The 57,671-nt window shown below is 40.7% G+C and carries 54 protein-coding genes and 1 tRNA gene (1 of these 55 running past the window's edge); 10 read left to right on the forward strand and 45 right to left on the reverse strand.

The window, feature by feature from the left end; genetic code table 11:
• Nucleotides 1–165 precede the first annotated feature (165 nt).
• From lysS to pth, 12 genes are all read right to left on the reverse strand, one after another.
• Nucleotides 166–1,695, reverse strand: coding sequence for a lysine--tRNA ligase (lysS, locus tag FC73_RS04565; RefSeq protein ID WP_010022815.1), 1,530 nt, complete (start codon nt 1,693–1,695; stop codon nt 166–168).
• 56 nt (nt 1,696–1,751) lie between these two features.
• Nucleotides 1,752–2,750 (reverse strand): tRNA dihydrouridine synthase DusB, encoded by a 999-nt coding sequence (gene dusB / locus FC73_RS04570; protein WP_010022818.1) that lies wholly within the window; start codon nt 2,748–2,750, stop codon nt 1,752–1,754.
• Between the two features lie 93 nt (nt 2,751–2,843).
• Nucleotides 2,844–3,737, reverse strand: a complete 894-nt coding sequence (gene hslO, locus FC73_RS04575; RefSeq protein WP_010022820.1) for an Hsp33 family molecular chaperone HslO — start codon at nt 3,735–3,737, stop codon at nt 2,844–2,846.
• Nucleotides 3,738–3,795: 58 nt separating this feature from the next.
• Complete coding sequence (gene ftsH, locus FC73_RS04580) at nt 3,796–5,898, reverse strand: ATP-dependent zinc metalloprotease FtsH (RefSeq protein WP_010022823.1); 2,103 nt, start codon at nt 5,896–5,898, stop codon at nt 3,796–3,798.
• A gap of 75 nt (nt 5,899–5,973) precedes the next feature.
• Nucleotides 5,974–6,513, reverse strand: a complete 540-nt coding sequence (gene hpt / locus FC73_RS04585; protein ID WP_010022824.1) for a hypoxanthine phosphoribosyltransferase — start codon at nt 6,511–6,513, stop codon at nt 5,974–5,976.
• Nucleotides 6,506–7,891, reverse strand: coding sequence for a tRNA lysidine(34) synthetase TilS (gene tilS, locus FC73_RS04590; protein ID WP_010022825.1), 1,386 nt, complete (start codon nt 7,889–7,891; stop codon nt 6,506–6,508). The genes hpt and tilS overlap by 8 nt, the downstream gene beginning before the upstream one ends.
• A 50-nt stretch (nt 7,892–7,941) precedes the next feature.
• Nucleotides 7,942–8,424, reverse strand: a complete 483-nt coding sequence (locus FC73_RS04595; RefSeq protein ID WP_010022826.1) for a S1 domain-containing RNA-binding protein — start codon at nt 8,422–8,424, stop codon at nt 7,942–7,944.
• 89 nt (nt 8,425–8,513) lie between these two features.
• Nucleotides 8,514–8,894, reverse strand: coding sequence for an FtsB family cell division protein (locus FC73_RS04600; protein ID WP_010022827.1), 381 nt, complete (start codon nt 8,892–8,894; stop codon nt 8,514–8,516).
• A gap of 75 nt (nt 8,895–8,969) precedes the next feature.
• A complete protein-coding gene (locus FC73_RS04605; RefSeq protein ID WP_039144956.1) occupies nt 8,970–9,257 on the reverse strand; it encodes an RNA-binding S4 domain-containing protein in 288 nt (95 codons plus the stop codon).
• Nucleotides 9,254–10,825, reverse strand: a complete 1,572-nt coding sequence (locus tag FC73_RS04610) for a putative polysaccharide biosynthesis protein (protein ID WP_010022829.1) — start codon at nt 10,823–10,825, stop codon at nt 9,254–9,256. The genes FC73_RS04605 and FC73_RS04610 overlap by 4 nt, the downstream gene beginning before the upstream one ends.
• Complete coding sequence (gene mfd / locus FC73_RS04615) at nt 10,806–14,345, reverse strand: transcription-repair coupling factor (RefSeq protein WP_010022830.1); 3,540 nt, start codon at nt 14,343–14,345, stop codon at nt 10,806–10,808. Before mfd ends, FC73_RS04610 begins: the two co-directional genes overlap by 20 nt.
• Nucleotides 14,346–14,377: 32 nt before the next feature.
• A complete protein-coding gene (pth, locus tag FC73_RS04620) occupies nt 14,378–14,935 on the reverse strand; it encodes an aminoacyl-tRNA hydrolase (protein ID WP_010022832.1) in 558 nt (185 codons plus the stop codon).
• A 200-nt stretch (nt 14,936–15,135) separates the two neighbouring features.
• Between pth and FC73_RS04625 the strand changes: the two genes are divergently transcribed.
• Together FC73_RS04625 and cbpA are read left to right on the forward strand one after the other, a co-directional pair.
• On the forward strand, nt 15,136–16,089 hold the full coding sequence (locus FC73_RS04625) for an L-lactate dehydrogenase (protein WP_010022833.1): 954 nt from the start codon (nt 15,136–15,138) through the stop codon (nt 16,087–16,089).
• A 101-nt stretch (nt 16,090–16,190) separates the two neighbouring features.
• Nucleotides 16,191–16,862, forward strand: a complete 672-nt coding sequence (cbpA, locus tag FC73_RS04630) for a cyclic di-AMP binding protein CbpA (protein WP_010022834.1) — start codon at nt 16,191–16,193, stop codon at nt 16,860–16,862.
• 52 nt (nt 16,863–16,914) lie between these two features.
• Here cbpA and FC73_RS04635 read toward each other — a convergent pair whose 3' ends face one another.
• The 6 genes from FC73_RS04635 to FC73_RS04660 all read right to left on the reverse strand — a co-directional run bounded on the left by FC73_RS04635 (nt 16,915) and on the right by FC73_RS04660 (nt 22,770).
• Nucleotides 16,915–17,286 (reverse strand): type II toxin-antitoxin system PemK/MazF family toxin, encoded by a 372-nt coding sequence (locus FC73_RS04635; RefSeq protein ID WP_010022835.1) that lies wholly within the window; start codon nt 17,284–17,286, stop codon nt 16,915–16,917.
• Between the two features lie 26 nt (nt 17,287–17,312).
• Nucleotides 17,313–17,576, reverse strand: a complete 264-nt coding sequence (locus FC73_RS04640; protein ID WP_010022838.1) for a hypothetical protein — start codon at nt 17,574–17,576, stop codon at nt 17,313–17,315.
• Nucleotides 17,577–17,600: 24 nt separating this feature from the next.
• On the reverse strand, nt 17,601–18,743 hold the full coding sequence (gene alr, locus FC73_RS04645) for an alanine racemase (RefSeq protein ID WP_010022839.1): 1,143 nt from the start codon (nt 18,741–18,743) through the stop codon (nt 17,601–17,603).
• A gap of 112 nt (nt 18,744–18,855) precedes the next feature.
• Nucleotides 18,856–20,346 carry a degradosome RNA helicase CshA gene (gene cshA, locus FC73_RS04650; protein ID WP_010022841.1) on the reverse strand — a complete coding sequence of 497 codons (1,491 nt, stop codon included), beginning with the start codon at nt 20,344–20,346 and terminating at the stop codon, nt 18,856–18,858.
• A gap of 179 nt (nt 20,347–20,525) precedes the next feature.
• Nucleotides 20,526–21,902: a UDP-N-acetylmuramoyl-tripeptide--D-alanyl-D-alanine ligase gene (locus FC73_RS04655; RefSeq protein WP_010022842.1), complete on the reverse strand. Its 1,377-nt coding sequence runs from the start codon at nt 21,900–21,902 to the stop codon at nt 20,526–20,528.
• Nucleotides 21,903–21,981: 79 nt separating this feature from the next.
• Nucleotides 21,982–22,770 (reverse strand): hypothetical protein, encoded by a 789-nt coding sequence (locus FC73_RS04660; protein WP_010022843.1) that lies wholly within the window; start codon nt 22,768–22,770, stop codon nt 21,982–21,984.
• Nucleotides 22,771–22,939: 169 nt separating this feature from the next.
• Between FC73_RS04660 and FC73_RS04665 the strand changes: the two genes are divergently transcribed.
• Nucleotides 22,940–23,449, forward strand: a complete 510-nt coding sequence (locus FC73_RS04665) for a low molecular weight protein-tyrosine-phosphatase (protein ID WP_010022844.1) — start codon at nt 22,940–22,942, stop codon at nt 23,447–23,449.
• Nucleotides 23,436–24,671, forward strand: a complete 1,236-nt coding sequence (locus FC73_RS04670; protein WP_010022845.1) for a multidrug efflux MFS transporter — start codon at nt 23,436–23,438, stop codon at nt 24,669–24,671. Before FC73_RS04665 ends, FC73_RS04670 begins: the two co-directional genes overlap by 14 nt.
• A gap of 52 nt (nt 24,672–24,723) precedes the next feature.
• Here FC73_RS04670 and FC73_RS04675 read toward each other — a convergent pair whose 3' ends face one another.
• The 5 genes from FC73_RS04675 to FC73_RS04695 all read right to left on the reverse strand — a co-directional run bounded on the left by FC73_RS04675 (nt 24,724) and on the right by FC73_RS04695 (nt 29,294).
• On the reverse strand, nt 24,724–24,975 hold the full coding sequence (locus tag FC73_RS04675) for a type B 50S ribosomal protein L31 (RefSeq protein ID WP_010022846.1): 252 nt from the start codon (nt 24,973–24,975) through the stop codon (nt 24,724–24,726).
• Between the two features lie 106 nt (nt 24,976–25,081).
• Entirely contained in the window at nt 25,082–26,356 is a 1,275-nt protein-coding gene (locus tag FC73_RS04680; RefSeq protein ID WP_010022847.1) for a UDP-N-acetylglucosamine 1-carboxyvinyltransferase, read from the reverse strand.
• Between the two features lie 113 nt (nt 26,357–26,469).
• The gene (locus FC73_RS04685; RefSeq protein WP_010022849.1) at nt 26,470–28,089 is read right to left on the reverse strand and encodes a CTP synthase; all 1,620 of its coding nucleotides are present in this window, start codon (nt 28,087–28,089) and stop codon (nt 26,470–26,472) included.
• Nucleotides 28,090–28,235: 146 nt separating this feature from the next.
• Nucleotides 28,236–28,814, reverse strand: a complete 579-nt coding sequence (rpoE, locus tag FC73_RS04690; protein WP_029327199.1) for a DNA-directed RNA polymerase subunit delta — start codon at nt 28,812–28,814, stop codon at nt 28,236–28,238.
• A gap of 45 nt (nt 28,815–28,859) precedes the next feature.
• On the reverse strand, nt 28,860–29,294 hold the full coding sequence (locus FC73_RS04695; protein ID WP_010022851.1) for a YwiB family protein: 435 nt from the start codon (nt 29,292–29,294) through the stop codon (nt 28,860–28,862).
• Nucleotides 29,295–29,421: 127 nt separating this feature from the next.
• Here FC73_RS04695 and FC73_RS04700 point away from each other — a divergent pair, with 127 nt between their 5' ends.
• Nucleotides 29,422–30,774, forward strand: a complete 1,353-nt coding sequence (locus FC73_RS04700) for an HD domain-containing protein (protein WP_010022852.1) — start codon at nt 29,422–29,424, stop codon at nt 30,772–30,774.
• 1 nt (nt 30,775) lies between these two features.
• Entirely contained in the window at nt 30,776–31,585 is an 810-nt protein-coding gene (yidA, locus tag FC73_RS04705; protein WP_010022853.1) for a sugar-phosphatase, read from the forward strand.
• 64 nt (nt 31,586–31,649) lie between these two features.
• Here yidA and FC73_RS04710 read toward each other — a convergent pair whose 3' ends face one another.
• The 16 genes from FC73_RS04710 to trpS form a co-directional block, all read right to left on the reverse strand.
• Nucleotides 31,650–32,642 carry a ribose-phosphate diphosphokinase gene (locus FC73_RS04710; protein ID WP_010022854.1) on the reverse strand — a complete coding sequence of 331 codons (993 nt, stop codon included), beginning with the start codon at nt 32,640–32,642 and terminating at the stop codon, nt 31,650–31,652.
• A gap of 81 nt (nt 32,643–32,723) precedes the next feature.
• Nucleotides 32,724–34,103, reverse strand: a complete 1,380-nt coding sequence (gene glmU, locus FC73_RS04715) for a bifunctional UDP-N-acetylglucosamine diphosphorylase/glucosamine-1-phosphate N-acetyltransferase GlmU (protein WP_056936295.1) — start codon at nt 34,101–34,103, stop codon at nt 32,724–32,726.
• Nucleotides 34,104–34,126: 23 nt separating this feature from the next.
• Nucleotides 34,127–34,954: a pur operon repressor gene (purR, locus tag FC73_RS04720; protein ID WP_010022855.1), complete on the reverse strand. Its 828-nt coding sequence runs from the start codon at nt 34,952–34,954 to the stop codon at nt 34,127–34,129.
• Between the two features lie 109 nt (nt 34,955–35,063).
• Nucleotides 35,064–35,864, reverse strand: a complete 801-nt coding sequence (locus FC73_RS04725; RefSeq protein WP_010022856.1) for a metal ABC transporter permease — start codon at nt 35,862–35,864, stop codon at nt 35,064–35,066.
• Entirely contained in the window at nt 35,857–36,555 is a 699-nt protein-coding gene (locus FC73_RS04730; RefSeq protein WP_010022857.1) for a metal ABC transporter ATP-binding protein, read from the reverse strand. The genes FC73_RS04725 and FC73_RS04730 overlap by 8 nt, the downstream gene beginning before the upstream one ends.
• Nucleotides 36,556–36,648: 93 nt before the next feature.
• Nucleotides 36,649–36,879: a Veg family protein gene (locus FC73_RS04735; RefSeq protein WP_010022858.1), complete on the reverse strand. Its 231-nt coding sequence runs from the start codon at nt 36,877–36,879 to the stop codon at nt 36,649–36,651.
• Between the two features lie 72 nt (nt 36,880–36,951).
• Nucleotides 36,952–37,842 carry a 16S rRNA (adenine(1518)-N(6)/adenine(1519)-N(6))-dimethyltransferase RsmA gene (rsmA, locus tag FC73_RS04740; protein ID WP_010022859.1) on the reverse strand — a complete coding sequence of 297 codons (891 nt, stop codon included), beginning with the start codon at nt 37,840–37,842 and terminating at the stop codon, nt 36,952–36,954.
• Complete coding sequence (gene rnmV, locus FC73_RS04745) at nt 37,835–38,401, reverse strand: ribonuclease M5 (RefSeq protein WP_010022860.1); 567 nt, start codon at nt 38,399–38,401, stop codon at nt 37,835–37,837. Before rnmV ends, rsmA begins: the two co-directional genes overlap by 8 nt.
• Nucleotide 38,402: 1 nt before the next feature.
• A complete protein-coding gene (locus tag FC73_RS04750; protein ID WP_010022861.1) occupies nt 38,403–39,176 on the reverse strand; it encodes a TatD family hydrolase in 774 nt (257 codons plus the stop codon).
• Between the two features lie 60 nt (nt 39,177–39,236).
• The gene (gene metG, locus FC73_RS04755; RefSeq protein ID WP_010022863.1) at nt 39,237–41,282 is read right to left on the reverse strand and encodes a methionine--tRNA ligase; all 2,046 of its coding nucleotides are present in this window, start codon (nt 41,280–41,282) and stop codon (nt 39,237–39,239) included.
• Nucleotides 41,283–41,349: 67 nt separating this feature from the next.
• Entirely contained in the window at nt 41,350–42,198 is an 849-nt protein-coding gene (locus FC73_RS04760) for a DUF72 domain-containing protein (protein WP_056936296.1), read from the reverse strand.
• An 8-nt stretch (nt 42,199–42,206) separates the two neighbouring features.
• A complete protein-coding gene (locus FC73_RS04765; RefSeq protein ID WP_010022865.1) occupies nt 42,207–42,917 on the reverse strand; it encodes an NAD-dependent protein deacylase in 711 nt (236 codons plus the stop codon).
• Between the two features lie 9 nt (nt 42,918–42,926).
• Nucleotides 42,927–43,898: a hypothetical protein gene (locus tag FC73_RS04770; RefSeq protein WP_010022866.1), complete on the reverse strand. Its 972-nt coding sequence runs from the start codon at nt 43,896–43,898 to the stop codon at nt 42,927–42,929.
• Nucleotides 43,885–45,150 carry a hydroxymethylglutaryl-CoA reductase, degradative gene (locus FC73_RS04775; RefSeq protein WP_010022867.1) on the reverse strand — a complete coding sequence of 422 codons (1,266 nt, stop codon included), beginning with the start codon at nt 45,148–45,150 and terminating at the stop codon, nt 43,885–43,887. Before FC73_RS04775 ends, FC73_RS04770 begins: the two co-directional genes overlap by 14 nt.
• An 8-nt stretch (nt 45,151–45,158) precedes the next feature.
• The gene (locus FC73_RS04780) at nt 45,159–46,094 is read right to left on the reverse strand and encodes a Ppx/GppA phosphatase family protein (RefSeq protein ID WP_010022868.1); all 936 of its coding nucleotides are present in this window, start codon (nt 46,092–46,094) and stop codon (nt 45,159–45,161) included.
• A 52-nt stretch (nt 46,095–46,146) separates the two neighbouring features.
• On the reverse strand, nt 46,147–47,166 hold the full coding sequence (gene trpS, locus FC73_RS04785) for a tryptophan--tRNA ligase (RefSeq protein ID WP_010022870.1): 1,020 nt from the start codon (nt 47,164–47,166) through the stop codon (nt 46,147–46,149).
• A gap of 306 nt (nt 47,167–47,472) precedes the next feature.
• On the opposite strand from trpS, the gene helD reads away from it, so the two are divergent.
• A complete protein-coding gene (gene helD, locus FC73_RS04790) occupies nt 47,473–49,785 on the forward strand; it encodes an RNA polymerase recycling motor HelD (RefSeq protein WP_029327200.1) in 2,313 nt (770 codons plus the stop codon).
• A 63-nt stretch (nt 49,786–49,848) separates the two neighbouring features.
• On the opposite strand, the gene FC73_RS04795 is transcribed toward helD, so the two are convergent.
• A tRNA-Thr gene (locus FC73_RS04795) sits at nt 49,849–49,921 on the reverse strand.
• A gap of 71 nt (nt 49,922–49,992) precedes the next feature.
• On the opposite strand from FC73_RS04795, the gene FC73_RS04800 reads away from it, so the two are divergent.
• Nucleotides 49,993–50,886, forward strand: a complete 894-nt coding sequence (locus FC73_RS04800; RefSeq protein ID WP_010022873.1) for a metal ABC transporter solute-binding protein, Zn/Mn family — start codon at nt 49,993–49,995, stop codon at nt 50,884–50,886.
• 36 nt (nt 50,887–50,922) lie between these two features.
• Here FC73_RS04800 and FC73_RS04805 read toward each other — a convergent pair whose 3' ends face one another.
• Both FC73_RS04805 and FC73_RS04810 read right to left on the reverse strand, forming a co-directional pair.
• Nucleotides 50,923–51,693 carry a DUF4811 domain-containing protein gene (locus tag FC73_RS04805; RefSeq protein ID WP_010022875.1) on the reverse strand — a complete coding sequence of 257 codons (771 nt, stop codon included), beginning with the start codon at nt 51,691–51,693 and terminating at the stop codon, nt 50,923–50,925.
• Nucleotides 51,693–53,180: an MDR family MFS transporter gene (locus FC73_RS04810; RefSeq protein ID WP_010022876.1), complete on the reverse strand. Its 1,488-nt coding sequence runs from the start codon at nt 53,178–53,180 to the stop codon at nt 51,693–51,695. Before FC73_RS04810 ends, FC73_RS04805 begins: the two co-directional genes overlap by 1 nt.
• A gap of 183 nt (nt 53,181–53,363) precedes the next feature.
• Here FC73_RS04810 and FC73_RS04815 point away from each other — a divergent pair, with 183 nt between their 5' ends.
• Nucleotides 53,364–53,843, forward strand: coding sequence for a MerR family transcriptional regulator (locus FC73_RS04815; protein ID WP_010022877.1), 480 nt, complete (start codon nt 53,364–53,366; stop codon nt 53,841–53,843).
• A gap of 31 nt (nt 53,844–53,874) precedes the next feature.
• Here the strand turns inward: FC73_RS04815 and FC73_RS04820 are convergent, their stop codons facing one another.
• Together FC73_RS04820 and FC73_RS04825 are read right to left on the reverse strand one after the other, a co-directional pair.
• Nucleotides 53,875–54,573, reverse strand: a complete 699-nt coding sequence (locus FC73_RS04820; RefSeq protein WP_010022879.1) for a 2,3-diphosphoglycerate-dependent phosphoglycerate mutase — start codon at nt 54,571–54,573, stop codon at nt 53,875–53,877.
• 41 nt (nt 54,574–54,614) lie between these two features.
• Complete coding sequence (locus FC73_RS04825; RefSeq protein ID WP_010022881.1) at nt 54,615–55,697, reverse strand: AI-2E family transporter; 1,083 nt, start codon at nt 55,695–55,697, stop codon at nt 54,615–54,617.
• 441 nt (nt 55,698–56,138) lie between these two features.
• On the opposite strand from FC73_RS04825, the gene FC73_RS04830 reads away from it, so the two are divergent.
• On the forward strand, nt 56,139–57,317 hold the full coding sequence (locus tag FC73_RS04830) for an SAM-dependent methyltransferase (protein ID WP_010022883.1): 1,179 nt from the start codon (nt 56,139–56,141) through the stop codon (nt 57,315–57,317).
• A 63-nt stretch (nt 57,318–57,380) separates the two neighbouring features.
• On the opposite strand, the gene FC73_RS04835 is transcribed toward FC73_RS04830, so the two are convergent.
• Nucleotides 57,381–57,671: the 3' portion of an AzlD domain-containing protein gene (locus tag FC73_RS04835; RefSeq protein WP_010022884.1), read on the reverse strand. It continues 42 nt past the right edge of the window; the window shows 291 of its 333 coding nt (coding positions 43–333); the start codon falls outside the window, past its right edge — the gene reads right to left on this strand; it ends in the stop codon at nt 57,381–57,383.

Consider the following 57,671-nt stretch of genomic DNA (forward strand, 5'->3'; position numbering starts at 1 on the left):
CACTTTTGGTCAAAAAAGGTCAAACTTTTTTATTCTTAGCTATTTCACAACTAACTTCCTTCATCAAACCCCTCTAAATAGCCATTATTCAATCAAAGGCCATGAAACAAAAAGAGCAATTGCACTTGAAGTGCAATTGCTCTTTTATTCTACTATATATTATAGTTATTTCTTTTTATCCTCATTTTGCGGATTATCAGTATTATCTTCTGGTCTCATCGTTGGGAATAACAAAACATCCCGAATTGATGGTGCATCAGTTAAGAGCATTACCAAACGATCAATCCCAATTCCTAGTCCACCTGTTGGTGGCATTCCATACTCAAGGGCTTCAATAAAGTCTTCATCAATTCCTTGAGCCTCATCATTACCCTCTTCGCGTTCCTTAGCCTGTGCTTCAAAACGTTGACGCTGATCAATTGGGTCATTTAATTCTGAGAAAGCATTAGCGTACTCATTACCCAAAATATATAATTCAAAACGATCAGTAAATCTTGGGTCATCAGCATTTTTCTTTGCCAATGGAGAAATTTCAATCGGATGACCATAAACGAAGGTTGGTTTCTTTAATTTTGGTTGAACAAACTGTTCGAAGAAAGCATTAATGATATGACCAACTTTCCAATATGATTCATAGTGAACCCCATGCTCGTCAGCCAATTTCTTAGCGTCTTCGTCTGACATCTTAGGCCAGAAATCAACACCAGTATACTTCTTAACGGCATCAACCATATGAATTCGATCAAATTCTTGGTTTAAGTCAACTTCTTCACCTTGATAAGTTACCTTACCATCATCACTAACGGCTTTTGCAGCTGCTCTAAAGATTCCCTCGGTCTCATCCATTACATCATGGAAATCAAAATATGCGGCATAAGTCTCAAGTTCAGTAAATTCAGGGTTGTGTTCCTTATCCATTCCTTCATTTCGAAAGACACGACCAATTTCATAAACACGGCCCATGCCACCAACGATCAAACGTTTTAAATGAAGTTCGAGTGCAATTCGTAAGTATAAATCGATATTCAAGGCATTATGGTGAGTAACAAACGGACGAGCTGAAGCTCCACCGGCTGAAGTGTGCAAAACTGGTGTTTCAACTTCAGTAAAGTCCATCTTGTTATCTAAGAAGTTTCTAACCGCTTTAATAATTTTGCTACGCTTTTGAAAACGTTCAAAACTATCTCGATTAGAAATCAAATCAAGGTAACGTTGACGATATTTTTGTTCTTTATTCTGTAACCCATGGTATTTATCAGGAAGTGGACGTAATGCCTTTGATAAAAAGGTGATCGAGGTTGCTCGAATCGTTAATTGGCCCATGTCTGTCTTAATCACTTCACCAGTGAAACCAAGAAAGTCTCCAATGTCGGCTCGCTTAAAAATATGGTATTGATCTTCACCCACAACATCTTTACGAACGTATACCTGGATCTTACCAGAACGATCCAAAATGTCAGCAAAGCCAACCTTACCTTTCCCACGTTTAGCCACCATACGTCCAGCAATGGTTGCTTTAACGTCTTTTTGCTCCAATTCTTCCTTATCATACTGGTTAAATTCTTTATCTAAATCCCTTGCCAAGTACGTTGGCTTAAAGGCATGACCAAAGGGATCAATTCCTTCATCCCTCAGTTCTTGCATTTTCTCTCTACGAACTTTTAATTGGTCGTTCATTTTCTTCTCTTGTGCCAATTCAAATCCCCCAAACTAGTAACTTACATTCATAATAACATAATTAATCATCGATATTATGCATTTTTCCGCGTATTTCGTTTTGCATCTTTTTCAAGAAAATCATCAAAGATCTGATCCATTTCTTCTTCAGACTCCGCATTATTTAATTTAACTTTCGTTCTTGCAGAATGGGAAATTCCCTTTAAATAATACGCAGCTTGTCCCCTAAATTGTCTCGGACCAACGTAATCACCTTTGATCTTAACCAATCCATGCAAATGCTCTTTAGCAGTATTAATCTTTTCTTCCACACTAGGTTCGGGAATTAATTCACCCGTTTCCAAATAACGCTCAGTTTGCTTCAAAATCCATGGATTACCTTCTACAGCTCTCCCCATCATGACCGCATCACAACCAACTTCATCAATCATTTGTTTTGCCTGTTGTGGGGTCGTAACGTCACCATTTCCAATGAATGGAATGGTCAAAGCATCAGCAACTTCTTTTAGGATTTCCCAATTAGCGTGACCTGTGTACATCTGCTTTCTAGTCCGTCCATGCATGGCAACTGCAGAAGCTCCAGCGGCCTCAGCTGCTAACGCATTTTGAACGGCATAAACATGATCTTCATCCCAGCCAGTCCGCATTTTAACGGTCACTGGTTTTTTAACCGCGTCCGTTACGTACGAAACCATCTCATAGACTTTATCCGGATCAAGTAACCACTTGGCCCCCGCGTCGGTTTTTACAACCTTATTTACCGGGCACCCCATGTTGATATCAATGATATCGGCAGCCGTTTTTTGATCAATAAACTTTGCTGCTTCCACCAGGGTCTCCTTAGTTCCACCAAAAATTTGAATACTCATTGGGTGCTCATTAGGATCAACATTTACCATGCTTAACGTTTTTTTGTTATTGTACATAATTCCACGATCAGAAATCATTTCGCAGACCACTAATCCGGCACCGAACTTTTTACAAATAATTCTAAAAGCTGAGTTAGTAACCCCAGCCATTGGAGCTACAACCAATTGATTTGGGATCGTTACATTACCAATTTTCCACTCCATTTTTTCACCTCATCTAAATTGTTTCCAAACATTTTATATAATACCATATTAAAACAAAAAAGAGCGACCCGCTCTCTAGCTCGCTCCGTAGTGTTATTTATCTTTATTATTTAACATTTCCACAAGCTCATCTTCTGAAAAATCATACTTTTTACCACAGAAATTACATACCACTTGAGCTCCGTGATCCTCATCAATTAACTGTTGCAAATCCTTTTCCCCAATTCCAGCAATGTCCTTGGCAAATCGTTCCTTAGAACAATTGCATACAAATTCAACGGGCAGATGATCAACAATATCCAGCTGATCCTTGCCAAACAACTCATCTAAAATATGATCTGGATTGGGATCTTTTTCCAGCATCGATGAAATGCTAGGAGCCGTTTTTAAGGCCTTTTCTAATTTATCAATGGCCTCATCCGAAGCCCCAGGCATCACTTGAATCAAGTATCCGCCAGCACTTTGAACGTTATTTTTTCCATCAATATCAACGGAAACACCCACAGCAGATGGGATTTGTTCCGACTTGGCGAGATAAAAGGTAAAGTCATCACCAATTTTGCCACTTGCAAGAGGAACATCACTGGTATATGGCTCACTGGTTCCTTGGTTTTTAACAACCTCTAGAAATCCATTCTTACCAACACCCTTGGCAACATCAATCTTGCCATCTTGAGTTAAGGGAAGATTAACGTGTGGGTTTTGAATGTAACCCTTAATATGACCCTTGGCATCCGCATCAATCACCATTCCACCAACTGGACCTTGGCCATTTAGTCGAACGGTCATACTTTCCTTTCCCTTCAAAACAGAAGCCGAGAGCATCAAGGTGGCCGCAATGGTTCGTCCTAATGCCGCGGTTGAAGTGCTCCAGGTGTCATGAATTTTTTGAACGTAACTAACGATTCCCGTGGCATTTAACCCGTAAACCCGAAACATTCCGTCCTTTGTCAGTGCTTTAACTAATACATCATTTTTATCACTCATTTTATTCACTCCTTATATTAAAAAAGAACGTGGGTTATAATCCCAACGTTCTTTTTGTTTATTGATCTTGATTATCAGAATTTGGGTGATCTGAATTGTCATGATTTTCATCGTGTTTCTCTTCAGAATGATCAATTTCCTTTTCAAGTTTCTTTTCGTGTTCGTGTTCCTTTGCATCAATTGCTTTCTTAGCTTGTTCGAAAGTCTCATTTTCGCTTGGATACTCGTCACTATTTTCTGAATGTTCAGGCATCTTACCAGTCTTATACAAACTCAAGATTTCCTTTTCATCCAATGTCTCGTACTTGAGAAGTGCATCCGCAATGGCCTTATGCTGTTCACGATGACCCTCAATGATCTTCTTGGCTTCACTGTGAGCCTCATCGATAAAGTATTTCACTTCATCATCAATCTTGGTTGCAGTTTCCTGTGAATATTTAGGTGCAGCATATGGATCTTGATTAGGACTCTCAAGTTCAACGGTTCCGATCTTATCACTCATCCCGTACTGAGTAACCATGGCACGGGCAAGATTGGTAGCCTGTTCAAAGTCATTGGAAGCTCCAGATGATTCTGAATGGAAGACAACTTCTTCAGCCGTTCTACCACCCATTAATCCAGCAAGTTGTTCTTGAGCATTTTTCTTCGAAATTAATTGCTGATCTTCCTTAGGTAGCATGATGGCATATCCACCTGCACGACCTCTTGGAACAATCGTAACTTTATGAACAACTCGGGCATCATTTAGTACTAATCCAACAATGGTATGACCAGCTTCATGGTTAGCCACAATTTGACGTTCGTGTTCATTGATAACCTTATTCCGCTTAGCAGGACCGGCAATAACTCGATCTTCAGCTTCATCCATATCGGCTGCATTAATCTGATTATCACCATTTCTTGCTGCCAGTAATGCGGCTTCATTTAGTAAGTTAGCTAAGTCAGCTCCCACAAATCCAGGGGTTTGTTTAGCAATTTCATGAAGATCAACATCAGGAGCAAGTGGCTTGCCTTTGGCATGAACCTTTAAAATAGCCTCTCGACCACGAACATCTGGTTGACCAACTAAGATTTTACGGTCAAATCGGCCTGGACGAGTCAAAGCTGGATCAAGAACATCAGAACGGTTAGTTGCGGCAATGACAATGACACCTTCATTCCCTGTAAAACCATCCATTTCAACTAATAGTTGATTAAGGGTTTGTTCACGTTCATCGTGACCGCCGCCCATTCCGGATCCACGTTTTCGTCCAACGGCATCAATTTCATCAATAAAGATGATTGCTGGTGCATTTTTCTTGGCTTGGGCAAATAAATCTCTAACCCGACTAGCACCAACACCCACAAACATTTCAACGAAATCTGATCCAGATAATGAATAGAATGGAACATTTGCTTCACCAGCAACCGCTTTAGCTAGCAGGGTCTTACCGGTACCAGGAGGTCCCTCAAGTAAAACACCTTTGGGAATGACGGCACCAAGTTTAGTAAATTTCTTCGGATCCTTCAAGAATTCAACAACTTCAACCAGTTCTTGTTTCTCTTCATCTTCACCAGCAACATCACTAAACTTAACACTACTCTTGACTGGCTTAGCCTGACTCTTGCCGACTTTCATGACACCACCGGCACCACCGCCAGCTCCACCAGCTTGTTTCATCATAATGTAGAACAAATAGATGAAGATTAATAATGGTAGAACTGAGATGGCTAGGTTCAACCAAAAACTATTCGATTGTGTTTCTTTGGTACTCATTGGTACCTTATTCTTGTTAGCCAATTTGGTAATCTGACTAACAGATGAATCGTTCTTTAAAACACTAGTAGTGAATCCATTTACCTTAGTGTAGTTATTGTTACTAGACTTGGTAAGTTTTCCATTACTAAAGTTAAGCGGAATTCCATTATTCTTCTGCTTAACATTTTGGGGTTTCTTGTACTGACCAGTTATTTTATATACACCGCCAGAAGGTTGAACAGAGAAATTTTTGACTTTATTCGTCTGCAAATCATTAGTAAATTGACTTGAACGAATTCCCTGAGTTTGAGTGCTTTGTGATCCGCCACCACCAGTGACCAACATAATGACACCCATGACAACCACAAAGATGATGATATAAAATAGACTACTCTTAAAAAGCCCATTTTTATTATTTTTCATTTGTGCCTCCCAATCTTATTTCTCGAAAAGATAACAAATAGAATGTTATCACTTTTACTTTAAATGAACGACCGTTTAGGCCGAATAAATTGAAGGTTTTAAAATTCCAATGTATGGCAAATTACGATAAAAGCCCTTGTAATCAAGTCCATAACCCACAATAAATTCATTTGGAACATTAAATCCAACGTAATCTGCCTTAGCAGAAACGACCCGTCCCTCGGGTTTATCAAAAATGGTACAAACTTTAATTGAGTTAGCTCCTCGATCTGAAACTAAATCTTCGAGAAATTGAAGGGTTCTTCCCGTATCAATAATATCTTCAACAAAAATAATGTCACGACCACTAACATCACTGTCAAGATCACGGATGAGCTCTACCTTTCCGGTTGAGGCAGTTCCACCCTTATAACTTGAAATGTCTACAAAATCAATATCTAAGTATATGTCCATCTGACGAATAATATCGCTCATAAATAAAACAGCACCAGTAAGTACGCAAACCACTAGTGGCTTTTTGTCCCGATAATCATTACTTAACTGTTTTCCCAATCTTCTTACCGCAGCGGCAATGTCTTCTTGACTATATAGAACCCTCTCAATATCGTCATTCATTTGTTACATCCTTTCGCGTAACTAAAAGTTCATACCCGTTTGTCGCACTTGGCGACGACTTTCGACTTTCTTTGTAACCAATGATTGCTAAAACCTGTCCCTTACTATCTACCAACACCTTGACATGACGCCGTTTTTCACTTGGAACCTTTTGATTAATTAACAATCTTCTTAAACTTTGATGTCCACCATTTTTAAGTTCAATGGTATCAGTCGGTTGACCACTTCTTATAGATAAAGGAAATTGCGCAGTCGCTAAATCAAAGTAACTAACACGATCGAATTTCCCCTTTGGAACATGATTCTTATCAAAGATTCCAAAGTTAAATCCATTATTATCGTAGTTCCACGTGTTTAATTTTACCACAAACGAACTTTTATCACGGTCTTCATCGTAATTGTTAGGAGATTGCTTAAAAAACATGATACTATTATAACTTTTTTCAAAAAAATAAGCATTTGAAATTTGCAATTTTCCTTGAGGTTTTTCAAAATCTTTAACTAAAGTCATGATTTCTGTAATTTGGTTGTCAGAAAGAGTAACTGAAGTTGTCAGTTTCTTTAGTAACGTTCGCAGTAAAATTGGTAGTTGGTCTGTTTTAACTAAATCGGATCGAGCACTAACTCGGTCATTTTTTACCTTGAGATCTTGATGTTGCAAAAACGTTGAGGCCAATTCTTCCGCCCCAGCAATCTCAGACTGTAAGTTTTTAGCAAAATTAGTAAGATGGGATATTACCTGAGGATTTTCTTTCATTAGGTTTGGTAAAATTTGGTTCCGAATTCGGTTTCGCAAAACCTCATCCCCAAAATTAGTCTCATCTTCGTACCAAACTAACCCATGACTACGAGCATAAGCCCGAATATTATTTTTTGAGAAAGATAACATTGGTCGAATAATCTTACCATTATGAAACGGCCGACTTGGTTGAATTCCCTGGCACTCCATTAAATTTCCGCTTCGAATCAGTTTCATGAGGACAGTCTCAGCCTGGTCATTGGCCTGGTGAGCGGTTAAAAGAATTGTGGACCCCTTTTCATCCATTACCTCAGTAAAAAAATGATACCGAAACTGACGTGCTTTGGCTTCGATTCCACTATGAATGTCATTAGGGTCCCAATTTCCAACCATTAACTCAAGGTGATGGCTCCTACAATATTCAGTTATAAACCGCTCTTCAATGGTACTTTGCTCTCTTAAATGATGATTAACGTGGGCAACGATGATTCGAGGCCTTATCAGCTTAGGTAAATGCTCCAACGAGTTCAATAACACCATGGAATCAACCCCCGTTGACACGCCAACCACAACTGGTTGAGCCTCATTCCACCAGTGTTCCTTATTAATTAATGAATTAATTTGACGTTGTAAATTCAAATTAACCTCCAAAACAAAAAAGCCGAGCAAATTGCTCAGTTATTCGTTCATTAACTACGACGGCCACCACGGCCACCGCGTTTACCTTCTGTGTTTTTCTTGATTACGGACATCCGACTTTCGCTTTCTTTCATGAAATCTGAAAGTAAGTCATCAAAGCTTTCATTCTTACCCTTATGGCCATTCCGATTGTCGTGGCCACCACGATGTCCATGATTCCCATTATTTGCGTGTCCATGGTGTGAATGCTCATCATGATTATGTTCACCATGATGTGAATGTGATCCTTCGCCTGGATGATCGGAAGCCTTGCGGATTGATAAGCCTATCTTACCGTCATCCCCAATGCTCAAAACCTTAACGGTCACTTCATCGCCAACAGACAAAATATCATGAATATCCTTCACGTAACCATCAGAAACTTCACTGATATGAACCAATCCAGTCTTGTGATCGCCTAGATCAATAAAAGCTCCAAAATTAGTAATTCCAGAAACTTTTCCAGTGACTTTCTCTCCAACCTTAATTGCCATAAAAAAGCCATTCCTCCTAATAAATGTTGAGTTAATTATAACATAATACTTCAAAGTAAAATAAAAGAAGATTACACAATCGTAACCCTCTATTCATTACCAATATTACTATTCTGTGGGAAACTGTAAACTGTTTCGCCCGGTTTTGTGTAATAATATTTAGCTCGCATCAATTCCTGAAGATAATTCTTGTTATTTAACAGCTTAATCTGTTCATTAAGCCCTTTTTCCTTTTGTTTTTCCACCCGATAATCCTGTTGCTTTTCAGTAATTTGGGCGTTTACTTCGTGGATTTGATTCATTCCATCACCAATTTGCCATCCAAGTGCAATAATAACCACGGCAAAAACCGCTACGATTGCCATGAGACGTTTAGTTCGTTTATTCACTTTAGGACGATTCTTTTGTTGATTTTTCTTATTTTTCCTTGAAGCAGAATTCAAATACTCTACATTATTATTTCTGTTCATCAGAAATGCCTCCACAAGTTTATATGATCATAATAACACAAGCCAACCCAGAATATAATATTAATTTAACAATAATTATTCTAACTCATCGTTTTCTGCTTTATAATCACGATCGTATGTCTCGCTGATTGTTTTATACATGGTATCAGAATCAGCTTTTTTAGTAGTATCTAACAATTGCAAAACTTCTACCGTTAAATTCTTATTCCCAAATTTAATTAAAATCTGATCACCAACAGAAACTTTACTTGAAGATTTTGCTGGTTCTCCATTTACAAAAACCCGTCCCTGATCAGCAATTTTCTTAGCGATCGGACGCCGTTTTATAATTCGTGCAATTTTCAAAAATTTATCAATTCTCATTTAATCTTATCTCCTACAAATCGATTTAGAATCGGAATCATTTCTAATTCGGAAACACTAAGGACTTTCCCCTTTAAGCACATTCCTAGGAACACAATGGCTCCCACTGGGATGACCACCATCAATTTAACGATATCCATTAGTCTACTTCCATTACCCAAATAATAATTGAGTAACCATCCTAGTAATCCAACCACAATCATCATTACTATACTGATGGCCGCTACTTTTATCAGAAAGTCTACCCTAAAGATATGTTCATGAACTTGCTTGGGACTGGTATACCAGTTAACCAAAAGAACTACTGCTAAAGCAATAATGGTTGATAAAGAAGCTCCCATGATTCCAAAGTGAACAACAAATATTCTAGTTAAAGCGAGCTTACATAATAGTCCACCAAAAATCGCTACTGCCGTACTCTTAAAGTTATTGATACTCTGTAAAACCGAATTAAATGCGGTTACCATCGTTGCAAACAGGATACTGAGGCAATAAATGGCAAGGGTCAGATCCAAATCATAACTCCCGAACAAAAGATGGTTCAGTTGGGGCATGATACTAATTAATCCAAAGGTAACTGCCATCGTCACCACCAGTGTAATCCGCATACTGTGTTTTACCAAGGTCTTAAAGGACTTTTCTTTTCCAGTATGGTAATAGTAGGCCATCTGGGGAAGAACCGTGGACGAAATCGCCGTCCCAATTACCAATCCTAACTGAACAATGGGTTGTGCCCGATCATAGATTCCCTTCTGGGTTTGGGCAACGAGATTACTTAATCCGCTGGCGACTAGCCCGTTTTTCACTGTAAACGAATCCACCAGCTGCATTAAAACCATCAAAGCCGCTAGGATGCTTAAGACGCCACCCTCTAGGACAATTTGCTTGGTTAAAGTCACATAGTTAAATTTTAAATCAGCCAAATGAAAATGCCGAAAAAGATGGTGAGATTGACCAAGCAAAATTACGGCCGCAAAAACTGCGGCAACCGGTGCTGATAGCATGGCTAAAGTTCCCATGTGATATAAGTTCCAATGTTGAGCAGCTGCTAGGTAAGCAACCACGATAATCATGGCAACCCGGACTACCTGCTCCACTACCTGAGAAGTAGCCGTCGGAATCATCTGCATCGAGGACTGATAATATCCCCGAATGTCAGCTAACAGTGGCATTAATAAGAACATCCAGCTAACTGCTTGAATCACAGGCTTTAGTTCAACATCTCCCATTAAAGTAGCAATCTCAGAAGAAAACAATTGGAGACTGGCAAAGATCACCACAGAAATGATCGTCAAAATTACCATGATTTGAAAGAACAAAGTCTGCTTTGCTTCTTCCGTGTCACGTTCCACAATCAGCTTCGAAATGAAAGCCGGCAGACCCGTCAACGCAAATGCCACTCCAATGCCATAGATCGGATAAACCTGCTGATAAATGTAGAAACCAACGTTTCCAACAAAGTTTTCCAGTGGGATGCGGTAAACCGCACTCAGCACCTTTGAAATAATGGCAGCGATGGAAAGAATCAAGGTCCCGCTAATAATTTTCTTATTTGTCTTTTGATTCATGCTCTTCTTGTTCCAATCTGATTTTACTTAAGCCACTAACAAACTTATACAACTGGCTTAACCAATCTTTGTCTTTCATAGTTGGTTGAACCACTAATTTAATCTGATAGCGTCCGTCCACAACCTTAACGGCTGATCGAAAGTCAGTATCAGCAATGGCCTTTAGGATATCCTTACTAGTGAACTTTTGGGTTCCCGTTTTACTAACGGTTACCATCAAATTGCTTTGATCCTTTCGAATCTTTTCAATTAAATCATAATCAGCCAACATTTTGATTCGGTCGATTTCAAGTAAGTTAGCAACTTCAACCGGATACTCACCAAAACGATCAATTAAGTCACTTTGAAGTTCCGTGAACTGATCTTCGCTGTCCATCTGGCGAATCCGCTTATACAATTCAATCTTCTGTTGTTGATCTTCAATGTAGGTTGACGGCAGATAGGCTTCAATTCCAAGTTCAACCTTCGAATCCGATTTTTCAACCACCCGATGCTGTCCTTTTTTCTTAGAAACCGCATCAGATAACATCTTAGTGTACATATCATAACCAACCGAATTGATGAAACCATGCTGCTGTTTGCCAAGCACATTTCCTGCTCCTCGAATGGAAAGGTCCCGCATGGCCACCTTAAATCCAGAACCCAACTCGGTGAAATCCTTAATGGCTTCCAAACGATTCTCCGAAACCTCAGTCAAAACCTTGTTAGGCTGATACATAAAGTAGGCTTGCCCAACTCGATTACTGCGACCAATCCGACCTCGAATCTGATAAAGTTGGGAGAGTCCCATGCGATCAGCGTCTTCAACGAACAAAGTGTTAGCGTTTGGAATATCAACACCCGTTTCGATAATGGTGGTCGTAACCAATACATCATAATCACCGTTTACGAAATCATACAGAATTCCTTCCATCTCATTTTCAGACATCTGACCATTAATGGAAGCAATTCTTGCATCCGGTAGTAACGTCTGCAGTTTATCAACCGTTTGATCAATGTCTTTGACCCGGTTATGCAGATAAAAGACTTGACCGCCCCGTTGCATTTCACGCCTGATTCCGTCCACGATGGAACCTTCATTTTGTTCCATCACGTAAGTTTGAATTGGATAACGATTAGCCGGCGGCGTCTCAATGACCGAAAGATCACGGACTCCCATCATCGACATGTTCAACGTTCGCGGAATCGGGGTTGCCGTCAACGTTAATACATCAACGTTCGACCTCAATTCCTTAATCTTTTCTTTGTGCTTAACCCCAAAGCGTTGCTCTTCATCCACAATGAGAAGTCCTAGATCATTGAACTTCACGTCTTTTGAAAGCAAACGATGGGTTCCAACCACGATGTCAATCTTGCCATCCTTTAAATCTTGAATGGTCTGGCGAGTTTGCTTGGGGGTATCAAATCGAGACAACACCCCAACTTTAACCGGGAACCCGTCAAAACGTTCAATCATCGTCTCATAATGTTGTTGAGCTAAGACCGTTGTTGGTACTAGAAAAGCGACCTGCTTTCCAGCTTCAACCGCCTTAAAGGCAGCTCTTAGGGCAACTTCGGTCTTTCCATAGCCAACGTCTCCGACTAATAAACGATCCATCGGATGTGGACTTTCCATGTCTTTTTTAATTTCATCCGTGCTCCGAATTTGATCTGGGGTCTCAGTGTAAGGAAAGGCCTGTTCAAATTCAGTCTGGTATTGATCATCAACCGGAAAAGCATAACCGGATTCAGCCTCACGTTTGGCATACAAATCCACCAAATCATCGGCGATATCCTCTACTTTTGAAGCAACCGAACGCTTGGTTTTTGCCCATTCGGTACCACCAAGTTTATTAATTTTAGGGTGCTTATCTTCTGATGAAACGTATTTTTGAACCAGATTTAATTGGTCAACTGGCACGTAAATTTTGGCACCCTTTTGGTAAGTTAAGGTCATATAGTCCTGATGCCGACCATCAACTTCCATGGTTTTCATACCATCATAACGACCAATTCCGTGGTTCACGTGCACAACGTAGTCCCCGGGTTTCAAGTCGGTATAACTCTTGATTCGCTCTGCGTTTGAAAAGGTCTGTCGTCTTACTCGTTTCTTCTTTTTTTGTTCGTTAACCCGTTTAAACATGTCTGATTCTGACACAACTGCCAGGTTAGCAGCCGGAAGGTCGAATCCATCCTTGAGGTTAGCGGACACAATCTGGGTTTTCCCCTTAATAATATTATCAGTGGTCGATTCAATGGCATCGACTCCAAAATCGTTTAAAGTGGAAGAAACTTTTTCAACCCGTTTTTCATCACCAACCGCAATTACCACGGTCCGTTTTTCGGTTTGATAACGCTGCATTTCAGCTTTAAACATCGGCATTTGCCCAAAGAAACGCTGCATGGGATGAACTTTAATGTCGATGATGTCGGAAAGCTTCATCCTTCCTAATCCCTTTTGAAACAAAGAAAATAAGAGTGTGGCATGGTGATCATTTCTAGTAATCGTCCTAAAGTCTAATGACAATTTCTGATCGGAAAATAACTCATGATTGTCCGCAATCGACTCACGCCAGTTTTTTTCATCGTTTTCAAGTTGCTTATTAGCATCCCGAACCCGACTGTAGTCATCGTAGACGACCATTCCATTTTCAGGCAGGTAGTCCAAAATTGACGTTTCTTTTTCGAAAATAAACTGACTATACTCGCTCCACTTTTGATCAATCGATTTTCCCTTTAGTCCATCAATTACCTGCTGAATGTTATCAACCAGGATATCACTGCCATTATCCTTAATGGCCTGATCTAATCGTTTTTGAAGTTCCTTAATCCCATGCTTTCGGTCCGCTTCACTTGGCAAGAAATCGGAAGCTGGCAACACGTTAATCTCATTGATATTTTTAACACTCCGTTGTGTTGCAGCATCAAAATATCGCATTGAATCAACTTCAGTGTCGAAGAAGTCAATTCGAACGGGATAATCCGAGTTTAATGGATAAATATCTAAAATGGATCCCCGATTAGCGAATTCACCAGGAGCGGCTACCATGTTTTTTCTTTCGTAACCCATCTGGACTAACTCTTGCTGGATCTTTTCAAGATCCAAATCGTCACCCACCTGAGCATGTAATTGGGCTTGATTAAAACTAACTGGCTCAGGTAAATAACGTTTTAATCCCGCTGTTGAAACAATTACTACGACCGGTTTCCCAGATTCAAGCGCATTTAATGCCCGAATTCGCTGAGCTCGATATTGGGGTGAACTCGTCGCAATCTCCGCTGCCACTAACTCTTCAGCAGGAAACTCAAAGACTTGGTCTGAATCCATGACATCATTAAACGACTCGGTCATTTGATCCGCATGATTCATCGTATCGGTAACGTAAATCGTTGGTTTTTGCTTATCATTAATTAATTGCTTTAAGAGTAGAGTCCGAGCGGAACCACTAGTTCCAGTAATTAGCTGCTTGGTATCTGGATCAAGCTTGGAACTAATCTTCTCATATTGTGGCATTTCCTTAAGTGTTTCATCTAGCTTCAAAAACTCATCCCCTCTCTATTTATTAATACGGATTAATTAAACTGATTTTCTAATTTACTAAAGTTGGTTCCAGAAACCCACTCGTTCAGTGCTTTCACCGCATGATCCTTGGCTTCACCAAACGGAGCACGCTGTTCTAAACTAAATTTACCTAATACATAATTAACAACACTCTCGCGTTTAGGATGGCTGGTTCCCACTTTAATTCGGTTAAACTGGTCGGTTCCCAGGTGAGCAATCATACTCTTAATTCCGTTATGTCCACCAGCAGACCCATGATTTCGTAAACGAATGCGACCAACTGGGAGATCCATGTCATCGTACACAATCACTAAGTCGTCTAAATCCAACTTGTAAAACTGCATCAAGGGATGAACGGCCCTTCCAGAGTCATTCATCATGGTGGTTGGTTTAACGACCATGACTTTTTCGCCATTTACAATTCCGGTTCCGTACATGGCATCTAACTTTTGCTTGTTAATCTCAATGCCGTTTTGATCCGCAAACTGATCAACTACCATAAATCCGGTGTTATGTCTGGTTCCATCGAACTCAGAACCGACATTGCCTAATCCCACAATCATTTTCATCATTAATGTCTCCCATTTACTTCTAATTAACGCAAAATGGCCGAAATGAATATTCACTCGGCTTAATCATGTTTATTGTATCATAATAAATTAACGATTTGATTTGATACGCCACCACTTAACATAAGGTTCTGTATAATTAAATTCGTTCATGATATAATTAGTTTGTGAACAAACTAATTTCAAGAGGGAGAAATATTATGGCTGAAAAACATGAAAAAGTTGTTTTAGTCGGTGATGGTGCCGTTGGTTCATCATATGCATTCGCAATGATGCAACAAGGTATCGCCGAAGAATTTGTAGTTGTTGATATTGACAAGAACCGAACTGAAGGAGACGCATTGGATCTTGAAGATGCCCAACCTTTCACTTCTCCAAAGAAGATTTACTCTGGTGACTACAGCGACTGTAAAGACGCTGACTTAGTGGTTATCACTGCTGGTGCACCACAAAAGCCTGGTGAAACTAGACTTGACCTTGTTAACAAGAACTTAAAAATCTTGACTACCATCGTTAAGCCAGTGGTTGATTCTGGTTTTGATGGAATTTTCTTAGTTGCTGCCAACCCAGTTGACATTTTGACTTACGCAACCCAAAAGATTTCTGGTTTCCCTAGAAACAAGGTCTTTGGTTCAGGTACTTCACTTGATACCTCACGTTTCCAAGTTGCCGTTGGTAAGAAACTAAACGTTAACCCTCAAAGCATCAATGCTTACGTAATGGGTGAACATGGTGACTCTGAATTTGCTGACATCGACGAAGCTTCAATCGGAAATGTTCCGTTGGTTGAATTCGCTAAGAAAAATGGTGTCACCAAAGACGACCTATTGAAGATGGAAGACGAAACCAGAAACAAGGCTTACGAAATCATTAACAAGAAGGGTGCTACTTTCTACGGAGTTGGAACTGCTTTGATGAGGATCTCAAAAGCCATCTTAAGAGATGAAAACACCGTCCTTCCAATTGGTGCTCCAGTTGATGGACAATACGGTTTATCCGACATTTATATCGGTACTCCAGCCATCGTCAATGCTTCCGGAGTTGCTAAGGTTCTTGAAGTTCCTCTAAGTGATGACGAAAAAGATAAGATGAGCGCTTCTGCTAAGACACTTAAAGAAACAATTGATAAGGGTATGAAGACGATCGATCTTTAAAATTTAATTTTAAAAAGCAGACATTTATGTCTGTTTTTTTATGCTCTCAGTTATTTTGTGTTAGTATTAATTAAATATTACTTACGTGAGGAGCCTTAGCCATGATTTTGCAATCTTTAGTTAAACCTAAGAGCGACTTGATCACTGTGGACGAAAACACTGATCTTGACACTGCATTGAAATTAATGGAAAAGAACCATTTTCGTTGTATCCCCGTCTTAGATGCCACTCACAAGGCATTTAAGGGAAATATTTATCGAATGCACATCTACAAACATGAAGCTGACGGCGGCAAGATGTCCGACTCGGTGATGACGCTAATTCGGAACGAAACCAAGTTCGTTAACCTGAATTCCGCCTTTTTTAAGGTCTTCTTTACGATTAAAGATCTCCCGTACATTGCCATTTTAGACGAGTTCAATGATTTCTACGGAATCTTAACCCACACCAAACTGATGGAAAGCTTATCTCAGTCTTGGAACGTAAAGTTTGGAAGCTACGTAATCTCTGTAATTTCACCTGGTGAACGAGGTGATTTAGAAGAGATGGCCCACATTATTACTAGGTACACCGCCATTTCCAGTGTTATCAGTCTGGATTCAGTAGATCGAACCGGCAAAACAATTTATCGGACCATGTTTACCCTTCCTTCTAAAGTTACCAAGGAACGTTTAAACCGGATCATTGCCGCCCTTGAGCGCAAGGGCTTTAAGGTTCCCGAAGTAGAAGATTTAAAACAGGAGTCCAAAGAAACCCCAATCGAAGAAAATTAGATATAAAAAGGAACGTGGAATAATTCCACGTTCCTTTTTATATTATGTATCATCAGACTTCGTGTGTGCTCTGGCTGAGTCCCAGACTTAGGCTGAGACCAGCATCAACTTTTCTCATGATATCTTTACTTAAATGGGTGACATGATCTTTAAGACGCTGCTTATCAATTGTCCTAATTTGTTCTAACAGAATCACCGAACTCTTCTCAATTCCGGCGTTCTGAGGTGTAATGCCCACGTGCGTAGGCATCTTGGGCTTTGTAATTCGAGCTGTAATAGCAGCCACAATCACAGTGGGACTATAGTGATTTCCCACGTTATTTTGCACTACCAACACAGGGCGCATCCCACCTTGTTCAGAACCAACGACTGGAGATAAGTCTGCATAGAAAATATCGCCACGTTTAATCTCAACGTTTTCCATAGACTATTCCTTCCGCATAAATAAACTTACAGTCGTGACTTTTCGTTCTCATAGTCATCGAATAACCGCTTAGATACTTCATCTTCGCACGGAGAATACTCATCGACGATTAGCGAATTTAAGTTGGCCATAACTGAGTAGCCATAAATCAAAGAATTAATTAGAGGGTCTTTATCAAACGAGTCACAACTCATGGCAATCTTGTGGTTGTCAAAAGAAAGTCCTAGTTTGGTAGAATATTCTTCATTTTTCTGGATCCAGATAGGATTAATCACGTATTTGTATATCATGGAGATACTCCCTCTTACAAATATTTACTTCAGATGATCACTTGACCGATAAACACGTGGTAAACGGCTAGAATACCCACATGCAATCTCATAATGAATGGTATGACAATAGTCAGCAACGTCCTGTAAAGTAATGGTATGATCGTGATCGGTTCCAACCAAGGTAACCTTAGTTCCGATCGGCATCTTGTAAGGTAACCTAACCATTAGTTGATCCATACATACTCTACCAACGATGGGACAATACTGACCATCCACAAGAACTGAAAATCCCTGCATCGAGCGGCGAACACCGTCCGCATAGCCAACAGGAACCGTTCCAATCCACTCCCTTGAATCGGATGTATAAGTTGCCCCGTATCCAATTGAACGACCGCTCTGAACCTCCTTCACGTAAATTAATTCGCTCGTAAAGCTCATGGCAGGTTCCAATTTAAATGGCGACGCAATCGCAACCCCAGACGGATTTAAACCATAGCCAGCCACTCCAAAACGGACCATGTTTCCCCCCGCTGCCTTGTGCCACATACTAGTGGCCGAGTTAGCCACATGAACATAGCGCGGTTTCTCAGGAATTGCAGTCATTAATTCATTAAAATTGTCTAACTGATACTGAAAGTAATCATCATCAGTGCTATCTGCAGTGGAAAAATGAGTAAAAACTCCCTCAAAATCAATATACTCGCTAGTTCGCTTCAACTCAACTATTGCATCTTTAACTTCAGAAACGGTTTGCAGTCCGATTCGTCCCATCCCCGTATCTAGAGCTAAATGCACCCTAATCTTGTTTTTAAGTCCCAACTTTTGGGCTAATTCAGCTGCCTGCTTGATCCAATCGACTGAACTAACCGTGACTGAAACGTTGTACTTCGAGATTAATGGGACGTTGCTCAAATCAGAAAGCCCTAAAACGAGAATCGGCTCTGAAACAAAGCCCGCTTCTCTAAGCTGAATGGCCTCATCCAAGATTGCAACACAAAAGCCAGTCGCTCCAGCTGCCTTAGCAATTCCGGCAACCTGAACCGCTCCATGGCCGTAAGCATTGGCTTTAACGACCATAAATAAATCCGACTTCGAGTCTAAACGTTTCCGCTCTTCACTAATATTATGAAAAATAGCATCTTCGTCAATCACTAGTTGTGCATTTCGGTTTTTTCCCACTGCCATAACGTCTACTTCCTTGAATAAAGTACTATCTAATTATTCTTTGATGATTATTATAGCACTTAACAAATTAATTTTCTAAACAAAAAGAGAACCACTCGTGGTTCTCTTTTTTCTACTTATTCTTAATGACGAAACCCTTTGATTTACCGTGATTTCCACCGTTACGTCCTCGTGAATCATGACGTCTAGAGTCATGTCCACCACGACGATTACCAAATCGTTTGTGACTGTTACGATCATTACGTTTCCCGTGATAACCACCACTACGGTGTCCGCCGAATCCACCATGATTCTTGAGTGGTTTTTCAGCAGTAATATGAACCTTAACTTGATCTCTTGTCATGTCATTTAACAATGCCGATACTAAATCAACACTGTCATACTTTTCAAGTAACTTTTTAGCAACTCGTTCAAACTTGGCTGTATCAGTCTTTTGAACCAGTTTCTCAATATCATTTTCTGCAAACTTTAACTGTCCAGCAAGTGCTTCATCCTCTGAAGGTGGCTTCAAAGGTAACATTCTCACCTTGGTCAACTTTTCAATCCCACGAAGGTAACTCATTTCGTTAGGGGTTACAAAAGTAACGGAAGTACCATGATGACCGGCACGACCAGTTCGTCCAATTCGATGGACATAACTTTCAGGATCCTGAGGAATATCAAAGTTATAAACGTAAGTTACTCCTGAAACATCAATTCCTCTAGCAGCAACATCGGTTGCAACTAAGTAATTGATTTTGTCGTTTTTGAACTCATTCATAATTTGAGTACGACGCTTCTGAGTTAAATCACCATGAAGGCCGGCAGCACGATATCCTCGTGCAATTAGTCCCTTAGAAACTTCATCAACCCGACGCTTAGTTCGACAAAAAACGATGGTAACTTTGGGAGTTTGAACGTCAAACAAACGTGTCATCGTATCAAACTTCTCATTGTCCTTTACTTTAACGTAGTACTGATCAACTAAATCAGTGGTTAACTCCTTGGACTTAACGGTAATCTGCTTTGGATCCCTCATGAACTGAACCCCAACTCGCTTAATGGGAGCTGGCATCGTTGCTGAGAAAAGCAAAGTTTGTCGATCACTTGGAATGTTCTTGATGATACTCTCGATATCATCTAAGAAACCCATGTTAAGCATTTCATCCGCTTCATCCAAAACAAGGTACTTAACGTGACCAAGCTTTAAAGTACGACGATTAATGTGATCAAGAATCCGTCCTGGAGTTCCTACCACAATCTGTGGTGTCTTCTTCAAATCTCTAATCTGTTGACGGATGTCAGAACCACCATAAACAACCTGAACTCGAGCTCCTTCAACCCCACCGAGTCGTTGCATCTCTTTTTGGGTCTGAATTGCTAGTTCTCTAGTTGGTGAAATGACAAGGGCCTGAACGTCTGGATTGTTCAGATCGATCTCTTGTAGAATTGGAAGGGCAAACGCAGCCGTTTTCCCGGTTCCAGTTTGAGCCTGTCCAATCACATCCTGACCCTTAAGCAATAATGGAATTGTTTGGGCTTGGATTGGAGTGGGTTCATCAAAGCCTGATTTCTCAATGGCTTTTAGTAGACTATCTGATAGTCCTAAATCTTTAAACTTCAAATGTGTTCCTCCTATTGAAACAACAACTGTGGATTCAATAATTTGCTTGAGAAAAATCCGTTTCCCGTAGTGCGCAAGTCATCTGATCCACACTTATTTCTAAATACTTCAGCGATTACGTGTCTAAAATATATTACACCATTTAACCGAATTTCACAAATCAAAACCGCTAAGCAAAACTATTCTAATGCTTTTAAAACTTGTTCTAAGTGAATCCCATGACTCCCTTTGAGCAAGACCTCATCACCAGTAGATAACTGGGAGTCTAAGTCTTTAGCTAGTTGATCCAGTTGATCGGTTGCGTAATAATGAAGGTTATTTTGATTTGGATATTTTTTTTGTAACATTTTATATAATGACTTCATCAGCGGTCCAACCAAATAAACTTGCTGAATCAATTGGGGATTAATGGCATCTGAAATTTCCTCATGCATTTCTTGAGCATGATCGCCTAATTCGAGCATGTCACCCAAAACGGCAACTCGTTTTCCATCCAAATGAGTATCCTGAAAGGCCTTTAGCACCGCCTTTAAAGCGGATGGGTTCGAATTATAAACGTCGCTTAAGATCATCTCACCGTTTGCACCTTTAACCCATTCCGTTCGATTGTTAGTAAAATTCGTATGATCTAACGCTCCACGCATGTTGGCTGGTAAAATCTCAGCTAACTCACCGACTTCAATCGCAGCTAGGGCATTATTAACATTGTAATCACCAATTAACGGAATGGTGAACTTCATGTTGCCAAGTTTGTTGGTCTTAAACGTGGTCTCGTGATCACCATCAAACACGTCCTTTGGATAAATATCATTAGTATCTTTTCTTCCAAAGGTTAATTTTTCAACATCGAGTGCCTTAGCGCGTTCATTTAATAATGGTTCATCCCCATCATAGACAAACACCCCGTCAGGTCTTAAACCATGGGTGATTTCCATCTTAGCGTCCGCAATCTTATCACGGGTACCAAAGAACTCAATGTGGGCCTCTCCAATCATCGTAATGACGGCGATATCAGGCTTAACCAATTTACTCAAGAAGTCGAGCTGACCCGGTCTATCCATCCCCATTTCAACCACCAAATATTCAGTGTTCGATTCCATGGAAAGAATGGTGATGGGAACCCCAATCTCATTATTAAAGTTCGCATGCGTTTTACATACATTAAACTGGGTGGCAAGAATGGAAGCAATCATATCCTTAGTGGTAGTTTTACCGTTACTTCCCGTAATGGCGACCACCTTCGGATTAATCTTATTTAAATAATGACTACTCAAGTCTTGAAGAACTTTCAAAGTGTCATCAACTAAGATAACTGGGAATCCCTTTGGCGCGTCCTCACTTCTACTCTTATTCCAAAAGGTTGCACTGGCGCCGTTTTCAATGGCACTTGCAATGAAGTCATGACCATCATGTTTCCCCGTAAGTGGCACAAACAGGTCGTTTGGCTTCAGCTTCCGACTATCAAACGAAACGCCCGTCACATCCACATTTTCATATTTTTTTGAATTCAAGTCGCCGTTGACGGCTTTGGCAATCTCTAAAAGGTTCATTTTCATAACAAAACTCCTATTAATTCGATCTAAATGCATTTAAAGTATATCAGAAAAGGTCCAGCAAAAAAGCGATTCGGTTCGCTTAAACCAAATCGTTTAATTCTCCCTCATCATCAACATCCTTGCGCAATTCCCACGTCTGAGTGGAAATATCATACGTGATCTGGCCAACTTTCTCAGTTCCGGCACGTAGCTGGGCCTCAGAGTTCCAGATCACCCGTGGCGACTGCTTTCGATGCCTCATTAAGGGAATTTCCAGTTTCGGCTTTTCTATTTCTACCATATCACAAGGAATGATCACCCCGGTAATACCTAATTTTAATAACTTCGTTAGTGTCTGGAGATCCACGTCCTTAAAGGGGATTGACTTCACAAACACTCGTCTCTTGTTCCATTGTTCTTTTAAGTGACGTTTTAGACAAACGGCTAAAATTTGATTAATTTCATTGAAGCGACGGAGATAAACCTTAGTAAAACCAGTTGAATCACTCAAGAAAACAAATTGATTATTAATCTTAGCTGAAAACGGGCTGATTCCAGTCATGGGCATTCCCATGTGACTCAAATACAACAAATCAGCAATCTCGTCTTCACTTAAAGAATCCAGATCTTCTTTACTTTTAAAATCAACCCACTTTTTCGTACTGGTTCGATTATCAATCATGTATTCTCTAATCTCATTTTCCCCAGCAATTATGTCAAACTTAGTCGACATATTAAAATCATTTGCGTTTTGGTAGTCATCATTCAATAAAATAATGTTTTGTGGTTCATTTTTAATTCCATTTAAAAAATCCGAGGGAAGAATGCCCCAGCTGCAAGCAAAATTCTTAACTGGATTAACTTGGAAATACACTGTATTAGTTAACATATTCTTCTACTCCAATACTTTTATACTCCCTTCATTGTAAACGAGACTTTTAACAACCATTTCCAACTCGTGATCCTTTCCTACGTTATAATTTGCGTTCTTTTTTATACATATAAAATCCGATTACTGTTAATATGGTAGTAATGATTTAATTTTGGGAGAGTGGATTATGAAAAAAACAAATGTTTTATTTGTCTGCCTAGGGAATATTTGTCGATCTCCCATGGCAGAAGCAATGTTTAAAAAAATGCTTACAAATGAAGGGCTTTCCGACAACTATTCGGTGAGCTCAGCTGCCACTGAAAATGATGAGGCAGGCAGCCGTCCTCATCCTGGTGCTCAAAAAACCATGGACGCCCATCATTTAGATTATCGTGGCAAGCGATCACATCCGATCACTGCAACTGACATCCAAAATGCTGACTATATTATTACCATGGATGATTATAATATCAGTGATCTTAAGGAAATGATCCCTCAAGACCAATGGGATAAACTTCATTTATGCATGGACATTGTCCCCGGCAAAAAAGGGGTCAACATCGTTGATCCTTGGTATACGCATCGATTTGAGGATACCTACCAAATGCTGGATCAAGCTTTGCCGCTGTGGCTAAAGTACATGCAAGACCATCATAACAGCAAACGGGAAGGAAGCGCATCATTTGACTCAGAATAAAAATCAAATATCTGATCCGGTCCCACCAGAGATCTGGCACAAAAACTTAGTAGCCCTGTGGTTTGGGATGTTTATGAACGGATTGGGTTTCAGTGAAGTCATGCCCTTTCTGTCCTTATTCATCGCCACTCTAGGTCACTATAGTTCTAGTCAATTAAGTATCTATAGTGGACTGGCCTTTTCGGCCTCTTTCATCGTTACTGCTGTGGTATCCCCAATCTGGGGATCACTTGCTGATCGATACGGAAGAAAAGTCATGCTTTTGCGGGCCTCCCTTGGAATGGCAGTCTGTTTGATCTTAATGGGATTTGTGACAGCCGTTTGGCAATTAATTGCTCTACGTTTCATTCAAGGAATTTTTTCTGGTTACATGAGTAATGCCAATGCCCTTCTGGCTACCCAGGTTCCAAAGCGAGAAAGCGGCAAGGCCCTTGGAATCTTGACGACTGGGAACGTTTCTGGAACACTATTTGGTCCGTTCATTGGTGGAATCTTAGCGTCCGTGTTCTCATATCGACTAACTTTCTTTATTACCGGTGGGCTACTTATTTCCGTGTTCTTTGTCACTTTATTCTTCGTAAAAGAACACTTCACCCCCGTTGCCAAAGAGGATAACCTCTCAACCAAGCAGGTCATTTCTGAACTTTCTAACGTTAAGTTAATCTTCGGAATGTTTCTAACCACCCTTATCATTCAGGCCTCAAACTTTTCCATCTCGCCAATTCTATCCCTCTATGTCAAAGAAATTATGCACAACAGTCCCCAAGTTACCTTTTACAGTGGAATTGTTGCCGCGGTTCCGGGGATAGCCACACTGTTTGCGGCACCTAAACTAGGTGCACTAGGAGACAAGATTGGGACCTCCAAAATCATGTTGGGTGGTTTCATCTTCGCCATGTTAGTTTACATCCCAATGGCGTTCGTCACGAACGTTTGGGAACTAATGGGATTGCGGTTCCTAATCGGAATTTCGAATGCATGTATGCTACCAGCCGTTCAAACCATTCTGGCTAAGAACACTCCATCCAACGTTACTGGTCGGATATTCAGCTGGAATCAATCCATGCAGGCGGCCGGAAACTGTATTGGGCCCATCATCGGTTCAATTGTTTCTTCGTTATTTGATTACTCAAGTGTCTTCATTTCAACGGCACTTCTAGTACTCATCAACTTTCTACTGGTACTCAATGAAACCAGAAATGAACAAAGATCCGTTAATTAAATTTAATCACAAAAAAAGAGCCAACCTAAAGTTGACTCTTTTTTGTTTATTATTATTTGTTGGCAAGACCATATTTCTTGTTGAAACGATCGACCGCACCATCTGCTTGGTTGAACTTTTGTCTACCAGTGTAGAATGGATGTGAATCAGATGAAATTTCAACACGAATTAGTGGGTAAGTGTTGCCATCGTCCATTTTGATGGTTTCATCAGAGGTTGCAGTTGAACCAGTAATGAACTTAAATCCAGTACTTGAATCTTGAAATACAACTTGGTGAAAATCTGGATGAATTCCTTTTTTCATAATATCTCGCTCCTTTTGCCCTAAACAACGTTCAGAGATTGATTATCGAATTATATCAACTATAATAGCTTAACATTATTTTTTGACACACGCAATGGTACCTAAACTAGTCATCTTGATCGATCATTTGAACGTTGGCATGTAGGTTAGTTAATTTATTCGTAATATTGTCATAGCCACGAAGAATATTATCAGCATTCTCAATCGTGGTCTGTCCCTGCGCCATCAGTCCAGCGATGACTAGGGAGGCACCTGCTCGAATTTCTCCGGCTTGAACCGTCGTTCCGTGAAGATTGTCACTCTTACTGATGATAATTGAATTATCAGTGGGGTTAACCCGAATATTAGCACCCATCTTTTGCAGCTGAGCAATGTGATTTTGTCGCTCGGGATAGATGGTGTCATGAATCACACTATCATCATCCGCCTTAAACAACATCGGGGTAATTGGTTGTTGCAGATCCGTTGCAAATCCAGGAAACGGAGCCGTTTTAACTTCAATCCCATTTAATTTTCCAGTCTTCGGAACATAAATGCTGTCTTCTCCGATCTCTAACTGAACCCCAGCCTCAATCAGCTTAGCGGTATAAGCCTGCAAATGTTCGGGAATCACGTTCTTTACGTTGATGCCCTTACCAATGGCTGCCGCTAACGTCAAATAGGTTCCAGCTTCAATCCGATCTGGAATAATCGTATGAGTGGCCTTCGCTTGCAAATGGTTAACTCCCTGGATTCGGATCACATCCGTTCCAGCACCACGAATCTTAGCTCCCATACTATTCAAAAATGATGCAATATCAATAATCTCAGGTTCTTTAGCAGCATTACTAATCGTGGTGACACCATCAGCCTTGACGGCAGCCAAAATAGTATTAATGGTTGCTCCCACGGAAACCATGTCAAAGAAGATTGAAGCTCCATGGAGTCCATGCTCGGTCGCATTAATGTCAACCGAATCATCACTCTCACTAACTTCAGCTCCTAGGGCTTTAAAAGCCCGAATGTGTTGGTCAATTGGTCGTGGCCCAATGTTGTCTCCCCCTGGAAAACTGATCGTAGCACGATGAAACTTTCCAAGGAGTGCCCCCATAAAGTAGTATGAGGCGCGTAAGCTTTTAATTGCTTTACCGGGGAGTTCACCCTCGAGTATGTTAGTTGGATCAATATTTAAGACACCATCCGAAAAGTCGGATGTTACGTTCATTGATTGGAGAATTAGCATGAGATTATGCACATCCAGGATATCAGGAACCATATCAAGTTCCACTGGACTATCCGCTAAAATGGCAGCCGGAATTAAAGCAACCGTGCTGTTTTTTGCTCCACCAACGGTGACGTCACCATATAGAGGATGTCCTCCTGATATTTTTAATATCGTCATAATTTGGTAATCCTCACTTATATCATATCTTTCAGTAATAATCATAGGAAAATTTGCACCAAAACACAATACAAAATGAGAAATTATTTTCTTAAGATTATTAGAAAGACCAATTATTTTTTGTGGTTATGCTTGTGTTCTTTGTCAGAAGCAGCCACAAACGCCTTGAATAAGCCTTCCGGACGATCCGGACGTGACAGGAATTCTGGGTGATACTGAGCGGCCACGAAGAATTTCTTGTGAGGAACTTCGACCACTTCTACCAAATGATCATCTGGTGAGGTTCCAGAAACAACTAAACCAGCATCTTCAAGGTCTTTGCGAAACTTATTGTTGAACTCATAACGATGACGGTGTCGTTCCGAAATTTCCTTCTTGTTATCGTAAGCACTAGCAGCCTTGGTACCCGGTTTTAACTTGGTTGGGTAAGCACCTAATCGTTGAGTACCACCAGCGTCAGTGACGTCATTTTGATCGGCCATCAGATCAATCACGTTGTGTTTGGTCTGTGGGTCAAATTCAGTCGAGTTCGCATCCTTGTAACCCACTACATCTCTAGCGTATTCGATGGTAGCAATTTGCATACCAAGACAAACACCTAGGTAAGGAACATCCTTTTCTCTGGCGTATCGAACGGCTTGAATCATTCCTTCAACCCCACGATTACCAAAGCCTCCGGGAACCAAGATACCATCCATTCCCTTCAACTTCTTTGCCACATTGTCTTTATCAATCGTACCAGCGTCAATCATGTGAATATTAACCTTATCATCAGCAGCGTATCCAGCATGCTTCAAAGCTTCGTTCACTGAAAGATAAGCATCATTTAGATCAACGTATTTTCCAACAATGGCAATGTTGACCTCACCCTTCAAGTTGCGGATGTGTTTCTCCATCTTCTTCCAGTCTTTCATGTCAGCCTCAGGAGCCTTCACATTAAAGTGTTTTAGGATTTCATCATCCATATCCTGTTTCTGAAAGCTAAGGGGAATCTGGTACAAGTTTGGAGCGTCAATTGATTCAATGATGTCCTTAACCGGAACGTCACAGAACATCGCGATCTTTTTCTTCATCTCATCACTAACTGGTTTTTCTGCCCGAAGAACCAACATATCGGGTTGAATTCCAATGCTTCGTAACTCTTTAACACTGTGTTGGGTTGGTTTTGTCTTCATTTCTTTGGCAGCATGCAGATATGGAACCAGGGTTACGTGAATGTAAAAGGTGTTGTCGTCCCCAACTTCATGTTTCATCTGACGAATGGCCTCAAGGAATGGAAGTGATTCAATATCACCAACCGTTCCCCCAATTTCAGAAATGACAATGTCGGCATCCGTACTCTTAGCGGCACTCATAATTTTCTGTTTGATCATACCGGTGATGTGAGGAATTACCTGCACGGTCCGACCGAGGTAGTCACCATGACGTTCCTTTCTTAGAACTTCTTCATAAATCTTACCAGTTGTAAAATTAGAATACTTGTTTAAATTATTATCAATAAAACGTTCGTAATGACCCAAATCAAGATCGGTTTCAGCACCATCATCGGTAACAAAGACTTCCCCGTGTTGATAAGGATTCATTGTTCCCGGGTCAATATTAATATATGGATCAAATTTTTGAATGGTGACATTAAAGCCACGATTTTTCAGTAATCTTCCGATTGAAGCAGAAACAATTCCCTTTCCTAAGGAAGAAACTACTCCACCGGTTACAAAAATATACTTAGTCATGCTCAAACTCCTCCATAAAATTTTGGTTATAACATAAAAAAAGCTCCCCATTCACTGAATAGGGAGCCATTACTTATTCGAAATACTTCACATGTCTGTAAAGTGCCCAAATAGAATACTAAGGGATTTTACAAAATTAGTCAAGTCTAATTCTTGTCGTCATCATCGTTATCTTTATCATCATGATCGTCTGGATCCACTTCCGAAAGATCGCCTTCAACACCGTCATCATCATCGATGGCGTCATCGTCAGTATCAGGATTTTCTTCATCCAGATCCTTGTGATATTTGTCTTTGTCATCATCAGAACTGTCTTCAAAATCGTCCTGATCTTCTGGATCATCGTTGTCATAATCAATTACATCATCGTCGTCAGCAGCATCAGCCATAAAGGCGTTAACTTTACGATGCTTCTTTGGGGTATTGTTATTATCTTCTTCGCCCTCGTTGATGGTTGCTTCATTAATTGATTCGTATGGGTACCAAGTTCGAAGACCCCAGACGTTATTGCCAAGGGAAATAAAGCTCCCATCGACATTAAGATCTGTATAGAATTGAGGTAAACGATCACGAATTACTTGGTTACTATCCCCCAAGTATTTTTGTACTTCGTTGGTTAAATCAACGAATGACATGGTTTTACCGGCGTCAGCTAAAATTGCATGAGCCACTTCAACCATTGATAATTCGCTTTTGTCTTGCTTGTCTAATTCTTTAAGTTCCAATTCGACCACGCCTTTCTAGATTCCTAACAGACTAATAATACTAGTTTAACATTTAAATTGCAATTTGACTCGGTAGTCACCAACCTTTTGTCCATTGGTATACAATTCATAATTAATCTCGATTATTTCAAGCCCCGTTTGCGCGTCTTTAGATTGTTTAATGCTCGTGGTGTGGGCTCCAATTTTGAGATTTCCATATGGGGTCCGATACAAGTCTTCAATGGTTTCATTGGGTTTAAAATGAAGTTCAAGGTGATTATCCCCAGCACGAGTCAACCGAATCGAATCCTTACCAATTCGGTATGTCACTGGAACGTCGGGCTGACCAGTTACGTGTTCCACGTAACGCAAATAACGGTTGCCATTAATCGTAACTAGCTGACCGTTTTCTTCAAAGTGATGACGTTCGACGTTGCCATCTTGATTGATCTCGGTTGAAATCTCAACTTGCACTTTTTTGGTTTTTTCGTTTTCTGTCAAAATACCACCTCACCAATTCAATGTTACGCCGTTAACGATGTAAATGCACTAACTTTGAGTTTGTCATGACGTTTATTTTTATTTCCGCTATAATGGAGAAAAGCTAGTAATGAGTGGAGGTCTTTTATTGAGGTATTACAGTCAGCCATTAAAATATGACAAGGTTTTTCGTGATCCAGTTCTGGGTCACATCTACGTTGAGAATCAGGTCATCTTAGATCTAATCAATACACCTGAGTTTCAACGTTTAAGACGAATCAAACAATTAGGAACAACTTCATTGACCTTTCATGGGGCAGAGCACACCCGCTTTAGTCACTCTTTAGGAGTCTATGAAATTACCCGCCGAATTTGCGATAATTTTCAAAGAAATTATCCGACTAAAGAAGCTGGCGACGGACTGTGGGATGATTCAGAACGAATCGTGGCCTTATGTGCCGCCTTGCTGCACGATGTAGGTCACGGAGCTTACTCACACACGTTTGAACACATCTTTCACACTAATCATGAACAAATCACCCAGCAGATCATCACGTCTAAAGAAACAGAAATTAACCACGTTCTAAGTCAGGTTGGTCCCGATTTTCCGGAACGGGTTGCTAGTGTCATTAATAAAACGTACGACAATCCCCAAGTGGTTCAAATGATTTCAAGCCAGGTTGACGCAGATCGCATGGATTACTTACTGAGTGATTCGTACTACACCGGAGCGCAGTACGGTAAGTTTGATCTGGATCGTATCCTTCAGGTCATGCGACCCTATTCGGGTGGAATCTGCTTTAGAGCGAGCGGCCTGCATGCCATTGAATACTACATTGTTTGTCGTTTTCAAATGTATCAACAGGTCTACTTTCATCCCGTATCCCGTTCGATGGAAGTCATTTTAAGTCATCTATTGATGCGTGCCAAAGAATTAGCTCTAAAGCCTAACAGTAATTTTAAGCCTAGCCTCCTCATGCCAATCTTTGAAAATCATTATTCGCTTGATGATTACCTCCAGATTGACGACGGGGTCTTAAACACTTATTTCATTATGTGGCGCCGTTCAGAAGATCCCATCCTATCCGATCTAGCTAAACGCTTTTTGAATCGTCACCCCTTCAAATCGGCGAAGTATGACGATCAAACGGAGTTCTTAATTCCTAAACTACAGGAAATCATCGAAAAAGCTGGCTTTAATCCTAAGTATTACACAGCAACTGACAACAGTTTTGATCAACCATACGACGTCTACGATCCGAAAAGTAAACATCAGAACGCTCAGATTGAACTGATGGAAAATGACGGCAACCTCGTGGAGCTTTCCCAGGCTAGTGACTTAGTAAAAGCCATTACGGGAAAACTCATTGGGGATAAGCGCTTTTTCTTTCCCAGAGAAATGCTTAAACCAACCAAGAACGTTGAACTTTTTCAACCTCTATACGATGAATTTCAAAAATACATTGATAATGATAACCTTATAATTCCAAAGGAGAACTAACATGGACATTAAATTAATTGCTATCGACATTGATGGCACCCTCTTAAACGAAAAAAATCAGTTAGCCCCAGCTACGATTGAAGCAATTACTGAAGCCCGTCAGAGGGGCATTAAAGTGGCCCTATGTACTGGTCGTCCCATTACAGGTGTGAAACCCTACCTGAACAAACTAGGAATCGATGGGAACGACGAATATGCCATTACCTACAATGGAGCCCTCGTTGAAACGGTTGACGGAAAAGTTTTAAGTAAAGAAACGGTCAAATATGATGATTTCTTGGAAATTGAAATGATGTCCAGAGAAATGGGCGTTCATTTCCAAATCGAAACGGTTGATTCTATCACGACCACAGACCGTGATATCAGTCCCTTCTCCGTTGAAGAAAGTCATTTAGTGTCAATGCCAATTAAGTATCGGACACCGGGTGAAATCACTCGTGACGTTAACATCTACAAGCTAATGTACGTGGATTATCCTGATAAAATTACTAAAGCGAAGGGAAATCTTCCCAAGTCTATCTACGAACGCATGAGTGTTGTACAAAGTTCTCCCGTCTTCCTTGAATTTATGAATTCTAATTCAAGTAAGGGAAACGCACTGAAGGCTCTCTCAGAACAACTCGGTTTAAAGCCTGATAACGTCATGGCAATCGGTGATCAAGGAAACGACCTTTCCATGATCAAGTTTGCTGGCCTCGGCGTCTCAATGGGAAACGGAATTGAGGAAATTAAAAAGAACGCCCAATTTGTTACCAAGCCTAATTCAGAAGACGGAGTAGCGTATGCCATTAACAAGTACGTGAACCAATAGTTAGAGCATAAAAAATAATCTTAGCTTATGAGAAACTTCAAAAGCTAAGATTATTTTTTTATTGCTATTTTTTCTCGTCATCCTTACCATAGTCAAATCGATGACTAAACAATGGACTAACGGGACGATTTTCATTAATTCTGGTAATCGCATCCCCAATCAGTGGTGCCACCGAAATCTGCTTAATCTTATCAATCTTCTTGTAGTCTGGTAACTGAATTGAATCAGTAACAACTAGTTTCTTGATTGGTGAAGCCTCAATTCTTTCGGTCGCAGGTCCTGAGAGGACGGGATGAGTACAACATGCGTACACTTCAGAAGCACCGGCATCCATCAATGCTTGGGCCCCTTTTGTGATGGTTCCAGCAGTATCAATCATATCGTCAATCATGATACAACGTTTACCCTTTACGTCACCAATGATGTTCATAATCTGAGCAACGTTGGCTTTAGGACGACGCTTATCGATAATTGCAATTGGTGCCTTCAAGAACTCAGCCATGGCACGAGCTCGACTCACACCACCGTGATCAGGTGATACCACAACCGCATCCTTTGCAAGACCATTCTTAATGAAGTAGTCCGCAAGTAAAGGAGCACCCATCAAGTGATCAACGGGAACATCGAAGAACCCTTGAATCTGAGCCGCGTGCAAGTCAAGTGCAACAAGGCGGGTAATGCCGTCTTTTTCAAGCATATCAGCCACTAACTTAGCGGTAATTGGCTCACGACTTCGTGCCTTACGGTCTTGTCTAGCATAACCATAGTACGGAATAACAACGTTAATGGTCTTAGCACTTGCTCGTCTTAGAGCATCGATCATAATTAATAATTCCATTAAGTTATCGTTAACGGGATCAGAAGTTGATTGGATAATATAAACGTTATCGCCACGAATGCTTTCCTCAATGTTAATTTGGATTTCACCATCACTAAAACGACTAACGGAAGCTTTCCCTAGTGGAACTCCTACTCGTTTAGCAATCTTTTCCGCAAGCGGACGATTTGAATTTAAAGAGAAAATTTTCAATTTTGGATCAGCATACTTTTCAGCCATTATAACCCCCACATTTTCTTACCTACCTAATCAGTTTCCATTATATTATTTTAATAAAATAATTTCACTATTTAGCTCAAATTAATTGGCACCTTTAAAGGGAAGTTTTTTATAGTAACCCGGCTTGTTAGTCTGGCGTTCTCTAGCAATTCCCATGTCGTATTGGTTCATATCATCAGTAATGGTAGAACCAGCGGCAATAAAAGTATGATCAGCAATGTGGACGGGCGCAATGAGGTTTGAATTGCTGCCAATGAACGAATCGTCACCTACCGTGGAAGTGTGTTTATGAGCACCATCGTAGTTGGCAAAGATTACCCCACATCCAATGTTAATGTGCTTGCCAAGTTTAGCATTGCCAACGTATGTCAGATGGCCCATCTTAGTTCCCTCACCAATGGTGGCACTTTTAACCTCACAGAAATTCCCAATATGGACATTTTTACCAATCTCAGCACCTGGGCGAAGATGACTGTTCGGTCCAATGTCTGAACCCGGCATCATTTCAGCGTCCTCAATTACCGAAGAAAAGACATGAACATTGTCATGAATCTTACTTCCTGAAATCTTGGAATGGGCACCAATGACACAATTACTGCCAATCTCGGTTCCATTCTGCAGCTGAACGCCTGGTTCAATGATGGTATCCTGACCAATCTTGATGCCACTATCAATGTAAGTAGCATCGGGGTTAACAATGGTAACCCCGTTTTTCATGTGATAGCGGTTGATGCGATCCTGCATAATGTGAGTTGCTCGAGCTTGAGCTATCCGATCGTTAACTCCCATCGATTCATTGAAGTTAGCCATTTTGTAAGCCGCAATCGTCCGTCCTTCATTCTTTAAAACTTCAATGGCATCGGTTAAGTAGTACTCACCCTGGGCGTTATCGTTGTTAATCTTGTGGAGTGCCTCAAACAAGGCTTGATTATCAAAGACGTAAACGCCCGTGTTGATCTCATGAATGCCTTGCTCTTCAGAAGTGGCATCCTTTTGTTCCACGATCTTTTCAACAATTCCCAGGTTATTGCGCACAATTCTTCCATAACCGGTGGGATCCGGAGCTTGAGACGTCAAAATTGTTGCTGTGGCTTTTTTTTGTTCGTGGTATTCAAACAATTGTTTCAAAGTAGCCGCCGTAAATAGTGGAGTATCACCACTAATAACGAGGGTCTCGCCATCCGAGTCCTTTAAAAGTCCCTCGGCACGAGCAACAGCGTCTCCCGTTCCCAGCTGTTGATCCTGAACAACGTACTCACAACGATTACCAAGTTCATTTTCAACGTCCTCAGCACCATAGCCAACAATCGTAATGATGTTATCCATATCGAGTTGAGAAACCTGCGTTAACACATGGTCAACCATGGACTTTCCACAGATTCGGTGGAGAACCTTGTATAATTTGGATTTCATGCGGGTACCCTTACCCGCGGCTAGAATAATTGTATTTTTTGAGCTCATTTTTGTTCCCCTTGTAATTAATTTTAATTGGTACTCCCAAAAATCTTTTGGGCATAATTGCCGGGTTTAATCTCAATCTGGTCATCTTTAATATCCATCTTCAATAAAGAGGTAAAGTCAGTGACCCTTCTGTGACCAGGATCGTCGGTTTCAACGAAGACCGTACTCCCCACGAGATGACAGTCAAATTCATCAATCAAAGAGGTCAAGCCGGAAATTGTACCGCCTCCACGCAAAAAGTCGTCAACGATCAAAACGTTTGAACCCGGTTGAAGGCTCCGTTTTGAGATGGTCATTCTTTTGACTTCTTGACTGGATGCTGAAACATAGTTAACACTGACGGTTGATCCTTCCGTAATTTGAGAATCATGTCTGGCAATTACTAGTGGCACATTTAAATACGTGGCAGAAGCTTCGGCGACGGGAATTCCTCTCGTAGCAACCGTTAGTACCGCGTCAACTTTTTGAAACAGGTATTGGGTAGCAATGATTCTCCCAATCGTCTTCAACTTCTCTGGTTGTCCTAAAATGTCTGACATGTAAACATAGCCACCCGGAAGGTAGCGATCGTTGTCATTTAAGGTGTCAGAAACTTCACCAATAAACTGATCAGCGGCTTCTTTTAAAATGTACGGTGTAAATTTAGCACCACCGGAAGCGCCAGGAACAGTTTCAACCAAACCAATTCCACGTTGTTGAAATGCTTGCTTCACGATTCCGAGATCTTCACTGATGGAAGACTTAGCGGAATTATATCGCTTAGCGAAAAAAGTTAATGGTACTAATGTATGAGGACGGTTTAATAGATAGTTCGTCATGTCTACTAATCGTTCACTTCTTTTAAATTTCATGCTTTCACCTCGTCATAAATTGGCACACAAGGAAATTTTAGCATAAATGTTCGTGTTTTACTTCACTTTATCGAAAAAAAGCCAAAAAAAGAGAGGTTAACTTGACCAGTTAACCCTCTACAAAGTGATTATAGATTAATGAACTAAAGTAAATAACGACTTCAATAACGGCGATGAAGAAACTAACCGGCCAGTTGGTGTAATATCCCAGGGTCAATCCAACCCAGACCCCAACCAGACCAAAGACGATTGCTAGTCCAATCATTTTACTAACCGAATGAACGAAGTATTTGGCACTAGCGGCGGGAAGGGTCAAGAGAATAAAGATTAACAGTGCTCCCACGATTTGAGCAGCTACCGAAACACTTAAAGCCAACATCACCAAGAAAATTAATGACAAAATTCCACTAGGAATCTTCTGAGCCCGTGCCCCAACGGCGTCAAACGAGTCAAACTTTAAATCACGATAAATAAATAAAGTCACGATCAGGACGATGACCGATAACCAAATCATCTGATGAACCTCGGAGGCACTAATACCGACAATACTTCCGAACAGAATATTTGTCGCATAACTGGCACTACTATTCGACAGCGCCAGAAAGAGGACCCCAAGTCCAATAAACAGTGCCGAAACCGCACTAATGGTATCTTCTCGCCTTTCTGCAACCGATCCAGAACTCATTTTGCCAACCAAAACGGAACTAATGGTGGTAAAAAGTAGCATTCCATTTAGGGGACTGATTCCAATAAACATTCCAAATGAAGCTCCCGCAAATCCAATTTCGGACAAAGTGTGAGTTAAAAATGGCATGTTTCGAGAAACCACAAAGACCCCAATGACTCCACATACAACGGCAATGATGGTACTTGCCAAAAAGGCGTTCCGCATAAATTCAAAACTAAACATCAGCTTGCCCCTTCCAGAATTCCTCAACATTTAGGTTACTAATTGGTCCAAATTCATAATTATTTGGTCGCAAGAATAAGTATTTGTTAGCAAATTTCTTGGCCAGCGGAATGTCATGGGTAACAAAAATTACAGTTAATCCATGCTTAGAGTTAAGGTCGGAAACGACGTTTAACAGGCTTTCCTTCGCCTCTGGATCAAGACTGGCAGTTGATTCATCTAGGATTAACAAATCCGGCTGAACCACTAATGCCTGTGCTAGGTAAGCCCGCTGCTTTTCTCCTCCGGAAGTTCGTCCCAGTGGTTCCTTTGAAATGGCATTCAAATTAGTCTCTTTTAACACCTCATTTAATCTTTGGTGTTCTTTTTTTGAAAGCCATGGTAATTTAAAGCCGCTAAAGGCGAGTGCCACAAAATCTTTAACCGAAAGTGGATACTCAGTATCGATGTTTCGAAACTGGGGAACGTAACCGATCTTAACCTGGGATCGATTCGGAAGAAATTGAACCTTCCCACTGGTTGGTTTCAATTGGCCTAAAATTACCCGAACGAGGGTTGTTTTACCAACCCCATTTTGTCCCACAATACTTAAGAAATCGCCCCGTTGCACGTCAAAGCTTAGGTCATTTAAAACGTGCTTTTCAGCAAAATCAACGGTTAAATTCTCTACTTTTAAAATTAAGTCATCCATTATTAAACTCCTATTATTCTGAGTCCTTTACTTATACCATCTTACTCATTAATGATGGAAATATAAAGTAAAAAAAAAGACCTCTCGGTCAATTTAAACAAAGTTAATCTCGATGTTCTTGGTTAAAATATCGGTATAACTGTATGATACTTGTCCTAACTTCTCGTCGGAATCAAGCGTAATTAAAAATACAGCGGGAAATGTCTCAGACAAGACACCATCGTACTCATTTGTTCGTTTTCTTCCAGCTTGTGCAGTTACATGGATTTCCTGTCCAATGTGATTATCTAGAAATAATTTAATCTTAGATAGACTAGTTGGCATCATCAATCACCTCACGTATCACTATTATACATTAAAATCAATATAATGTAAAGCTAATGGGCGTAAATACCGCTATGACAGTAATCCACTGGCATGAAACTGATTTGCCATTTCAACAAATTGATCCACTGATAACTGCTCAGGCCGGTCCGATTGATTGATGTTTAATTTCTTCAAATCAGCTTTAATTTGCGCTTTAACTGCTGGTTGTTTTCCAAAAATCCCCTGAAGATTATTCCACAAAGTCTTGCGACGGTGCATAAAGCAACCGTGCGCAAATCCAAAGAATGCTTTTTCATCGTAGGCAACCATATTTCGTTTTTGTTTGGGGGTAAGTTTGACTACTGAAGAATCCACTTTTGGGGATGGAATAAACGATTGTGCCGACACGTTAATCGCAATTTCCACGTTCTCAAGGTACTGGGTGATGATCGTCAGGGCCCCGTAGTCACGATTTCCAGGCTTGGCACTAATCCGTTCCGCTACCTCTTTTTGCATCATCAAAACCGTCACATCGAAGTTCACGTTTCCCTTCAAAATGTCCATAAGAATGGGTTTAGTAACGTAGTAAGGTAGGTTTGCCACCACCTTTAGACGGTGTTGTACGTCAAAATTTTCTTTGATCAACTTAGGCAAGTTAGCCTGCAAAAAGTCTTGGTTAATCACCTTAATGTTATTGTACGGACTAAGAGTCTCATCCAAAATTGGCAGTAAATTCTCGTCAATTTCAAATGCCATTACTTCATGGGCCGACTGTGCGATTTGTTCCGTTAAGGCCCCAATTCCAGGACCAATCTCAATCACATCATCAGCCGTAGAAATGTCGGCCACTTGCACAATCTCTTTTAAAACTCCTAAATCATTTAAGAAATTCTGACCAAGGCTTTTTTTAGCGTTTAATCGGTACCGATTTAAAATGGCTTGGGTTCGTGCTGGACTTCCAATTGCGGGAATTTTACTCATTATATCCCTCCTCATCAATCTGTTTTAACGCATCATTGAACTGCTTTTTAGTGATGCCAAACATGCGAAGCCTTCGCTGCATTTGTTTGGCGTTAACGTAACCAAGATGGAGAATTTCTCCCATCTCAAGGCGACGTTCCTTGGCTTCCTTAGTTCCTACCAGGCCAGCTGCAATTAAATCCTGTTTACTAATTACTTCAGGATTCTCGTCACTCTCGGTGTAAACGGATGAAAGGGCATCCTGAATGGCCTGAGGACTAGCGTGTTCTACGCCAAGTGAACCCTGGGACGTATCGGGAACCCCATCCGCCTTCTTTAAGAAAGCATGCTTAGCTTCTGGGATCTCATCAGAAATGATCTTACGAATTTTTTCACCAGAAAAGTCAGGATCAGTAAAAACAATCACCCCACGGGTTTGAGCTAAACGATCAATTAAGTCGAGGGTCTCATCGGAAATTGCTGAACCACGCGTCTCAATGGTGTCAGCATCCACCGCTCGTTGAATCTGTTTGGTATCGTCTTTTCCCTCAACCACAATTACTTCTTTAATTCTTTTCATATTAATTTTCCAATCCAAATATTCGATTTGTGTTCGCATACGTTGCCCTAGCAACCACATCCGGATCAACGTCTTTAAACCGCGCTACTGCTTCTAACGTATACAAAGAATAAGCCGGCTCATTTTGACGTCCTCGAAATGGTTCCGGGGTGAGGTACGGAGCATCCGTTTCAACCAGGATCTTATCAATGGGCGTTAACCGAGCTGCTTCATGGACTTCCTTGGTCTTTTTAAAACTTACGACCCCACTGTAAGAAACGACCATCCCCAGATCAATGAACTTCTTCATCCACTCACTATCGCCGTTAAAACTGTGGATGATGCCACCAACCTCTGAGATGTGTTCATCCTTTAAAATGCGGTAGACATCCTCAAAAGCATCCCGATTATGAACCGAGATCGGTAGATGCATGTTTTTAGCAATCTCAATCTGTCTACGAAAGACTCGCTCCTGCACGTCTTTGGGGGTCGTGTTCTGAAAATAATCCATCCCAATTTCACCAACAGCAACCACCTTCGGATTTTCGAGTTGCTTTTCCAACAATTGCTCCTGGTCTTGATCGTAATTCAGCGCATCTTCAGGATGCCAACCCACGATCGAATAAAGATTATCGTATCTTTGAGCGAGTTGAAGTGACCGTTCATTTAATTCGGCGTTCGAACCTACGTTAGCCATCCTCACTACTCCAAGTTTTTGGGCGTGATTGACGTATCCATCAATGTCATTTTCAAATGGTTGATCGTTTAAATGAGTGTGAGAATCAAATATTTTCATTGGATATCCTTTCATAAGCGAAAAAGTTTCACTAATCATCGACTAGTGAAACTCTTCTATCTACTCTAAAGTACTGCCATTATCTAAGGTTTGATCAACAGTTGCGACCTTAATTGAACCGTCATTTTGTTCAACTGACAAAATCATTCCCTGGCTCAATTGTCCACGGAGCTTTTTAGGCTTAAGGTTAGCCACAATGATCACTTTTTTACCAATTAGCTGCTTGAAATCTGGATACCATTTGGCAATTCCAGAAACAATCTGACGATCACCGTCGTCACCAGCATCAAGTTGAAATTTAAGCAACTTGTCCGCATTTTCAACCTTAGCAACGTTTTTAACCTCAGCTACCTTCAACTCAACCTTTTCAAAATCATTGAAATCTAACGTTTTCTTTGTTGACTTTAAAACGGTCTTTTGGGGATCAAAGGCGGCTTTCTTTTCGTCGGCACGCTTCATTGCTGAACGGCCCTTTGTTTTATCGGACTTAGTCATTTGGTCCTTGATGAATTGCACTTCAACGTCCCGATCTAATCGAGGAAAAATGGGTTCGCCATTTTCGATGACCTTTTGTTTTGCGGGTAAACCAGCCAAATCAGCATTCTTGATATCGAAATCGGCCATTTGATCAAGACCAAGTTGACGATCCATCTCATTGGCTGCGTTCGGCATGATTGGACTAACCAAGATAGCAATCAAACGTAGACTTGCTACCAAGTGGCTCATCACGTTTGCTAGTTTAGCTTGATCATCGGGGTTATCCGCATTTTTAGCCAGTGTCCATGGCTCAGTTTGATCAATATACTTATTAGTCTGGGAAACAAGCTTCCAGATTTCAGCCAACGCATCAGACAAATGGGTGTCATTCATTAATCGCTTAAATTCGGTAACGGTCGTTTGGGCCACCTTCTGTAAGTCAACACTTGGTTGATCGTCTGAATCATGGTAAGCAGGAGTGATGCCATCTTCATATTTGTTAACCATGGCAATCGTCCGGTTCAGCAAGTTTCCAAGGTCATTCGCTAAATCGTAGTTGATCCGATCAACAAAATCCTCTGGAGTAAAAATTCCATCACTTGCGAAGGGAATTGCTCGAATGAGGTAGTATCTTGTGGCATCTAGTCCATAACGATCAATTAATGTCTCTGGATAAATGACGTTCCCCTTTGATTTGGACATCTTCCCGTCCTTCATGGTTAACCAACCGTGTCCGTAAATTTTCTTTGGAAGTGGTAGACCAAGGGCATGCAAAATAATCGGCCAGTAAATGGTGTGAAAACGCACGATTTCTTTTCCGACCATTTGAAGATCAGCCGGCCAGAACTTCTTGAACAACTTATCATCATCGCTGTCGTATCCAAGGGCAGTGATATAGTTTGATAAAGCATCAATCCAGACGTAAACCACGTGTTTAGGGTCAGATTTCACCGGAACTCCCCAATTAAAGGTGGTCCGAGAAACCGCCAAATCATCTAGACCTGGCTTTAAGAAATTATTCACCATTTCATTCATTCGTGAATGAGGTTCAATAAAATCAGGATGTTCCTTGTAGTAGTTCATCAGCCAGTCTGCATATTTACTCATTTTGAAGAAATAACATTCCTCGTTAACCAGCTGAACTTCATGGCCAGAAGGAGCCTTTCCGCCGATTACCTTTCCGTCAGCATCGTGATAAACCTCCGCTAATTGGGACTCAGTAAAGTACTCCTCATCGGAAACAGAATACCAGCCAGAATACTGACCGAGGTAAATATCCCCTTGGTCTAGTAACGTTTGAAAAATCTTCTGAACGGCTTTCACGTGCTTGTCATCGGTCGTTCTAATAAAAGCGTCATTTGAAATATCGAGGTTAGCCCAGAGGTCAGAAATTTGGGTGGCCATTTTATCAACGTAACTCTTGGGATCAACCCCCAATTTTTCCGCCTTTTGTTCAATCTTAAGACCATGTTCATCGGTTCCAGTCAGGTAAAAAACATCATAACCAGATTCACGCTTAAAACGAGCCAGTGCATCACAGGCAACCGTCGTGTACGCGTTTCCAATGTGTAATCTTCCTGATGGATAATAAATTGGTGTTGTAATGTAATATGTTGGTTTTTCAGCCATCCCAATTCTCTCCTTTATTTCATATCGTACAAATTCAATCGTATTAATATTATACTACTTTTACTTTTTAAAACAGATCGAGTTGCATGGGAGCCAATCCACCAAAATTCAATCCTAAAATCTTTTTTAACTGTAAGGCATTATCAGCCGCATCATGGCCAGAATTATTGTTAAAAATAACGCAAACCACTTTAGCTTGCTTCTGCAGGTCATTTGCGACTTCCGCAAAGTGCTTCAGTTCATCTTCGTTATAACGGTACAAAGTTCGTTTCTTGCGCCACTGAGAGCTTTTTTCAAACCAGCCCTTCTGGTTCTGTCCATGCAGTCTCATCATAACGAAGTTTTTATCCGTCACAAAGGGTTCAAATGGCACTCCATCTGACAGATTGTGTGGTTCATCAACTACCACTTCACTCATTTTCAGGCTCTTTAAATAGTCATGAACATCACGAGAGATTTCATCGCCATACCAACTTGGATTCCGAAATTCAATCGAGATGGGTAAACTTCCCATCCACTCGCGAATTAACCTCAGGTAGCGAATGTTGTCGTTATTTAAGCGAAAATATGGCGGAAATTGAAATAAAACGGACGCCAACTGCTTGCTGTTAACCAGTGGATCCACCATTTCGCCATATCGCATAAAGGTCTCTCTTCGAACCTGTTCATTGTCCTCACCGAACTGAGGCAAATGATGTTTTGTCATTAAATAGTTTGCTTTTAGTATAAATTGAAAATTATTTGGAACCTGTTTTTGCCAATTCTCCACCGTCTTAATTTTGGGAATTCCGTAAAACGGATTATCAACTTCCACAACGGGAAAATGTTGGGCATATTCAGATAAAGTAACCTTACGATTTTTCCCATGAATTAACGATGAATGATCGGACCAGGTTGTCAGTCCAATTAAAATCACGTTACCACCTATACTTTCAGTTTATCAAAGAAGTCAACGGCATCTTCTTGAACCATGGTAAATGGAAAATCAAAGTGAAGAGCTTCCTGATTAATCGCAATAACATCAGCATTGGGATTTCGATAATCCAATAGTCCCGCAAACGGATAAACTCGCATCGATGTTCCTACGATCACAATCAGATCACTCTGACTCATCAGTCGCACGCTGTTTTCAACCGTCTGGGTGTTGATTCCTTCACCATACAAAACGATGTTGGGTCTCAGGATTCCACCACAATTCTTGTGATACATACTCTTCATGTATTCGTGATAATCAACGTGTTTACCACACTTTTGACAGTAGATGTCGTACAAGTTACCGTGAAATTCATTCAAATTCTTAGCGTCCGCTTTTTCGTACAAATTATCAACATTTTGCGTGATGATACTAGCACGATTTTGCCGGGTTAATTCAGCCTGCTTTTCGTGAATGACGTTTGGTTTAGCATCTGGATAGTACATATTCTTTTTTACATATTCGTAGAATACTTCTGGTTCATTTACCAAGCAGTCATGACTCAAGTAATATTCGGCTGGTTTATTGCTCTTGTCATTCGTATACAAGCCGCCCTTTGAACGATAATCAGGAATGCCAGATGGAGTTGAAATCCCAGCACCCGTTAAAAATACGATGTTCTTAGCATTATTAAACTTTTCTTGAATATTATCTTGATTCATATTATCACCCTATCTTAATAAATATGGAATCCTTAAATCTTGATACAATTCTTTCACTGTCTTAGAATACAGTTCTTTAAAATAATCTTCACTAGCCTGTTTACCTGCTGGTCCACTTGTCACGAACGAGTTTTGATCATCTGACTTGGTGAAGCCAACGTAGGCTCTTTTCCCAGTCTTGGTTTCTTTTAGTTCCGAATGATAAAGGTTAAAGACCTGTTTTACTTGAAGGCCTAGTTGCCGTTTTGAAAAGACGGCTGTCATCATTACAAAGTCATTTAGTTGAAGGGGCGGAAGTCCCCACTTCTTCATCTGCTTATCAAAATCACGATATAATTTTACAACATCACGTCGAAGGGCAAACGGAGAGTCAACTGGCTTTTCGGTTAACATGGCATATAATTCCTTAGCAGCCTTCAAGGAAATTGGAAAACTCCTTTGAAACACGTCAGCAAACTGATCGAAATGGTCACCGAGAAAAATCATTGCATCTAAAATCGTAACGAGACGCAGTGGCATTTCATCGTCAACCTTCCCTGATTCAGGGGTAATCGTCTGTCTGACACCCTTAACATATTCCTTTTCGATTCTCTCATCAACTAAATCGTGTTTTCGTTGCTCAGAATAAACCACAAAATGACAAACGTCATCGTACAACTCGGTTCCCATGTACATCAACTGTTCATCAAGTTGCTTATCCCCACTAGTAAGGGGAAAATAAATCTGAGGAAAGCCACGCAGAGTCATCAAAAGATGAAGCAATTCATGAGTGGCAGTGAAATCAGGCTCGGTCAGGTCGTTAATCTGGACGTAAAGTCGATCACCATCTTGAACCACCTGAGCCTGATCATGACGCACGTAACCAGACTTTAAGTTGCCAATAAACTGGACTTCAACGTCGCCCGGGAAAAAGTGACTAACATCGTTAATTAAGCCCTGGGTCGTTTTACTTAGTTGGACATTATTGTTATTTTCGGCCATTTGATCCAAACTTCCCTTCTAGAATTCGTTGCGTATTTTCTAAATTTCTTTGATTTTTCGGTAATTTTTTTAATTCGTTAACCACGGTATCAAGTTGGTAACTGGTTGCCCCCGCAGACATAGCAAGAGATTTCATCTGAAGGTTCATGTGACCACGCTGAATTCCGTCGGTCACAAGCGCCTTTAAGGCTGCTAGATTTTGTGCCAGTCCAACCGCCGCAATCACTTCCATAAACTGAAGTGCTGAATTAACGTTTAAAATCTGATAATTAATTCGACTCATGGCAAAAAGGTGGGTCGCTCCACCAATGATCCCTGATGGAACTGGGATAGTAATCGTTCCAGTGAGACCCTTATCTGTAACTTTCCACTGACTAAGGCCTTGGTACTGACCCTTACGAGCTGCATAAGCGTGTACTGCACTTTCAACGGCTCGCCAGTCATTTCCGGTTGCAAGCAACACAGCATCAATTCCATTCATAATTCCCTTATTATGAGTAGCCGCTCGCTTCGGATACTTTTGGGCAATCATCGCTGCCTCTGCAATCTTTTTAGCCACCGTTTGGCCGTCTAATTCACCACGTCTCAACGCGGAAAATGGTACGGTTCCGTTGGCCTGAACCAGGTTCCGATCACCATAATTTGAAAGAATACTCATTAAGGAAGACTGATCCACATTAAGTTCAAGATAGGTCGAGAGAGCCTCCAACATCGAATTAATGATGTTAGCCCCCATTGCATCCCCCACATCAACAAATAGTTCAATGGATAGGTAATGCTCGTCAATCTCAGTCACACTAAGATCACGAACTCCTCCATATTTCTCAACCGTGGGATGAGCCTTTCTAGCAACTTCCATAAGTTTCAACCGATTTTCTTGAACCCACCGCTCAAACTGAGCTGGGCGATCCACCCTTAAAACCACCTCACCAGTTAAAACGCGACTCTGGGCCTTGGAATGAATGCCACCCCCAGCCCGTAACATGTTAGCACCGTTGCTGGCAGCGGCAATAACTGATGGTTCTTCAATTACCATGGGAATCAGGTGCTCCACTCCGTTAATCACAAAATTAGTGGCAATTCCCTCTGGCAATCCGTAATCGGCCAAATAATTCTCAATAAGGTGACTACTGGTATCGTCAAAATGATGATGAATCACTTCAAGCTGCGATCCATCCAGGTCAGCAAACTGGGCCACCTGCTTTAAACGTTCACCATATGATTTTTTGTAAAAACCCTTAAAATCGTTCAAAATGACACCTATTTTCTAAAATGAGGATTATTCTCAATGTATTCGTTAATGAGTCCCTCACGAACTCCGCCATTGGAAAAAATAACCCGCTTGGAGTCAATAAAGTTCATCATCACCGTCAGACACAACGAACCACCGATAATCACATCGGCTCGGTCATTTTCAAGACCATTGATTTTCTGTCGTTCTGCCAAATTACGGTTCAAAAACGTCTCAACCGTGACATTGACCTGCTTTCTGGTTAACTGAAAATTCTGAATGTGATCAACATGACTAAGATGTTGATAACGCCGGTTGATGCGCGCAATGGCGCGAGCCGCTCCACCGATCAACACGATGGGATAATGAAGGGGCTTTTTAATCCACGGAATCCGACTGTAAACTTCCGCAATGTATGACTCTGCTTCAAATAAATCAGCGGCGGTCACCTGATCAATGAGATGAAATTGTTCCGAAATCTTAACGGCTCCGATGGGAACACTCACACAATGAATACACTTTTGATTTCGTACGTGGATGATTTCCACACTGGCTCCACCCACGTCCATCAAAAGATAATCCTTCACCGCTAATCGATCTGAAATTCCGAGGTAATCGTAGTAGGCCTCTTCTTTCCCGGTTAACACGCGCACTTTAATGTGGAGCTGCTTATAAACATTTTTTAAAAAATCTTTTTGGTTTTGAGCTTGCCGCACCGCCGCCGTAGCAATGGCTCGCACCACCACATTTTTATACTTTGAATACTCTGACTTAAAGGATCGAAGCGCTGAAATAGTACGATTCATTGCCGTTATCTGTAAAATATTATTTTGTCCGATTCCCTCAGATAATCTGGTATCATTCTTCACGCGTTTTATCTCATGGTAACTTCCATCTGGATCAATGCAATAAATTGCCATTCTAACTGAGTTCGAACCGATATCAATGATGACAAAGTTCTCCATTCGATTCTCCTCCTCAAGTATTTATTCGTATTTTATGCTTTGAAAATTTATGCTACTTAAAGTAGTTAATTCCCATCGCATCACGAACTTCTTCAAGAGTGTTTTCTGCAACAATGTTAGCTGCGTCGCTGCCATCCTTTAAGACCTGATAGACATATTGGGGATCTTTTGCCAATTTTTCTCGGCGCTCTCTGATTGGTTTGAGTTCATCTTGTAAAACTTCGTTTAAATACAACTTAATTTTAACATCTCCAAGACCACCATGTTGATATTGCTCTTTCAGTTCGTTAACTTTTTGCTGATCTTTAGCGAAAATATCAAGGTAGGTGAAGACGGTATTACCCTCTACTTTACCGGGATCCTGGACGTGAATATGATCTGGATCCGTATACATGGACATTACTTTCTTTTTAATGGTGTCGGCATCATCGGCCAAATAGATCGCATTGTTTAGCGATTTACTCATCTTGGCGTTTCCATCTAATCCTGGAATTCGACCCCGACCCTTTGGTGGGAAAAAGCCTTCTGGCTCAACCAACACATCCTTGTGGTAAGCGTTATTAAAACTTCTCACGATCTCGCGCGTCTGCTCGATCATTGGCTCCTGATCCTCTCCAACTGGCACCACGGTTGCTTTAAAGGCGGTAATGTCAGCCGCCTGACTAACCGGATAGATGAAGAAGCCAGCTGGAACACTTTCACCGAAGTTTTTTTGTTTAATCTCGGTCTTAACGGTCGGATTACGTTTTAAACGTGAAACCGTGACCAGGTTCAAGTAAATCATGGTTAATTCGTTTAAAGCTGGAATCTGAGACTGCACGAAGATGGTTGATTTAGCTGGATCAAGCCCAACTGCCAGGTAATCTAAGGCTACTTGTAACAGACTATTTTGAATCTTCTCTGGATCACGAGCATTATCAGTCAACGCCTGCATATCGGCGATCATGATAAATGGATCATAATTGCCTGAATTTTGGAGCTTGAGTCGACTCATTAATGAACCAACGTAGTGTCCAATGTGAAGCTTGCCGGTCGGACGATCACCGGTCAAAACAATTTCTTTTTCTGCCATTATAATTTCCCCTTCTTTAAGAAAAAACGTCCTATTGAATAATCAATAGGACGCCTACACGTGGTACCACCTAAATTGCAGAAATTCTCTGCCACTCAAACTATAAGGTAGTTAACCATCAAACCATTTCGTATCGTCTGGCTAATCTCAGTAAAAATAGCCTCTCTGTCATTTGACTCTACTACTTATTAATTCAAATCTATATCAACATTATTTTATGCGATTTAAGAAGGGTTGTCAAAGCACGAAAAAATTGACAGTCCCGGCTTTTCAAATTAGAATTATTCACGAATTAAAGGGAGGAGTATGCACTTGAATAAGGATGAAAGAAACAAAGAGCAAGAGCGTGTTACCTGGGTTTCGCAACAACTAGACGAAAAAATCCAGGACACCCAAACTGAATACCAAAAAGCCAAGGCAGAAACTCAACGAGTTCAAAAGGACTATGGGACCAACACCTCTGCCAACTACTTAGAAGCAGACGATCGGATCGAAACCAGTGCGGACCTTCAACAGCAACGTAGTCTTACCAATAAAGTGGTCGAGGATCAAGCCATCGTTGAAAGCCAATTAGCAACTTATCGCGACTTACGACAGTCACCCTACTTTGGGCGCATCGACATTCAAGATGAAGGCTTTTCTGACGTGGACCACCTCTACATTGGGAAAGCTTCTTTCATTGACAAAGATGGCGAGTTCTTAATCTATGATTGGCGAGCTCCCATTTCGAGTGTCTACTATAATGGGACCCTGGGCAAAGTCGCTTACGATACTCTCAATGGCAAGCAAAATACCGATCTGCTAAAGAAACGTCAGTTTCAGATTAAGAATGGCAAGATTATCAACATGTTTGATACTAACGAAATGGTCGGTGATGAACTGCTTCAGAGTGCCTTAAGTGATGAAAACAACGAAAAGATGCAGAACATCGTGGCTACCATTCAACACGAACAAAATGACATCATCAGAGATACCAACAGTAACCTATTAGTGGTTCAAGGAGTCGCCGGTTCTGGGAAGACATCGGCTCTCTTGCAGCGCATTGCCTTTCTGCTGTATCACAGTCGGGACTCACTCAATGCCGACCAGATCCTCCTGTTCTCACCCAATCTTTTATTTAGTAACTACATTAAAGATGTGTTGCCAAGTTTAGGGGAACGGAACATGCGTCAGGTTACTCTGGCCGAATTCTTTGCTCACCGCCTGGAGGGCATGAAGGTTCAAACCTTGTTTCAGCGGTATGAAGATAACGATCAAGATTTTGATCCCGCTCTTCGGGAATTTAAAAACAGTCAGAATTACATTGACCAAATTGAGGAGTACGTTAAACGGCTAACTCCTGATCGCATTAAGTTTGATGACATTCATTTTAATGGCGAGGTCTACTTTTCAAAGGATGAGATTCGAGAAGTTTATGCGGCCCTTCCACAGAGAATGACCAGCAATGAAAAACTGCTTCAAACCAAAAACAAGCTGATTAAGCGCCTCAAGAATCGGATTCACGACGAGACCAAGAGGAAATGGGTCGCAGACATCATCGATACCATGAGTGATGAACAGTATCACAATCTACTCGGCGCAAAACACCTAAACGACTTTGAGGAACTCGATGACGAACGGAATTATATCGCGACCCAATTAGTTAAAAATCGTCTAAGCACGGTCTACGATGCCATCTATAATGATGAGTTTTTAGATCCTTACGTTCAATACGCTGATTTCCTTGACCACGTTAAGCTACCGAACCAGGTTGATTCGGACCAGTGGAAACAAAGTAAGAATGACTTTTTGGGTCACATTGAATTTCACCAGATTGGTTTAGATGACACCGCTCCGTTACTGTACCTTCGGGATCGTTTCAGCGGTGAAAATAAAAACGTCAACATTAAGTACCTCTTTGTTGATGAGATCCAAGACTATTCCATTGCCCAAATTATGTATCTCAAACTCATCTTTCCGCGCGCTAAGTTCAATCTAATTGGCGATAGTGAACAGGCCATTTTTAAGGATGTGGAATCCGCTCAAACACTATTAGATAAATTAAATGATGCCATTCCAAGTAAACGTTCCCGTTTGATTCAACTGAATCGATCGTATCGTTCTACTTACCCAATTACCTCGTTTGCTAAATCTTTGTTGCCCGATGGCAATGATATCGAAGCCTTTAATCGTAACGGTGATAAGCCGGAATTGATCGTCAAAGATGGTTCAGATGAATTGGAGCAAACCCTCCTCAGCGTCATCAAGCAACAACTTCAAAAGCACGAAACCGTGGCCATCATCACCAAGGATGCTGCGTCTGCCAAGCGGGTCTACCAGAAAGTGAACGCCAGGTTCGATGCCACTCTCTTAAAAGATAGTGATCGTGACATGACTTCTCCAGTCGTGGTTCTCCCGGTCTACCTCGCAAAGGGACTCGAGTTTGACTCTGTCGTTGCATGGGATACATCCAAACGAAACTATCCTGATGAACATTCACTTGGAGTTCTTTACACCATCCTGACACGGGCCATGCACTCATTGACCCTGCTGTGTAATGGTGAGGTTTCTCCGTTGATTCCTAAGCGGGCCATCAGTAATAATTTAATTAAAGTTAGTAAAAATTCAACGGCTGAATAAAAAACTCTCACTACTTCGGTAGTGAGAGTTTTCAATTAATTAACTTAATCAAACGAACCGGAAAGCCATTCCCGGGAGTCGAACCCGGCACCCTTTCCTTACCATGGAAATGCTCTACCTACTGAGCTAGAATGGCATTTTCATTTTACCACACCAAAAATGTTACACTAGGATAGAATTCGACAAAGATTAGAAAAGGAAGATAAAATGAAAAGACACTTTAAGATTGCCCTATTAGTAACCTGCCTTGCATTATTCATGATTCCACTAGTGGGATGTCATCAATCCACGTCCAATGACTCGAAGAAAATTCAGGTCGTTAGTTCCGTTAATTTCTACGGTGATGCCGCTCAAAAGGTGGTTGGCAAGTATGGTCATAATACTTCAATCATTAATTCTGACGTTGACCCCCATGATTTTGAACCAACAACTAATAACGCGAAAGAAGTTGCTAGAGCAAACGTGGTCATTGCCAACGGAATTGGATATGATGATTGGATGAAAGAACTGGTTCATAACGCTGGTAATGATCATCAACAGGACATTAACGTTGGGACATTAATGCACAAAAAAGATGGAGATAACGAACACATCTGGTATGATCCTGAAACCATGGATCACCTTGTTGATCGTTTAGTCACCGTCTATAGTAAGCTTGATCCTGACCACCGTGACTACTTTAAAAAGAATGCTCAAGAATATAAGAATGAGTGGGGAAAGACTCAACAGTTAATCAAAAAACTCGCCAAAAATTCACACGGTCAATCAGTTGCTACGAGTGAACCAGTCTTTGACTACTCGCTTGATGCCCTTGGGTACAAGCTCAAGGATTACGGCTTTTCTAATGCAATTGAAAAGGGTGTCGATCCCTCTGTCAATGATATTGCCGAGCTGCAAAGCGATATGCGCAATCATAAGATTGCCTTCTTCGTTAACAACACTCAGTCTGACAGTCCTGTGGTTACTCAGATGGTTAAATATGCTAAAAAGTACAACGTCCCAATCCTAAACGTCTCTGAAACCGCACCAAGAGGCCAAAATTATATGCAGTGGATGACGAATCAGTATCGAGAACTCGAAAAAATTCAAGATCAACAATAAAAAAACGATGCTCAAAAATTGAGCATCGTTTTTGTTTTATTTAACTTTTAAAGCTTGATCCATGGCTTTCTGTTCCGTTTGTTTTTGAACTTTAGCCTGCATCTGAGCCTTAAAGTCACTCATTGCTTTCTTCTGTAACTTAGCTTGATCAGCCTGTGACATCTTTGGATTTTCCGCCATGGCTTGCTGCATTTTAGCAGTCACGAACTGTTTTCCAGAAGCAGCTGTCTGTTGCTGAGCCTGTGGATTTTGTTGTGACTTCTTCATTTGAGCCGCCTGCTGTTTCATAGCTTGCCCAAATGCTTTCGCCTGTTCAGGCGTGAAGACCATGTATCCAGACTTTACATGGAAAGTATTGGTTCGTTTAATGAAGGATTCCTTTTGTGCAAACATAAAGAAGACCTTATAAAACGAATTCTTATAAACCCAGTCTTGCTTCTTAGTGACTAGTTGATTAGAAGTGCCACCCTGTTTAATTTCATTAGTAGTGTCAACCGCCGGGGTCACGGTTGGTTTCTTTTGTTGCTTGTTCTTCTTATAAATAACGACTTTATTATTTGTCTGACCAATCTTTTTGTATAACAACATGTTAGCTTGGTCATTAACCGAGGTAAATGAAGTCGTTTGCGTGGTGGTTTTCTTCTCCATCCCCAAGTGATTGTGATAGTTACCGATCATTAGTCCAATACTAATGATAATCAGTAAACCAAATGAGATGCCGATGATATTGGACCACTTTTTATTAGTAATCAAATTCCAACTTAAGAAGAAGCCAACTAAAAAGATAATAAATAAAATAAATATCATTAGTCATTGCCTCCTTCATCATCATTCTTGTCAGCAGGAACCATATATTTGCCCTTCTTTAAAAGGAAGGTGCTCAAAAAGGCAATGGCAGAAATTACAAAAGCAATTCCAAAGGCTGCCATGTAACCCTTCAAAGTAGCGTTAATTGCGCCGGATTGATATGCTAATGGGTTAATCTTAAGCAAATGCTTAGCTGGCATATGATTGCTGGTAACGTTGGATAGGATTGAAATCATGACCGCCGTAGCGATTGAACCAGAAACTTGTCGAACCGTGTTATTAGCGGCAGTTCCATCACCCATCCGTTTGATTGGTAAGGCGTTCATTCCAGACGTCGTCACTGGCATCATTGACATTGAAACCCCAAACATTCTCGTAGCGTAAAGGATCGTAACATAAATTGTTGGAGTATCCTTAGTTAGAAAGATGAATGGGAAAGTTCCAACCGTCAAAAGGAACAGACCACCCATGGCAAGTCTTCTGGCACCAAACCGGTCAAAGAGTTGTCCTGTAACTGGACTCATTAATCCAGTTAAAATCGCTCCGGGCAACAGGGTTAGACCAGAATGGAAAGCACTCATTCCCCTTACAATCTGAAGATAAAGTGGCAAAACCATTTCAACTCCGACCATGGCCATGAAAACGACGGAACTGATTAAGGTTCCTAGTCGAAATTCACGGGCCTTAAAGACATCGAGATTAAGGAAGGGATGTTTCATAACTAGTTGACGCCAACCAAATAGAATAATGAAGATGACACCAATAATCAGTGACCAGATTACAACTGGACTGCCCCAACCGTCGTTTCCGACTGATGAGAATCCATATAGTAAACTACCAAAACCAATGGTAGAAAGAACTAATGAAAAGTAGTCTAGCTTACTCTTCTTGGTTGGTAGAACTGGTTTAACGAAGAAAAGTCCCAAAACGATTACTACTGCCACAATTGGTGCAATAATTCCGAATAGAGCACGCCAAGATGAAACATCAATTACCCATCCAGATAACGTGGGGCCAATGGCAGGTGCTAAACCAACAACAATGCCGGCTAGTCCTAAGGCGAATCCACGTTTTTCAGGTGGGAAGATCGAAAGCATGATGGTCTGAAGCAGTGGCATGGCAATTCCCACTCCAACCGCTTGGACCAAACGTGCAATAAACAGAACGCTAAACGTAGGTGCCACCCACGCCGTGACCGTTCCGATTTCAAAAATGATCATTGCCGATAAATATAACCATTTAGTGTTAAAACGTCCACTCAACCAGGCACTAACTGGAATCAAAATTCCGTTAACCATCATGAATCCAGTCGTTAACCACTGAACGGTTGAGGTATTAACATTAAACGCATGCATCAACGTTGGAAAAGCCGTTGATAAAATGGTCTGATTCAGAACCGTACAGAAGGTTCCAACTAAAAGAATAATGACAAACATCGTCCGATTATACTTTTTTCCATTTGCATCAACAGCTGGAAAATTATGCATTATAAATGTACCCCTTTCAAAACTTAATTAGTTTAACTCGCGTAAATTGCGATATTGATAACTATACAACTATCTAATGTATGTGTCAACTTAATTGACACATACATTATTTTACATATAATGAATAGTGTATCATTTAACGGATGCATCGAGTTTGACAAAATAAAGAAAGTAGGTGCGCATTTGGAAAATGAGAATGATCATGACGTAGCTGATCTTAATGGCCGACTTGGTAAAATCATCGCAAAGAATAACATTTCGGTCGGAATTGGTGATATTTCAAAGTGTTCAGGCATTCCACAGAGTAAGATTCGTTATTGGGAGCAACGTGGTTACATTTCTTCCCTCCCAGTTCAGAAAAATCAAAATAAACGATATAGTATTCATACCCTGATTACCGTGCTACTAATTAAATCATATCTAGAATCAGGCTTTACCTTAGTAACCGCAGTGAAAAAAGCCGAACGTCATGAGGAAATTAGTAAGGTCTTTAAAGAACTTCTTCTTGACCGAGTTAAATACGTTAAAACTCGGGACGGTAATTATTGCATTAACATGGGACCACTATCAGATGATCCAAGTAAATCAGTGGTGATCCAAATTATCGACGGTGACACTAAAATTAAATTAATGGACACACAAAAAACACTTCCTAATGAGTAGGAAGTGTTTTTACTTACTAATTAACGTTAAATTATTTGTCTTCGCCTAACTTAACCTTGTCTAAAACATTTAAATCTGAGTCAATGTCGTAAACAATTGGTTGACCAGTAGCAATTTCAACGTTCATGATGTCTTCATCAGAAATTCCTTCGATGTACTTCGTTAAAGCACGAAGAGAATTACCGTGAGCAGCAACAATAACGTTCTTATTGTCTAAAAGCTTTGGAGCAATGTGGTCTTGCCAGAATGGAATAACCCGTTCCAAAGTAACCTTGAGGTTTTCACCACCAGGAATTGCTTTAGGATCCAAGTCAACATAACGACGGTCTTTAGCAGCTGAACCCGCATCGTTTGCGTCCAAAAGTGGAGGCAAAACATCATATGAACGACGCCAGATGTGAACTTGTTCTTTACCAAACTTTTCAGCGGCTTCGGCCTTGTTTTGACCTTGAAGTGCACCGTAATGACGTTCGTTTAAACGCCAAGATTTGGTAACTGGGATCCATAATTGGTCACTTTCGTCCAATACGTAATCCAAAGTCTTAATTGCACGCTTTAAAACTGAAGTGTAAGCTTGATCAAACTGAATTCCTGCTTCGGCAATCAACTTACCAGCATTCTTAGCTTGCTTAACTCCCTCTTCACTTAAGTCAACGTCAACCCAACCAGTGAATTGATTTGATAAGTTCCATTCGCTTTGACCGTGTCTAACAAATACTAATTTAGCCATTGTAATACCCCTCTTTTGTTTTAATCCAAGTTTATTTTACATCATTTGAAGCATTTTTTCATTAACTTACTGATCCAACCCGGCTTTTTGTTCTTACCAACATCATCAACGTTCTGAACTCCCAGAACATCCAACAGGAAGGTAAAGATGGGAACCGAAACAATTAGACCCCATGTTCCAAAGATGTGTTCACCAACTAGTAAGACCACAAAGGTGAAGAAAATCGGTAATTCAGTCTTAGCCGACATAAACTTAGGGTTTAGGACATAGGCTTCAAGTAGGTGAACCAACATGATGATGATGAAAATATAGATTACATATCTAAAGCCACCGACCATGTAACCAACCAGCGTCAGCGGAATTAGCGAAATGATCACTCCAGCAACCGGAATCAAACTAAGAAAGAAGATCATGACCGCCAGAATCAAAAGTTGTGGAATCTGCATAATCCACAGACAGATCGTCGTAATGGTGGTATTACAGATCGCGATAAAGAACTGCGCTTCAATTACCACCCCGAACGTCTTCACGAACGTTTTAGCAAAATACAAAATATCTGAGAAGAACCAGCCAAAGGTGCTGGTTAGAAATTTTTTCGAAAACCGTTTGACCTGCTTCAGTTCGAGGGTAAAGAAGAAACTTAGAAGAAGTGACATGAACATGGCAATTCCGGTTGTTCCAATACTAGTAATGTAACTAAAGATCAAGTTCATACTACCTTTAATCTGATTAGGAACGTTAAAATTCTTTAATAGCCAGAGAACCGAAGCCCTTACCTGGGGATTCTTGATCGAATGAGGACTTTCATAAAACGTGATCAGGGTCTTGGTCGTTTCTACTCCCTGCTCGGCAATTTTAGGTAGGTAGAGAACACTAACTAGGATAATGGCCCCAATGATCAACAAGTAGATTACAATCACCAAAATAGGAATTGGGATCTTAATTCGAGCGCGAATCCAGAGCACCAGCTTAGTGATTAGTAAGGTAAAAATAAAGGTCAAAAGAATGGTCGTCATCATTGAACGACATAGGTACAGTACCAAGATAATCAGCAATAAGACCGTTGCTCGTCTTAGTTTCGTGTTATTTAAAAATTTTTGCCACCAGTTTGTAATATTATCCATTTTTAATTTAATTGATCCTCTTTTCCAAAGTTATGATTTTACCTCAAGATGATATGGTAACTCTTAACCCAGTTGCCTTCTTTGGTACGTCTGGAGTGCCCTGATTAGATGTTTTACCATTATTTTTCAAACGATTAAACGATTATTAGATGAAGGCACCGCATGATTAACCTGTGCCTTCCTGTTATGTGGTGAGGAATTTGATCGTTAATGTTATGAACACTTGTATATTCATGAAATAAGAAAATGGAGCAACCTAACATGACGATGATCCAAAGCCATTTCTTTTTCACGATTATTCCTCCATTTCAACCATAAGATGGAATATTTTTATTATACCATCGATTGTAATTTGGTGAAATTTGTGTCAGTCTATTTTACGAGTTTCACAAAAAAGGTTATAATGTCCTTATAACTATTGAATTAAAGAGAGGTTTTTATATGCTTGAAAAGACGTTTTATAGTGAATTTATCAAACACAGTTTTAATATTCCACTAAAGGTAACCTACTGGGACGGTTCAACTAAGACTTATGGTGAGGGTGAACCGAAAGCTCACATTACCATCCACAAAGCTATTCCAATCAAGGACATCACTAACAATGCTTCGATTGCTTTAGGTGAAGCCTACATGGACGGTGTCATCACCATTGAGGGAATCTCATTGGAAGACTTGGTTGCAGCTGCTTACCTCGATACCAGTAGTTTTCTTCACAACAAGAAGTTTATCAAATGGTTACCAAAATCATCTCATTCCGAAGCTGCAAGTAAAAAAGATGTCCAAAAGCACTATGACATCGGAAACGAATTCTACAAGATTTGGCTTGATAAAACCATGACTTACTCTTGTGGTTACTGGGAAAGCCCCGAAGACAGTCTTTACGATGCCCAAATGAATAAAGTTCATCACATTATCAAAAAGTTGAACCCTCAGCCTGGTGGTACCTTACTAGACATTGGTTGTGGATGGGGAACCCTAATGTTGATTGCGGCCAAAGAATACGACCTAAAGGTCACTGGTGTCACCCTTAGCCAGGAACAATGTGACTACGTCAACGAACAAATCAAGAAGTACGGCTTAGAAGACGTTGCCGAAGTTCGATTACAAGATTACCGTGAACTTCCAAAATCTGAGAAATGGGACTACATTACCTCAGTTGGAATGTTTGAACACGTTGGAAAGGAAAACCTCGACGAATACTTCAAGGTGGTTTCAGATCACCTCGCCCAAAACGGAAACGCTTTGATCCACGGAATCACTAGACAACAGGGTGGTGCCATCAACGGATGGTTGAACAAATGGATCTTCCCAGGTGGCTACATCCCCGGTTTGACCGAAAACTTGGATCACATTATTGATAACGGGATGCAAATTTACGATCTTGAATCACTAAGACGACACTATCAAAAAACTACGGAAACATGGGACAAGAATTTCAATGCTCACAGAAAAGAAATTGAAAACATGTTTGACGAACGTTTCTGTCGTATGTGGGACCTCTACTTACAAGCATGTGCCGCATCATTTAAGGTTGGAAACATCGACGTTATGCAATACCTAATCTCCAAGGGACCAGCTGGTGCTTCACTACCAATGACCCGAGACTACATGTATAAATAACTTTACAGATATTAAAAGACGTAACTTCAATTTTTGAAGTTACGTCTTTTTTTATTGATTAAGTTAAAGGACAAAAGTTAGTAGAAACACGGCCGCTAATCCAGCCATCACCGAAACTAACATGGATCGTGTCCAGTAAGCAATTCCAATCACTAGCACGGCGGCAATTAGTTCCGGTCCCTGACCACTGATTGAAAAGGCATAGGATTGATTAATAAAAATATCCTTTACGACCAATGAAGTGAACAAACAGATCGGGACAAACTCCATCCATTCCATAAACCACTTTGGAATTTTACGTTTCCTAAAAAATGCTAGTGGTATAAACCTTGGAGCTAAAGCAACTCCGAAACA

Origin of the sequence: Fructilactobacillus fructivorans (assembly GCF_001434095.1) — a bacterium.
Lineage (GTDB): Bacteria > Bacillota > Bacilli > Lactobacillales > Lactobacillaceae > Fructilactobacillus > Fructilactobacillus fructivorans.

What these genes read in the sequence shown, in the direction of transcription:
- dusB (WP_010022818.1), bottom strand. Translation starts at nt 2,750, where the DNA reads ATGGAGTGGAAAATTGGTAATGTAACGATCCCAAATCAATTGGTTGTA.
- hslO (WP_010022820.1), bottom strand. Translation starts at nt 3,737, where the DNA reads ATGAGTGATAAAAATGATGTATTAGTTAAAGCACTGACAAAGGACGGA.
- ftsH (WP_010022823.1), bottom strand. Translation starts at nt 5,898, where the DNA reads ATGAAAAATAATAAAAATGGGCTTTTTAAGAGTAGTCTATTTTATATC.
- hpt (WP_010022824.1), bottom strand. Translation starts at nt 6,513, where the DNA reads ATGAATGACGATATTGAGAGGGTTCTATATAGTCAAGAAGACATTGCC.
- FC73_RS04595 (WP_010022826.1), bottom strand. Translation starts at nt 8,424, where the DNA reads ATGGCAATTAAGGTTGGAGAGAAAGTCACTGGAAAAGTTTCTGGAATT.
- FC73_RS04600 (WP_010022827.1), bottom strand. Translation starts at nt 8,894, where the DNA reads ATGAACAGAAATAATAATGTAGAGTATTTGAATTCTGCTTCAAGGAAA.
- FC73_RS04605 (WP_039144956.1), bottom strand. Translation starts at nt 9,257, where the DNA reads ATGAGAATTGATAAATTTTTGAAAATTGCACGAATTATAAAACGGCGT.
- FC73_RS04610 (WP_010022829.1), bottom strand. Translation starts at nt 10,825, where the DNA reads ATGAATCAAAAGACAAATAAGAAAATTATTAGCGGGACCTTGATTCTT.
- pth (WP_010022832.1), bottom strand. Translation starts at nt 14,935, where the DNA reads ATGAAAATGATTGTGGGATTAGGCAATGTCGGTTCTGAGTTCGATGGA.
- FC73_RS04625 (WP_010022833.1), top strand. Translation starts at nt 15,136, where the DNA reads ATGGCTGAAAAACATGAAAAAGTTGTTTTAGTCGGTGATGGTGCCGTT.
- cbpA (WP_010022834.1), top strand. Translation starts at nt 16,191, where the DNA reads ATGATTTTGCAATCTTTAGTTAAACCTAAGAGCGACTTGATCACTGTG.
- FC73_RS04635 (WP_010022835.1), bottom strand. Translation starts at nt 17,286, where the DNA reads ATGGAAAACGTTGAGATTAAACGTGGCGATATTTTCTATGCAGACTTA.
- FC73_RS04640 (WP_010022838.1), bottom strand. Translation starts at nt 17,576, where the DNA reads ATGATATACAAATACGTGATTAATCCTATCTGGATCCAGAAAAATGAA.
- alr (WP_010022839.1), bottom strand. Translation starts at nt 18,743, where the DNA reads ATGGCAGTGGGAAAAAACCGAAATGCACAACTAGTGATTGACGAAGAT.
- FC73_RS04655 (WP_010022842.1), bottom strand. Translation starts at nt 21,902, where the DNA reads ATGAAAATGAACCTTTTAGAGATTGCCAAAGCCGTCAACGGCGACTTG.
- FC73_RS04660 (WP_010022843.1), bottom strand. Translation starts at nt 22,770, where the DNA reads ATGTTAACTAATACAGTGTATTTCCAAGTTAATCCAGTTAAGAATTTT.
- FC73_RS04665 (WP_010022844.1), top strand. Translation starts at nt 22,940, where the DNA reads ATGAAAAAAACAAATGTTTTATTTGTCTGCCTAGGGAATATTTGTCGA.
- FC73_RS04675 (WP_010022846.1), bottom strand. Translation starts at nt 24,975, where the DNA reads ATGAAAAAAGGAATTCATCCAGATTTTCACCAAGTTGTATTTCAAGAT.
- FC73_RS04680 (WP_010022847.1), bottom strand. Translation starts at nt 26,356, where the DNA reads ATGACGATATTAAAAATATCAGGAGGACATCCTCTATATGGTGACGTC.
- FC73_RS04685 (WP_010022849.1), bottom strand. Translation starts at nt 28,089, where the DNA reads ATGACTAAGTATATTTTTGTAACCGGTGGAGTAGTTTCTTCCTTAGGA.
- yidA (WP_010022853.1), top strand. Translation starts at nt 30,776, where the DNA reads ATGGACATTAAATTAATTGCTATCGACATTGATGGCACCCTCTTAAAC.
- FC73_RS04710 (WP_010022854.1), bottom strand. Translation starts at nt 32,642, where the DNA reads ATGGCTGAAAAGTATGCTGATCCAAAATTGAAAATTTTCTCTTTAAAT.
- glmU (WP_056936295.1), bottom strand. Translation starts at nt 34,103, where the DNA reads ATGAGCTCAAAAAATACAATTATTCTAGCCGCGGGTAAGGGTACCCGC.
- purR (WP_010022855.1), bottom strand. Translation starts at nt 34,954, where the DNA reads ATGAAATTTAAAAGAAGTGAACGATTAGTAGACATGACGAACTATCTA.
- FC73_RS04725 (WP_010022856.1), bottom strand. Translation starts at nt 35,864, where the DNA reads ATGTTTAGTTTTGAATTTATGCGGAACGCCTTTTTGGCAAGTACCATC.
- FC73_RS04730 (WP_010022857.1), bottom strand. Translation starts at nt 36,555, where the DNA reads ATGGATGACTTAATTTTAAAAGTAGAGAATTTAACCGTTGATTTTGCT.
- FC73_RS04735 (WP_010022858.1), bottom strand. Translation starts at nt 36,879, where the DNA reads ATGCCAACTAGTCTATCTAAGATTAAATTATTTCTAGATAATCACATT.
- rsmA (WP_010022859.1), bottom strand. Translation starts at nt 37,842, where the DNA reads ATGAGTAAAATTCCCGCAATTGGAAGTCCAGCACGAACCCAAGCCATT.
- rnmV (WP_010022860.1), bottom strand. Translation starts at nt 38,401, where the DNA reads ATGAAAAGAATTAAAGAAGTAATTGTGGTTGAGGGAAAAGACGATACC.
- FC73_RS04750 (WP_010022861.1), bottom strand. Translation starts at nt 39,176, where the DNA reads ATGAAAATATTTGATTCTCACACTCATTTAAACGATCAACCATTTGAA.
- metG (WP_010022863.1), bottom strand. Translation starts at nt 41,282, where the DNA reads ATGGCTGAAAAACCAACATATTACATTACAACACCAATTTATTATCCA.
- FC73_RS04765 (WP_010022865.1), bottom strand. Translation starts at nt 42,917, where the DNA reads ATGAATCAAGATAATATTCAAGAAAAGTTTAATAATGCTAAGAACATC.
- FC73_RS04770 (WP_010022866.1), bottom strand. Translation starts at nt 43,898, where the DNA reads ATGGCCGAAAATAACAATAATGTCCAACTAAGTAAAACGACCCAGGGC.
- FC73_RS04780 (WP_010022868.1), bottom strand. Translation starts at nt 46,094, where the DNA reads ATGGAGAACTTTGTCATCATTGATATCGGTTCGAACTCAGTTAGAATG.
- trpS (WP_010022870.1), bottom strand. Translation starts at nt 47,166, where the DNA reads ATGGCAGAAAAAGAAATTGTTTTGACCGGTGATCGTCCGACCGGCAAG.
- helD (WP_029327200.1), top strand. Translation starts at nt 47,473, where the DNA reads ATGCACTTGAATAAGGATGAAAGAAACAAAGAGCAAGAGCGTGTTACC.
- FC73_RS04800 (WP_010022873.1), top strand. Translation starts at nt 49,993, where the DNA reads ATGAAAAGACACTTTAAGATTGCCCTATTAGTAACCTGCCTTGCATTA.
- FC73_RS04805 (WP_010022875.1), bottom strand. Translation starts at nt 51,693, where the DNA reads ATGATATTTATTTTATTTATTATCTTTTTAGTTGGCTTCTTCTTAAGT.
- FC73_RS04810 (WP_010022876.1), bottom strand. Translation starts at nt 53,180, where the DNA reads ATGCATAATTTTCCAGCTGTTGATGCAAATGGAAAAAAGTATAATCGG.
- FC73_RS04820 (WP_010022879.1), bottom strand. Translation starts at nt 54,573, where the DNA reads ATGGCTAAATTAGTATTTGTTAGACACGGTCAAAGCGAATGGAACTTA.
- FC73_RS04825 (WP_010022881.1), bottom strand. Translation starts at nt 55,697, where the DNA reads ATGGATAATATTACAAACTGGTGGCAAAAATTTTTAAATAACACGAAA.
- FC73_RS04830 (WP_010022883.1), top strand. Translation starts at nt 56,139, where the DNA reads ATGCTTGAAAAGACGTTTTATAGTGAATTTATCAAACACAGTTTTAAT.